Origin of the sequence: Sporosarcina sp. E16_3 (assembly GCF_017347125.1) — a bacterium.
Classification (GTDB): Bacteria; Bacillota; Bacilli; order Bacillales_A; family Planococcaceae; genus Sporosarcina.
On the sequence record NZ_JADPRX010000006.1, the window covers coordinates 57,672 to 114,632 of the forward strand.

General features: G+C 43.0%; 52 protein-coding genes and 1 tRNA gene (1 of these 53 cut by a window edge). 34 read left to right on the forward strand and 19 right to left on the reverse strand.

All coding sequences use genetic code 11. The features are described from left to right. The 3 genes from abc-f to I2483_RS06270 form a co-directional block, all read left to right on the forward strand. Window positions 1–615, forward strand: partial view of a ribosomal protection-like ABC-F family protein gene (gene abc-f / locus I2483_RS06260; RefSeq protein WP_207174535.1) — the end only. The gene continues 1,257 nt to the left of window position 1, outside the view; the window shows 615 of its 1,872 coding nt (coding positions 1,258–1,872); its start codon lies beyond the left edge, outside the window; the stop codon is at window positions 613–615. Between the two features lie 159 nt (window positions 616–774). Continuing rightward, entirely contained in the window at window positions 775–1,344 is a 570-nt protein-coding gene (locus tag I2483_RS06265; protein ID WP_207174537.1) for a TetR/AcrR family transcriptional regulator, read from the forward strand. A gap of 69 nt (window positions 1,345–1,413) precedes the next feature. After that, entirely contained in the window at window positions 1,414–3,615 is a 2,202-nt protein-coding gene (locus tag I2483_RS06270; protein ID WP_255550296.1) for a YhgE/Pip domain-containing protein, read from the forward strand. A gap of 312 nt (window positions 3,616–3,927) precedes the next feature. On the opposite strand, the gene I2483_RS06275 is transcribed toward I2483_RS06270, so the two are convergent. Continuing rightward, window positions 3,928–4,809 carry an SDR family oxidoreductase gene (locus I2483_RS06275; RefSeq protein WP_207174539.1) on the reverse strand — a complete coding sequence of 294 codons (882 nt, stop codon included), beginning with the start codon at window positions 4,807–4,809 and terminating at the stop codon, window positions 3,928–3,930. A gap of 258 nt (window positions 4,810–5,067) precedes the next feature. Further along, window positions 5,068–6,381, reverse strand: a complete 1,314-nt coding sequence (locus I2483_RS06280; protein ID WP_207174542.1) for a TIGR00366 family protein — start codon at window positions 6,379–6,381, stop codon at window positions 5,068–5,070. Window positions 6,382–6,611: 230 nt separating this feature from the next. On the opposite strand from I2483_RS06280, the gene I2483_RS06285 reads away from it, so the two are divergent. From I2483_RS06285 to I2483_RS06295, 3 genes are all read left to right on the forward strand, one after another. After that, window positions 6,612–8,750: a beta-propeller domain-containing protein gene (locus tag I2483_RS06285; protein WP_207174544.1), complete on the forward strand. Its 2,139-nt coding sequence runs from the start codon at window positions 6,612–6,614 to the stop codon at window positions 8,748–8,750. A 287-nt stretch (window positions 8,751–9,037) separates the two neighbouring features. Next, on the forward strand, window positions 9,038–9,784 hold the full coding sequence (locus I2483_RS06290; protein WP_207174546.1) for a threonine/serine exporter family protein: 747 nt from the start codon (window positions 9,038–9,040) through the stop codon (window positions 9,782–9,784). A gap of 20 nt (window positions 9,785–9,804) precedes the next feature. Then, a complete protein-coding gene (locus tag I2483_RS06295; protein WP_186668063.1) occupies window positions 9,805–10,260 on the forward strand; it encodes a threonine/serine exporter family protein in 456 nt (151 codons plus the stop codon). Window positions 10,261–10,327: 67 nt separating this feature from the next. On the opposite strand, the gene I2483_RS06300 is transcribed toward I2483_RS06295, so the two are convergent. After that, window positions 10,328–11,989, reverse strand: a complete 1,662-nt coding sequence (locus I2483_RS06300) for a sensor domain-containing protein (protein WP_207174548.1) — start codon at window positions 11,987–11,989, stop codon at window positions 10,328–10,330. Window positions 11,990–12,124: 135 nt separating this feature from the next. Here I2483_RS06300 and I2483_RS06305 point away from each other — a divergent pair, with 135 nt between their 5' ends. The 3 genes from I2483_RS06305 (at window position 12,125) to I2483_RS06315 (ending at window position 16,939) form a co-directional block, all read left to right on the forward strand. Next, on the forward strand, window positions 12,125–13,024 hold the full coding sequence (locus I2483_RS06305) for a DMT family transporter (protein WP_207174550.1): 900 nt from the start codon (window positions 12,125–12,127) through the stop codon (window positions 13,022–13,024). 362 nt (window positions 13,025–13,386) lie between these two features. Further along, window positions 13,387–15,129 carry an ABC transporter ATP-binding protein gene (locus I2483_RS06310; protein ID WP_207174552.1) on the forward strand — a complete coding sequence of 581 codons (1,743 nt, stop codon included), beginning with the start codon at window positions 13,387–13,389 and terminating at the stop codon, window positions 15,127–15,129. Then, window positions 15,110–16,939 carry an ABC transporter ATP-binding protein gene (locus I2483_RS06315; RefSeq protein ID WP_207174554.1) on the forward strand — a complete coding sequence of 610 codons (1,830 nt, stop codon included), beginning with the start codon at window positions 15,110–15,112 and terminating at the stop codon, window positions 16,937–16,939. Before I2483_RS06310 ends, I2483_RS06315 begins: the two co-directional genes overlap by 20 nt. A 556-nt stretch (window positions 16,940–17,495) precedes the next feature. Here I2483_RS06315 and I2483_RS06320 read toward each other — a convergent pair. From I2483_RS06320 to I2483_RS06330, 3 genes are all read right to left on the reverse strand, one after another. Then, window positions 17,496–17,900: a YusW family protein gene (locus I2483_RS06320; RefSeq protein WP_207174556.1), complete on the reverse strand. Its 405-nt coding sequence runs from the start codon at window positions 17,898–17,900 to the stop codon at window positions 17,496–17,498. Window positions 17,901–18,051: 151 nt separating this feature from the next. Then, window positions 18,052–18,522 (reverse strand): YusW family protein, encoded by a 471-nt coding sequence (locus I2483_RS06325; protein WP_207174558.1) that lies wholly within the window; start codon window positions 18,520–18,522, stop codon window positions 18,052–18,054. Between the two features lie 148 nt (window positions 18,523–18,670). Continuing rightward, complete coding sequence (locus I2483_RS06330) at window positions 18,671–19,690, reverse strand: DUF2804 domain-containing protein (protein WP_207174560.1); 1,020 nt, start codon at window positions 19,688–19,690, stop codon at window positions 18,671–18,673. 68 nt (window positions 19,691–19,758) lie between these two features. Here I2483_RS06330 and I2483_RS06335 point away from each other — a divergent pair. The 6 genes from I2483_RS06335 to I2483_RS06360 all read left to right on the forward strand — a co-directional run bounded on the left by I2483_RS06335 (window position 19,759) and on the right by I2483_RS06360 (window position 24,915). Continuing rightward, window positions 19,759–19,831 (forward strand) — tRNA-Ala (locus I2483_RS06335). 209 nt (window positions 19,832–20,040) lie between these two features. Then, entirely contained in the window at window positions 20,041–21,714 is a 1,674-nt protein-coding gene (locus tag I2483_RS06340; RefSeq protein ID WP_207174562.1) for a sensor domain-containing diguanylate cyclase, read from the forward strand. A gap of 318 nt (window positions 21,715–22,032) precedes the next feature. Continuing rightward, on the forward strand, window positions 22,033–22,851 hold the full coding sequence (locus I2483_RS06345) for a transporter substrate-binding domain-containing protein (protein WP_207174563.1): 819 nt from the start codon (window positions 22,033–22,035) through the stop codon (window positions 22,849–22,851). A 30-nt stretch (window positions 22,852–22,881) separates the two neighbouring features. Beyond that, window positions 22,882–23,547 carry an amino acid ABC transporter permease gene (locus tag I2483_RS06350; RefSeq protein ID WP_207174564.1) on the forward strand — a complete coding sequence of 222 codons (666 nt, stop codon included), beginning with the start codon at window positions 22,882–22,884 and terminating at the stop codon, window positions 23,545–23,547. A gap of 30 nt (window positions 23,548–23,577) precedes the next feature. Next, complete coding sequence (locus I2483_RS06355; RefSeq protein WP_207174566.1) at window positions 23,578–24,306, forward strand: amino acid ABC transporter ATP-binding protein; 729 nt, start codon at window positions 23,578–23,580, stop codon at window positions 24,304–24,306. A 120-nt stretch (window positions 24,307–24,426) separates the two neighbouring features. Next, entirely contained in the window at window positions 24,427–24,915 is a 489-nt protein-coding gene (locus I2483_RS06360) for an amidase domain-containing protein (protein ID WP_255550298.1), read from the forward strand. A gap of 657 nt (window positions 24,916–25,572) precedes the next feature. Here the strand turns inward: I2483_RS06360 and I2483_RS06365 are convergent. Next, on the reverse strand, window positions 25,573–26,418 hold the full coding sequence (locus I2483_RS06365) for a DegV family protein (RefSeq protein ID WP_207174568.1): 846 nt from the start codon (window positions 26,416–26,418) through the stop codon (window positions 25,573–25,575). Window positions 26,419–26,585: 167 nt separating this feature from the next. Here I2483_RS06365 and I2483_RS06370 point away from each other — a divergent pair, with 167 nt between their 5' ends. Next, window positions 26,586–27,176: a nitroreductase family protein gene (locus I2483_RS06370; protein WP_186668031.1), complete on the forward strand. Its 591-nt coding sequence runs from the start codon at window positions 26,586–26,588 to the stop codon at window positions 27,174–27,176. Window positions 27,177–27,570: 394 nt separating this feature from the next. Here the strand turns inward: I2483_RS06370 and I2483_RS06375 are convergent, their stop codons facing one another. After that, the gene (locus I2483_RS06375; protein WP_207174570.1) at window positions 27,571–28,968 is read right to left on the reverse strand and encodes a dipeptidase; all 1,398 of its coding nucleotides are present in this window, start codon (window positions 28,966–28,968) and stop codon (window positions 27,571–27,573) included. Between the two features lie 166 nt (window positions 28,969–29,134). Between I2483_RS06375 and I2483_RS06380 the strand changes: the two genes are divergently transcribed. From I2483_RS06380 to I2483_RS06390, 3 genes are all read left to right on the forward strand, one after another. Further along, window positions 29,135–30,370 (forward strand): hemolysin family protein, encoded by a 1,236-nt coding sequence (locus I2483_RS06380; protein WP_207174572.1) that lies wholly within the window; start codon window positions 29,135–29,137, stop codon window positions 30,368–30,370. Window positions 30,371–31,320: 950 nt separating this feature from the next. Further along, complete coding sequence (locus tag I2483_RS06385; RefSeq protein ID WP_186668025.1) at window positions 31,321–31,866, forward strand: RNA polymerase sigma factor; 546 nt, start codon at window positions 31,321–31,323, stop codon at window positions 31,864–31,866. A 98-nt stretch (window positions 31,867–31,964) separates the two neighbouring features. Beyond that, window positions 31,965–33,422 carry a phospholipase D family protein gene (locus tag I2483_RS06390; protein ID WP_207174574.1) on the forward strand — a complete coding sequence of 486 codons (1,458 nt, stop codon included), beginning with the start codon at window positions 31,965–31,967 and terminating at the stop codon, window positions 33,420–33,422. Window positions 33,423–33,537: 115 nt separating this feature from the next. On the opposite strand, the gene I2483_RS06395 is transcribed toward I2483_RS06390, so the two are convergent. After that, on the reverse strand, window positions 33,538–33,723 hold the full coding sequence (locus tag I2483_RS06395; RefSeq protein WP_207174576.1) for an SE1832 family protein: 186 nt from the start codon (window positions 33,721–33,723) through the stop codon (window positions 33,538–33,540). 24 nt (window positions 33,724–33,747) lie between these two features. Beyond that, window positions 33,748–34,812, reverse strand: coding sequence for a PseG/SpsG family protein (locus I2483_RS06400; RefSeq protein ID WP_207174578.1), 1,065 nt, complete (start codon window positions 34,810–34,812; stop codon window positions 33,748–33,750). Between the two features lie 135 nt (window positions 34,813–34,947). Between I2483_RS06400 and I2483_RS06405 the strand changes: the two genes are divergently transcribed. From I2483_RS06405 to I2483_RS06440, 9 genes are all read left to right on the forward strand, one after another. Continuing rightward, window positions 34,948–36,873, forward strand: a complete 1,926-nt coding sequence (locus tag I2483_RS06405) for a cation:proton antiporter (protein WP_255550301.1) — start codon at window positions 34,948–34,950, stop codon at window positions 36,871–36,873. Between the two features lie 153 nt (window positions 36,874–37,026). Next, window positions 37,027–39,201, forward strand: coding sequence for a DNA topoisomerase III (locus tag I2483_RS06410; RefSeq protein WP_207174580.1), 2,175 nt, complete (start codon window positions 37,027–37,029; stop codon window positions 39,199–39,201). Between the two features lie 100 nt (window positions 39,202–39,301). After that, window positions 39,302–39,904: a hypothetical protein gene (locus I2483_RS06415; protein WP_207174583.1), complete on the forward strand. Its 603-nt coding sequence runs from the start codon at window positions 39,302–39,304 to the stop codon at window positions 39,902–39,904. Window positions 39,905–39,967: 63 nt separating this feature from the next. Further along, window positions 39,968–40,459: a Cys-tRNA(Pro) deacylase gene (ybaK, locus tag I2483_RS06420; protein ID WP_207174585.1), complete on the forward strand. Its 492-nt coding sequence runs from the start codon at window positions 39,968–39,970 to the stop codon at window positions 40,457–40,459. A gap of 136 nt (window positions 40,460–40,595) precedes the next feature. Continuing rightward, complete coding sequence (locus tag I2483_RS06425) at window positions 40,596–41,228, forward strand: YczE/YyaS/YitT family protein (RefSeq protein ID WP_186668016.1); 633 nt, start codon at window positions 40,596–40,598, stop codon at window positions 41,226–41,228. 258 nt (window positions 41,229–41,486) lie between these two features. Then, window positions 41,487–42,554 (forward strand): hypothetical protein, encoded by a 1,068-nt coding sequence (locus I2483_RS06430; RefSeq protein WP_207174587.1) that lies wholly within the window; start codon window positions 41,487–41,489, stop codon window positions 42,552–42,554. Window positions 42,555–42,632: 78 nt separating this feature from the next. Next, entirely contained in the window at window positions 42,633–43,823 is a 1,191-nt protein-coding gene (locus I2483_RS06435; protein ID WP_207174590.1) for a glycine C-acetyltransferase, read from the forward strand. 269 nt (window positions 43,824–44,092) lie between these two features. Then, the gene (locus I2483_RS19350) at window positions 44,093–44,224 is read left to right on the forward strand and encodes a hypothetical protein (protein ID WP_255550302.1); all 132 of its coding nucleotides are present in this window, start codon (window positions 44,093–44,095) and stop codon (window positions 44,222–44,224) included. Between the two features lie 371 nt (window positions 44,225–44,595). Then, on the forward strand, window positions 44,596–45,540 hold the full coding sequence (locus tag I2483_RS06440; protein ID WP_207174592.1) for an L-threonine 3-dehydrogenase: 945 nt from the start codon (window positions 44,596–44,598) through the stop codon (window positions 45,538–45,540). Window positions 45,541–45,687: 147 nt separating this feature from the next. Here I2483_RS06440 and I2483_RS06445 read toward each other — a convergent pair whose 3' ends face one another. The 5 genes from I2483_RS06445 to I2483_RS06465 form a co-directional block, all read right to left on the reverse strand. Then, on the reverse strand, window positions 45,688–47,040 hold the full coding sequence (locus I2483_RS06445; RefSeq protein WP_207174594.1) for a YjiH family protein: 1,353 nt from the start codon (window positions 47,038–47,040) through the stop codon (window positions 45,688–45,690). 259 nt (window positions 47,041–47,299) lie between these two features. Then, window positions 47,300–47,980 carry a bacillithiol biosynthesis deacetylase BshB2 gene (bshB2, locus tag I2483_RS06450; RefSeq protein WP_186668346.1) on the reverse strand — a complete coding sequence of 227 codons (681 nt, stop codon included), beginning with the start codon at window positions 47,978–47,980 and terminating at the stop codon, window positions 47,300–47,302. 21 nt (window positions 47,981–48,001) lie between these two features. After that, entirely contained in the window at window positions 48,002–48,352 is a 351-nt protein-coding gene (locus tag I2483_RS06455) for a YojF family protein (protein WP_186668008.1), read from the reverse strand. Window positions 48,353–48,593: 241 nt separating this feature from the next. Next, window positions 48,594–49,427: a bifunctional hydroxymethylpyrimidine kinase/phosphomethylpyrimidine kinase gene (gene thiD, locus I2483_RS06460; RefSeq protein ID WP_207174596.1), complete on the reverse strand. Its 834-nt coding sequence runs from the start codon at window positions 49,425–49,427 to the stop codon at window positions 48,594–48,596. A gap of 59 nt (window positions 49,428–49,486) precedes the next feature. Next, the gene (locus I2483_RS06465) at window positions 49,487–49,753 is read right to left on the reverse strand and encodes a hypothetical protein (protein ID WP_207174598.1); all 267 of its coding nucleotides are present in this window, start codon (window positions 49,751–49,753) and stop codon (window positions 49,487–49,489) included. A 64-nt stretch (window positions 49,754–49,817) separates the two neighbouring features. On the opposite strand from I2483_RS06465, the gene I2483_RS06470 reads away from it, so the two are divergent. From I2483_RS06470 to I2483_RS06485, 4 genes are all read left to right on the forward strand, one after another. After that, a complete protein-coding gene (locus tag I2483_RS06470) occupies window positions 49,818–50,612 on the forward strand; it encodes a DUF4230 domain-containing protein (protein WP_207174600.1) in 795 nt (264 codons plus the stop codon). A 6-nt stretch (window positions 50,613–50,618) separates the two neighbouring features. Continuing rightward, window positions 50,619–51,305: a uracil-DNA glycosylase gene (locus tag I2483_RS06475; protein WP_207174602.1), complete on the forward strand. Its 687-nt coding sequence runs from the start codon at window positions 50,619–50,621 to the stop codon at window positions 51,303–51,305. Window positions 51,306–51,527: 222 nt separating this feature from the next. Then, window positions 51,528–51,791 (forward strand): DUF5327 family protein, encoded by a 264-nt coding sequence (locus tag I2483_RS06480; protein ID WP_207174604.1) that lies wholly within the window; start codon window positions 51,528–51,530, stop codon window positions 51,789–51,791. A 42-nt stretch (window positions 51,792–51,833) separates the two neighbouring features. Then, window positions 51,834–52,214, forward strand: coding sequence for a DUF423 domain-containing protein (locus I2483_RS06485; RefSeq protein ID WP_207174605.1), 381 nt, complete (start codon window positions 51,834–51,836; stop codon window positions 52,212–52,214). Between the two features lie 48 nt (window positions 52,215–52,262). On the opposite strand, the gene I2483_RS06490 is transcribed toward I2483_RS06485, so the two are convergent. From I2483_RS06490 to hemQ, 4 genes are all read right to left on the reverse strand, one after another. Further along, on the reverse strand, window positions 52,263–53,000 hold the full coding sequence (locus I2483_RS06490; RefSeq protein WP_218624878.1) for a Fic family protein: 738 nt from the start codon (window positions 52,998–53,000) through the stop codon (window positions 52,263–52,265). Window positions 53,001–53,137: 137 nt separating this feature from the next. Further along, entirely contained in the window at window positions 53,138–53,488 is a 351-nt protein-coding gene (gene gerQ / locus I2483_RS06495; RefSeq protein WP_207174607.1) for a spore coat protein GerQ, read from the reverse strand. 24 nt (window positions 53,489–53,512) lie between these two features. Then, window positions 53,513–53,956, reverse strand: coding sequence for a cell wall hydrolase (locus I2483_RS06500; protein ID WP_218624879.1), 444 nt, complete (start codon window positions 53,954–53,956; stop codon window positions 53,513–53,515). Window positions 53,957–54,038: 82 nt separating this feature from the next. Beyond that, complete coding sequence (gene hemQ / locus I2483_RS06505) at window positions 54,039–54,788, reverse strand: hydrogen peroxide-dependent heme synthase (protein ID WP_207174610.1); 750 nt, start codon at window positions 54,786–54,788, stop codon at window positions 54,039–54,041. 176 nt (window positions 54,789–54,964) lie between these two features. On the opposite strand from hemQ, the gene pta reads away from it, so the two are divergent. Both pta and lipL read left to right on the forward strand, forming a co-directional pair. Beyond that, a complete protein-coding gene (pta, locus tag I2483_RS06510) occupies window positions 54,965–55,936 on the forward strand; it encodes a phosphate acetyltransferase (protein WP_207174612.1) in 972 nt (323 codons plus the stop codon). A gap of 15 nt (window positions 55,937–55,951) precedes the next feature. Beyond that, the gene (lipL, locus tag I2483_RS06515) at window positions 55,952–56,794 is read left to right on the forward strand and encodes an octanoyl-[GcvH]:protein N-octanoyltransferase (RefSeq protein ID WP_207174614.1); all 843 of its coding nucleotides are present in this window, start codon (window positions 55,952–55,954) and stop codon (window positions 56,792–56,794) included. Window positions 56,795–56,961: the final 167 nt, after the last annotated feature.

The window sequence follows — 56,961 nt, forward strand, 5'->3', positions numbered from 1 at the left end:
GAAGTAAATGTTGCCGAAGGGGAAGCCCGACATATATTAGCGAAGTTTATGGTTTACGGTCCAGATGTATTTATGCGAGTTGGAGACCTAAGTGGTGGAGAGCGGATGCGACTCCGTTTGGCGCAACTGATGTATCAGGATGTTAATTTCCTTGTGCTAGACGAGCCGACAAATCATTTAGATATTGAGTCACGTGAAGTGCTTGAAGAGGCACTGGAAGACTTTACGGGCACAATCGTTGCCGTTTCACATGATCGTTATTTCTTGAATAAATTATTCTCCCGCACTGCATGGTTGGAAGACGGGCTTATAACGACATTTGAAGGACCATATAATTGGGCGCGTGAGAAATGGCAGGAGCTTCAAAGTCGCTTGGTAGTTGAGGTACCTGAACCAATCGCAGTAAAAAAGCTGAAGATAGAAAAAACGGAAAAAAGGATAACTATAAATGCGGAACAAGAAATAAAGAGGCTTGAACAATCAATCGATGCATTGGAAAAAGAAGCGGAAGATGAATCGGATTGGATGAAATGTGAATCAATGATGGCGGAAGTTGCCGTGATGAAACAAGAGCTAGAATATTTCTATGAAATGTGGATGAGTGAAGTGGAATAGGAACTGAGTACACAGTCTGAGAGGGAGTAATCCTTTCTCGGACTTTTTTATCCGGAAGAAAAACCTTGCATAATACGAGTAGCCGGAGTAATATAATGACTAGATGACCGAAACGGTTTTACGGTCAATAAAATAATCCATTCAAAGTGAGGTGGAAAAATGGACCGCAGGCAAGAAATTCTCGAGGGAGCCGCGAAATCATTTTCGTTGTTCGGCTATAAAGCAACAACGATGGATCAAGTCGCGAAAATTGCGAATGTCGGCAAAGGAACAATCTATACGTTTTTCGCCAATAAAGAAGAACTGTTCAATGCGATTGTGTTAAAAATGATTAACGAAATGCGGGCGGAAGCGGATGCTGTTTCTGTTGAAGGTGCGCCATTCGAACAAAATGCGCATGCCAGGCTGATGCAAATGCTCAAATTCCGCGGAACACATCAATTGTATGCGAAGTTAATAGATGAAGAAAAAGAACTGCGCACACCCGCTGTTGGTGAAGTGCTACAGGCAATTGAAAAAGAAATCATTTTTTATGTAAAAGAGAAGATTGAAAAGGGAATTGCCAAAGGTGAAGTATTGCCTTGTGATACAGAACTTGTCGCATATATATTATTTAAGGCGTATCTTGCACTTGTCTCAGACTGGGGTAAAACCCACGATGAAGAGCTATCGGAAGAGCGTATCGCTGCGTTGTTAAATGGGACCATTTTTAAAAGTCTCTTAGTTTGAGGCTTCATTTTTTATTCTGAATTGACCGCTTGAGTGAACTGGTCAACCAGTATTGGAGGAAATAGATAAATGAAGAATACAATGACATGGGCAGAGTGGAAACTGCTCTTACGTTCAAAAAAAATAATCGTTCCACTGATTGCTATATTGTTTATTCCTGTCCTTTATGCAGGTATGTTTTTATGGGCGTTTTGGAATCCATATGCCAATATGAGTGATTTGCCTGTTGCAATCGTCGACCTTGATAATGGAGCGGAAATGGACGGCAAGCAGTTGGCACTCGGAAAGGAACTGACCGATAAACTAATTGACAGTAAGCAGTTTGATTTTAAGAAAGTATCAAAATCAGATGCAGATAAAGGGCTTGAAAATGAAGATTATTACGTCGTAATTGAAATACCGGAAAACTTCTCTGAACACGCAACTACACTTTTGGATGATGAACCGGAAAAATTAACAATTGTTTATAAGCCAAATGAAGGATTCAACTTCCTTTCTGCTCAAATCGGAGAAACAGCGATGGATCGAATTCGTGCAGAAGTGAATGAGCAAGTTGCTTCAACGTACGCGGAAAAGCTTTTTGATTCCATTACGGAAATGGGCGATGGATTCGGTGAAGCGGCGGACGGGGCCGGTGAATTACATGACGGTGCCGCAAAACTATCATCTGGCGCAGATGAATTGAAAGGGTATCTTGAAACGTTGGCAAGCAGCACGATTACACTTGCGGATGGTTCACAAAAACTTGCGCAAGGAGCGAACGATGCAGCTAAAGGTGCCAATGAGTTGAATAAAGGACTCGGTACTTTATCGCAAGGTTCAAAAGATCTTCTTGTAGGCGCACAAAAGGCTTCAGCAGGCGCTGGGGGACTTAAGGATGGAATCGCGGGCTATACAGAAGGCGTCGGTCAATTGACCGCAAGTTACGGTCAAATTGGTCAGAAAGAACAAGAATTTAACTCAGCTGTTAGTACTTTGAAAGAGAAATCTGGGCAATTGAACGGCGCGGCAGGTCAGCTTACTGGGGCGGCCGCAAATCTAACTACCGGAATTGAAGGATTGTCTACACAGCTTGGTCCTGTACTTGCTGACCTCTCAGAGGAACAGCAAACGGCAATCAAAGAAACACTCGGCCAACTGAAACAAGGAAGCGCTGAACTTTCCGGCGGAATGTTAGAATTGTCTGCCGGCACAGCTTCACTGACAGCGGGTACCACGGAGTTAAATGGTGCTGCTAGTCAACTTTCCGGCGCTCATAGTCAGGGACTTGCTGGATTGGAGAAGTTGAACGGGTCTTCTGCACAACTCCTTGAAGGGGCGAACGCTCTTGCGTCAGGCAACGATACACTTGTAGCTGGATTAAAACAATTTTCAGAAGGCGTCATGGCTGCGCAAAAAGGGTCATCTGATCTTGCATCAGGTCTCACTTCATTAACTGAAGGAACAGGTACACTGAAAACAGGAACAGAAACACTTGCATCTAAATCGCAAGAACTTGCCAAAGGATCAGCGACACTGGCTGATGGTATGGTGGAACTTGATGAAGGAACGCTGACACTACAAGAAAAACTTGCAGAAGCAAATAAAACGGCAAGTGAAGTGAATCCGACAGACAAAACATATGGAATGGTCGGAGCACCTGTCGATGTAGAGAAGGAAGGCATTAACCATGTACCAAACTATGGTACTGGTTTTGCTCCATACTTCTTATCACTTGGACTGTTTGTCGGTGCACTTCTTCTTTCTATCGTCTTCCCGCTAGTCGAACCGGCTATTAAGCCAACAGGGGCATTCGGATGGTTCGCAAGTAAGGTTTCTGTGCTGGCCATCGTGGGTCTATTGCAAGCACTAATCGCAGCAGGGGTTGTCAAGTTTGCACTTGGAATGGAAACGGCAAATACACCGTTGTTCGTCTTGACTGCGATCATTACGAGCTACACATTCATTGCGCTTGTACAAATGTGTGTGTCCATTCTTTCAGACGCGGGACGTTTTGTAGCAATCCTTGTCCTGATTTTGCAATTAACGACAAGTGCAGGGACATTCCCGCTCGAATTAATACCGGCACCACTCCAAATTTTCAACACATTATTGCCGATGACGTATTCCGTCCAAGCATTCAAAGCCGCCATCTCAACAGGCAATATGTCGTTCCTTTGGATGAACAACGGTATCCTTATCGGATTCATGGTCGCGTTCCTTGCGATTACATTTGGATACTTTGCACTCGTTTACAAAAAGAGGTATTCAAAAGAAACAGTGGAAGCATAAGTAAAGAAGCCCCTCTAGGCGGAAGAAATTCCGTGGTAGAGGGGCTTTTTTATTGATTGCTATGAGTTCACACCGTTTTGGCTGAACAAGACAACGTTCTGCGGAAAGTAAACAACGTATCGCATCGACTAAACAACGTTTGTTTAAAACTAAACAACATAATCCGGAGTTCGCAACGTAACTGCTTAACTAAACAACGATCCGAATAAACTAAACAACACACCGCATCAGCAAGACAACGTTCAACTAAAACTAAACAACATGCAGTAAAATACCTTATTAAAATTATTCCCAACGAGTCACCTAATCTATTTAAGATCCGACAAAATCGCCGCCATCAACATGTATCGTCTGGCCGGTCATATAACTAGAATCACTCGAAGCTAGAAAGACATAGGCTGGCGCGTTTTCAGCAGGTTGACCGCGTCGTTTAACAGGCGTATTAGCCCCATGTTCTTTGACTTTCTTCGCATCAAACGTCGCTGGGATAAGCGGTGTCCAAATCGGACCAGGGGCAACGGCGTTGACACGTATCCCTTTTTCGGCCAAGTTTAGTGCGAGAGAACGTGTAAAGGAAGTGATTGCTCCTTTTGTCGCGGAGTAATCGAGCAAATCTTTCGATCCGTTATAAGCTGTAATAGACGAAGTGTTGATAATGGCATCGCCACGAGTCATATGATTCAATGCAGCTTTTGTCATATAAAATAGACCGAAGAAATTTGTGTCGAATGTCTCGCGGAGCTGATCAGCTGAAATTAAGGAGATATCTTTTTGTGGAAACTGTTTACCGGCATTGTTGACGAGAATATTCAAACTGCCGAACTCATTAACAACTTCATCGATCAATTGCTCGCAATGTTCCTCCTCACTGATATCAATTCGGATTTTTAGCGCTTTTCCACCATATCCTTCAATAAGTTCCACCGTATTGTCCGCGTCGATATCCTCCTGTTCACTCAAATATGCAATCGCTACATTCGCACCTTCCTTTGCAAATGCAACCGCTACTGCCCGACCGATTCCGCTATCTCCACCAGTAATTAAAGCATTTTTCCCTTTCAATTTGCCTGAACCGACATAATTCTCATCGTTATAAATTGGTGCAGGATCCATTTCAGCCTCTACACCAGGTTGCTGATCTTGAGTCTGCCCCGAAACCTGTTTATCAATTTTTTCGTATTTATCTTTCGACAAAATAATACCTCCTAAGCAACTGTCTTGGAAGGAGTAGTCATTCCCACTCGACTAACGAAATAAACGAAATAAGAAAAATCGACTGGATTATAGATCTAATTCGATACTTCACAGATCTATTCCGTTTTTGAATTGTGGCTTTGAAGGGTTTGTGGAGTTATAGGATCGATCCTCGGACAATCAACTCATAGATTCAAAAAAAGGATTATCCCGTTAGTCGAAAATTTCTGACTAACGGGATAATCCCTATAAATCAATTTAGAAGAAAAATAATCCGATACTAATAATGATACCGCTTAGGAACAGAACAAATAAACAATAACCCATAATATCTTTTGCACGAAGTCCAGCGATTGCGAGTGCCGGTAGTGCCCAGAAAGGCTGGATCATATTTGTCCATGCGTCACCCCATGCGATGGCCATTGCTGTTTTCGAATAGCTGACGCCAAGAGTTTGTGCTGCATCCAACATGATAGGAGCTTGCACAGCCCATTGTCCTCCGCCAGAAGGTACGAAGAAGTTTACAATTCCCGCTGCGTAAAACGTGAAGAGTGGGAATGTATGCTCATTCGAAATACTGACAAACGATTCGGAAATGACGCCTGCAAGACCAGAGGCAACCATCATTCCCATAATTCCTGCATAGAATGGGAATTGGATAATGATACCGCCCGCCGTCTTCACAGCATTCGTAACCGCTGCAAGGAAGCGTTTCGGCGTCCCGTGGAAAATGATTCCGAGTGTGAAGAATATCAAGTTGACGATATTCAAATTTAAATCGAAGCCTTTTAAAACAAAATGCTGAATCAGGTAGACAAGACCGAGCGCACCAATCAGCATGGAAAGCGTAACACTGTTTTCGAGCTTGCTTGCTGGTGTGCGATCTGTATCTTCTTCAATTTCAATAGGTTCTTCCAACAGCTTTGGATCTACAGTAACCGTATCTTCCGGTTTCGGCATCATGAAGCGGTTCAAAATCGGAACGGAGATAATAAGTGCGACAACAATAATTATGTTATAGCTTGAAAAAATCGTTTCTGACGTCGGTACAACACCCATGATGCCTGCGAATGGGTGATCTGCAGTGGCAATTGAAAGTGGAATTGATCCACCAAGTCCACCGTGCCAAATGATGAAACCTGAGTAAGCGCTTGCAATTAAGAGCCGATAGTCGACCGTTGTTACTTTGCGTGCAATCTCTTTCGCAAAAAGTGCACCGATAACAAGACCGAAGCCCCAATTAATCCAACAAGCAATCAGTGATACAACTGAAACTAGAAGAATTGCAGATCCTGGAGATTTCGCGAATCCTGCCAGTGTACTTAATAGTTTCTTGAATACCGGACTGCTCGCTAACACATGTCCCGCAACAAGAACAATAACCATTTGCATCGTAAATGCGAGAAGCCCCCAGAAACCATCTCCCCAATACGTAACCATATCGAGCGGCCCGGAATCAGTTAATCCGAGACCAAGCAAGAACACGACCAACGTCAGAATTGCGACGAAGATATATGGATCCGGTAAATACCGTTCCATTAGTGTATTCGACCACCTTGTTAATACTTTCACAAAACATCCCCCTTTTCTCTTGTCCTTCTAAGCTTATCGTATGCAGTTCGTTCTTTCGATATGTTTTTAGCATAATGTTACAAGATACGTCAATAAATGAAATGCGACAAGACTGGAATATTCCAATCTAAACTAACAAAATAAATAAAATAAATTTTCAGTTTAGTGAAACGAAATTGTCTTAGCAGAGTCTAATGGTGTAGCAAACCAAAAGGAAAGGGTTGGTCAAATTGAGAAAAAAGGTTAGTTGGCTTATTGTTACGGCATTCATTACAGTGGCTGCAATTACCTATACATTTTATATCGACAAGTTGACTGTGACGGCCTCTGAAAGTGCACTTTTCAATCAAGGATGGCACATAAACTTCTCCACGCCTTTGAAAGAGGAAGCACTAGGATCGAATGATTTATATGTAACTGATCGAAATGGAAAGAAGATGACAGCAGACATTTCACTTGGCAATGCGGGTAAGACCCTATATGTAAAGGGCCTTGTACCGGGTTCCTACGAGCTTCACGTTAAGAAAAATGCAGTAAATAGTAAATCTATAAAATTGCTTCCAATCGATAAAATCAAGTTTACTATCTATGAAACAATCGAATCCGTAGCATCAGCAAAAGAATTGAAAGCCTATTTTGAACGGGTGAAGTCCATGCAGCGGACAGATGTAATGGTAACCCAAGGCTCAGAACTGTCCAATGAAGATTCCTTGGCATCTGCTAAAAGCGGCGGAGATCATTCGACAACGAACAATCAGGTGGAGGGAGTCGATGAAGCCGATAGTGTAAAGACAGACGGTAACTATATATATACTGTAATGGGCAATAACAAAGTCACCATTACTGATATCCGCGACCCGAAGAAAATCCGGAAAGCTTCGGAAATTAAAATGGAAGAGGAGTTTTATCCGTCCCAGTTGTTTCTGCACGACGACATGCTAATTGTTTTTGGTGAGAAATATGAGCCTTACAACAACGAAATGAATACTGATGAGGCAAGGATCAGCAGACCAATGAACGGAATGACCACGGTTCGTATGTATAATGTGAAGAATCCGAAAATGCCTAAAATAATTCGAGAAATCGGTGCGGAAGGCTATCTAAACGGTGCGCGGAAAACAGGAAATATGCTGTACTTTGTTACGAATGTACAGCCGAACTTCTGGATCATGAATGAAATAGACGGCGACGTGCTTCGTCCGCGTGTATATGATTCCATAGAAGGCGCTGACTCCGAACTGATTGACTACAAGGATATCGCGATTCTACCAGGCGCTATGGAACCGACGTACTCCATCATTACAGCCATCGATCTTTTAGTGCCTGCAGAAGGTAAGGTTGTGACAAAAGGCTATCTAGGTGCTAGTGAGCAACTCTATATGTCAGAAGATAATCTGTACCTGACAGCGACAATTTATGAGACAAACGCTTCCACTTCGAAGAAGATGATTTGGAATCCCGGCACTTCAAACAGTGAATTATTCAAGTTCACGTTGAACAAGACAAACGTCACATTCCAAAATTCAGCTACACTGAAAGGGCATTTACTCAACCAGTTTTCGATGGATGAGCACAATGGTTATTTCCGCGTCGTCACGACAGAAGGGAATATGTGGGATGATAAAAATCCGTCTAAAAACCATCTCTTTATTTTGGATGAAAACCTTAATACCACGGGATCGATTGAAGGCCTTGCGAAAGGGGAACGGATTTATTCTGCACGTTTCATGGGGGATAAAGCGTATATGGTAACGTTCCGGGAAACGGATCCGCTATTTGTCATAGATGTGGCCAATCCTACTGCCCCAAAAGTGCTTGGAGAGCTGAAGATTCCAGGCTTTAGCAACTACTTGCATCCGCTTGACGACAACCATCTTATTGGCTTCGGTTATGAAACAGTTGCCGAGAAAAATCCGCAAGGGGGAGAGCCGCTCATTTTGACAATGGGTATGAAGATTTCCTTGTTCGATATAACTGATTTCAATAATCCAAAAGAGAAGGATACGGAAATCATTGGTGGGCGTGGAACATACTCGCCGGTTCAATATGATCACAAGGCATTGTTCCAGCATAAAGAACGAAACTTATACGGTTTTCCAGTATCGATTTACGATGAAATAGGGAAAGACCATAACATCGATTTCAAAAGCTCTGGTGCGCTCGTCTACGAAATTACACCGGAACATGGTATCGTCCTAAAAGGGGATTTACTGAAAGCGAAAAGTCGCGGAGAGCAATACGGGGATTGGGAGGGAGAAATTCAGCGTATGCTTTACAGTAAAGACATCTTGTATACTGTTTCAATGAAGGAAATCAAAAATTACTCGCTTGATACGTATGCACCAATTGGTAACTTACAAATTGACTGAATAGGATTCCAAGATGAAAGATTCGGCCTCGCGCTGGGTCTTTTTCTTGTGCAGAAAGTTAATCAACTCACTTTGTTCATTGTTATTTGTCTTCAGCTTCGATAAGATTATTTAATAGAGAGGAATTGGGTTGTATTTTTCATATATGTTGAAGTACTGAATAAGGTATATTTACAAGCGCAGGCGCCTTACAGGGATAGCCGAAGCGGTTATGAGTGGAATTACTCATACAAATCATATAGAGAGAGACATCGCACTTTATGCCACTTGAGTTAGGAGGACGAAATATGCCAATAGTGGACAAAGAGACAGCAATCGATTGCTGTCTGCTCGCGGGACGTCTTATGATGGAGGCTGGGGCCGAGACGTACCGGGTTGAAGATACAATGGCGCGAATGGCTGAAACGCAGCAACTGTCAGCTACTCACAGTTTCGTTACGCCGACGGGTATTATTTTTTCACCAGGCAGTCCACACCACACGAAGCTGATACGCATAAAGGATCGGACGACGGACCTTGAAAAAGTTGCACTCGTTAATGACGTTTCACGTAAGCTATCTACAAATGAATATACGCTTGAAGAAGCGTACACTAAGCTTCAAGAAATCCAAAAAGCGAATGTCATGTTTCCACTTTGGCTACAGATTATCGCAGCAGCTGTTGCAAGTGGGTGCTTTCTAATTTTGTACAACGGTCTATGGACTGATGTCCCTGCTGCTATCTTCGCAGGGGGTGTCGGGTACGTCATTGTGACAAAGATTCATGAGCTAACAAGGGTGAAGTTTTTTGCGGAATTCATTGGCTCATTGTTTATAGGGCTTATCGGGTTTGCAGCAGTGCAAACGGGAGTAGGAGTCGAACTTGATAAAATTATCATTGGATCAGTTATGCCTCTAGTTCCAGGCCTGCTCATTACGAATGCGGTGCGCGATCTGATGGCCGGTCATTTTATGTCGGGATTGTCAAAAGGCGCGGAAGCATTTTTAACGGCATTTGCAATCGGAGCTGGCGTAGCACTAGTTTTATCTTTCTGAATGGAAAAGGGGTTTGAGTCTTGACGTGGATTGTACAAGCAATTCTTAGTTTCCTTGCCGCGACAGGCTTTGGAATTATATTTAATGCCCCACGTAGAATGTTGTTTTATTGCGGTTTTGTAGGGATGACAGGTTGGCTTGTTTATAGCCTGTTTAATGGAATATCGGGAGACCCTGTGCAAGCGTCATTCCTAGGTGCATTCATGGTTGCGCTCGTTGCCCATATTTTTGCCAAACGTTTTCGTACACCAATGATTATATTCAGTGTCGCTGGAATCATTCCGCTCGTGCCAGGAGGGATGTCTTATAATGCGATGAGGCATATTGTTGAAAAAGATTATTTAACGGCAATCTCATTTGCATCGGGTGCCTTCATGGTATCGGGTGCGATTGCGATGGGACTTGTATTTGCGGAAGTAATGATTCAGCTCATCTTTAGGTCCGGTATCGGTAGAAAGAGGGGGAAAAAAGTTTAAGAAAAGCGCAGGTGGCCTAGACAGATAAAAAACGGAGTGTCCTCGCTTTGAGAGATACTCCGTTTCGTTATTTCACATCATTAAATTGAATGTTATCAGATGTTACCGGCATGCCGATATAATAACCCTGTACGGCATCTGCACCCATTTTTTCGAGAAGCTTGTACTGCTCCTGTGTTTCAACGCCTTCTGCTACGGTATATAACCCCATCGATTTGCAAAAACGTATCATTCCTTCGACGAGTTGCTGCGTTTTTGGCTGTGTCGTCAAGGAATCGATAAATACCTTATCGATTTTAACTTTCGTGATCGGTAGATACTGCATATACCGGAATGATGCATATCCGGTACCAAAATCATCTAGTGCAAACTCAATCCCTGCGTCTTGAAGTTCTTTCATCTGAAGGACGATTGAATTTTCCTCTTCAGCTTGAAACGCAAATTTCTCGGTTATTTCAAACTGGATACAATTTGCAGGGCATTTTGTCTTGTTAAGGATGTCCATAACTTTGTTTTTCATCTGTGCATTACTGAACTCGCGAACGGAAGTATTTACTGAAATACCTACATGACGGCCTTGTTCATTCCATAGTGCGGCAAGCGTAGAGGCTTCTTCAAGTACGAAAGCACCGATATTATGAATGAGACCATTCTCTTCTGCAATTGGGATAAGCTCGTCAGGCGTGATAGTACCAAGATCTTCATCTTCCCAACGAACAAGCGCCTCGTAAAGCGTCACTTCACCAGACTCGATATCAAATAGTGGTTGGTAGACGACTTGTAAATTATTGTGGTCCAGAGCAGATAACATTTTTTGGTCAATAATTGCTCGCCTATTTAGCACTTTATGCGATGCAGCTGAGAGAGAAGAAATCTTACCTCCGCCATTATTGATAACATCTTTTGTAGCTGCCAATGCGGCTTTCATAAGATGGTTATAGGTTTTCTGGTCTTCGGGATAACGAACGACGCCACCGCTAATAGATAACGAAATGGCAACATTATTGATATAAATCGGTTGCTGTTCAAGGAATTGTAGAAAGCCTTGCACATACCAATCTCCGAAAGCGGTTAGGACGATAAATTCATTAGCACCAACCCTGGCTAGTAGATTATCTTGGAAATACCGCTTGAGCCTATTTGAAAATGATTTAATAAGTTCTATCTTTGATTCGGAAGATTGAAGGTCTTTCAATGTATAATAGTGATCGATGGTTATGAAGACAAATGAGAAACTTTTTGCCTCTTCAATAATTTCCGCTACGGTCGTTTCAAGTTTGTAACGACTCATTAACCCGGTCTCGTAGTCAATGAATGCAATTTGTTGTAGCTGGCTCCGTAATTGTACGTCTTGAGTGATATCCAATTCAAGGTAAGTAACAGAGAATGGCTTTTCGTGTGACGGCATACTGGGAATGGCAATCATATTTACAAAATACGGTTCACCAAAACGCGTTACTTTTTCAACCTTACCGTACCATGTCTTTCCTGCCTTTATGCTTTTCCAGATGGCATGCGCTTGACTTTGACCTTCAACAGTTTCCGGGAACATTTGCCACAATGTATTTCCAAGCACTCGTCTAGGTGTCCATTTACTTGTTTCCAAAAATTTTTTGTTTGTATAAATAATCGAACCTTCACTATCTGTTCGGGTTACCATATAAAATTGCTCGAGACTATTCATTATGTCCGGCAGTTCCGGCGCGAGTTGTCCATAATCTGTCTTCATATAAATGTCCCCTTCCCGATGTAGATACTACTACTATTATAATGAAGTTCTTGTGTCTGTACATCATGAAAGTGATAATCATTAATTAAATATCCGTAATTGTAGATAAATAGTAAAATTAGGGGGTGTAAAGGCATGGAAAGATTAAAAGGTATTGCTCTAATTGTTTCGGGTGCAGTACTTTGGGGCGCCACGGGTCCAATGATGGAATGGATGCTGCTACACAGTGAGATGTCGGTTTCTTTCATGCTGACAGTTCGTCTCCTACTCGCAGGCTCATTTTTGCTAGCTATGCTGAAGATACAGGGGAAGCGCATCACTCTTCCCTGGCAACAAAAAGTATGGGCCCGTCAACTCCTTCTTTTTGGTGTATTCGGTATGCTCGGGGTCCAATATACATTCGCTGCGTCGATTAATACGAGTAATGCAGTAATTGCGACCTTATTTCAGTTCTTGGCACCGATTTTTATTATCATATTTGTAACGGCGTCGCAAAAAAAATGGCCGCCAATCGTGCAGGTACTCGGAATGTCCGTAACGCTAGTAGGATTACTCCTCCTTTTGACAAACGGCTCGTTTTCTGGCTTTGCACTGAGCAAAGTTGCGGTTTTATGGGGACTTGCACTTGGTTTTGCGTTCTCGTTTTACACGTTATATCCCGTTCGGCTGATGCAAGAATGGGGAGTTCTGCTGTCAATTGGCTGGGGAATGATTATCGGGGGAATAACGCTTTTAGTTACGAATCCATTGACTGTCGTAACTAACTTAGACTATTTAACAGATTGGACCTTAGCGGGCATGCTCCTACTTGTCATTGTAATAGGGACCGTTGCATTCATCTTGTTCATGAGTAGCATGAAATACATATCACCAGTGGAAGTAAGCATATTATCGAGCTTTGAACCGCTGACAGCAATGGTTATTTCCGTAATCTGGTTCGGTCAGGTACTTGGTATGTGGCAATTGACAGGGGCGATAATCATGCTTATCGGGGTGACTTGGCTGTCGATTGCGGGTAGTAAGGCGAAAACATAGAATAGTGGAAGGACCGGTTCCCCTTGGGGATTTCTGGTCCTTTTGTTATTCGTTGTTTGGATTTACGCAAAGACCAAGGATTCTTCGTTGTTCGAGTTTGCAATTAGAATGTTGAATTTGCAATTAGGAAGCTGTAGTTGCAATTAGAATGCTGAAGTCGCAATTATAATAACGAAAAAGCATTTGTACCTTAGGTTTACGCAAGAATTTATGAAAAACCTGTTTTTCATGCTTACAGAAGAATGACTCCAAGATATCCTACAATTCAGTCGATTTGACTATACACAACTTGGTCGCTGTGGCATAATAAGTTCTATCGAGAAGTAATTCGTGAAACGAAAGAGTTTTTGGGGGTCAAAAAGATGAAAACAGTTTTTTCATATGCGTTGCCATATAAATGGCCTATCGTCATAGCATTATTTCTTATGTTACTGGAATTATCTGTCGAGCTAATTCAGCCGCTACTCATCAAAAAAATTATAGATGATGGCATCATGGCGGGGAATGAGGCTGTTATCTGGACGTGGGGAAGCGTTATGATGGCACTGGCGTTTGTCGCTTTCTTTTCGGGGGCCATCAATTCATTCTTCGCTGCACATGCGGCACAAAGTTTTGGATTTGATTTGAGACAGGCATTGTTTCGCCAAGTACAAGCGTTTTCCATGGCGACTTTTCTTCGGTTCCCGACATCGGGACTCATCACACGCTTGACAAGTGATGTCACGATGGTTCAAAACGTCCTGTTTATGGGACTTCGGATCATGATGCGTGCACCATTGCTCGTAATTGGAAGTCTGATTATGGCCTTTTTCGTCAATGTAAAATTGGCATTATTCCTTGTAATTGGGGCACCATTTTTGCTGATTTTTCTTTATTTTATGGCGAAAAAAGGGGTCAGTTATTTTTCGCTTGTACAGCGCAGGCTTGACCGAGTAAACCGTGTCATTCAAGAAAACTTACAGGCTGTACGGCTTATTAAAGCGTTTTTACGCGGGGCTTATGAAGCAAGCCGCTTCTCGAAAGTATCTGATCTGTTAAGAACAGATACCGTCAAAGCGATGCGGATGATGGAACTTATCTTGCCAATCCTGTTGTTTGTTATGAACGTCAGTTTGATGGCCGTACTCTGGTTCGGTGCAATTGAAGTGCGTGATGGCGGCGCGCAAGTAGGAGAACTAGTAGCAATTGTAAACTATGCAATGCGCATGACGGGTGCGTTTTCGATGTTCTCATTCATCATTGTGGCATTCTCGCGTGCAAAAGCATCTTCCGAACGAATGGAAGAAGTGCTGATTGCGAATGAAGGCTTGGAGATCAATAGTTCGGAAAGTACAGGACTATTACGTAATGAAGGCGATTTGGAATTCGAAAACGTATCGTTCATGTATCCGGGCAAGGTGGAACCGATATTAGCTAACGTGTCGTTCCACGTTTCACCGGGAGAAAAACTAGCTATTATGGGAGCAACTGGGTCCGGAAAATCTACATTGCTTAATCTAATTCCCCGTATATTTGAAAAAACACAAGGGAAGATCTATGTCAGTGGAACTGAAGTAGAGGACTGGCCACTGAAAGATTTGAGGGATACAATCGGACTCGTGCCACAGCAATCGATTTTATTCACAGGGTCGATTTTGGATAACTTGTCATGGGGCGATATGGGGGCGGATGTCGACGAACTGGAAGAGGCGGCAAAAAAAGCACAAATCCATGAATCAATTGATCTGTTCCCGCTAAAATATGGGACACGTGTCGGCCAGAAAGGTGTCAACTTATCGGGTGGTCAGAAACAGCGACTATCCATTGCAAGGGCTCTCGTTCGAAAACCATCAATCTTAATCCTAGATGACAGCACAAGTGCGCTTGATGTAAAAACGGAAACGGCACTATGGGATGCACTTGAAGGGGAAGAAGCGACTATGCTCGTTGTCACACAAAAAATCCGGACCGCACAAGGCGCGGACAAAATTCTTCTATTAGATGAAGGGCAAGTTGTTGGCTACGGAACACATGACGACCTGATGGAGCAATCCGCACTGTACCGGAAAATCGCGGAATCCCAATCCGATGAGGAGGTGGCGGCCGATGTTACGCGCAATTCGTAAACCGTTCGGCTACGAGCCGATTCTATCAAAGGAAGATATTAATGGCACCGGGAAGAAGAAAAAAGAACGTGCTAGTAACTGGAAATCAGTTCTTTACCGGATATGGCAACTTGTCGATGAACAGCGGGGCCTGCTAATTGCTGTGCTCGCACTTGTTTTCGTCAGTTCAATCCTGGCGCTGCTCGGCCCATTGATGATTGGTAAAATTATTGATAACTATATTATTCCAATGAAATTCGCGGGTTTAGGCGGCAGTATCGGGTGGCTTATCGCTATCTATATAGGCTTATCACTTGCGATGTATTTCCAAAACTATTGGATGGTTGGCATCGCACAACAAACCGTTTTCCGCTTACGGACGAGCTTGTTTGCCCATCTTCAGAAGTTGCCAGTCACATTTTTTGATAAACGGCAGCACGGTGAACTGATGAGCCGAATTACCAACGATATTGAAAACGTTAGCCAAACGCTGAACTCATCTTTCATCCAAGTATTTTCAAGCATCTTGACGCTGACCGGAACGTTCGGGGTCATGCTTTACTTAAGCCCGTTATTGACACTGCTGACGATGATCATTGTTCCAGTGATGTTCGTAGCGATTCGGTGGATTACGCGCCGTACGGGGCCTTTATTTAAAGAACAGCAGCAAGCAGTGGGCGAGTTAAACGGAATGATTGAAGAAACAATTTCCGGTCAGCGCATTGTCAAAGCATTTTCACAGGAAGAACGTGTAATGGAAGAGTTTGCGCAGAAGAGTGACCGACTTCGACGAACCGGTTTCTGGGCGTTGACTTACTCTGGTTTTATCCCCAAAGTGATGAATATGTTAAACAACGCGAGTTTTGCGGTCGTTGCAGGGGTGGGTGGATTGCTTGCGTTAAGAGGGGACGGCGTTGTAACGGTCGGGACAATCGTCATCTTCTCGGAATTTGCACGCCAGTTCACACGTCCGCTTAATGATCTTGCCAACCAATTTAACACAGTGCTGTCGGCAATCGCGGGAGCGGAGCGAGTCTTTAAGATTATGGATGAAACGGTCGAGAAGGATGAGGCGACAGAAAATGAGGATAGGATCCTCAGGGGAGACGTCGAATTCCGCAATGTATCCTTCGGTTATGCAGTCGAAACGGACGGCTATACAATTAACGATTTATCATTTCATGTGAAGGCGGGAGAAACAGCGGCATTTGTCGGGGCTACTGGCGCAGGGAAGACAACGATTATGCAGTTGCTTGCTAGGTTCTATGAAGTCGATAAAGGAGAAATCTATATCGACGGTATTCCGATTAGCAAGTTGCCACGGAAAACACTTCGTAGCCAGACGGCATTTGTTTTGCAAGACCCATTTCTTTTTGAAGCAACAGTCCTTGAAAATATTCGTTATGGAAAACTTGACGCCACAGACGAAGAAGTCATCAAGGCGGCAAAACAGGCCAATGCGCATAGTTTCATTAGTCGGCTGGAGGATAGCTATGACACTGTATTAACGGCTGATGGCGGCGAAATTTCACAGGGGCAGAAGCAGTTGCTGTCAATTGCGAGAGCGCTCGTTGCAGATCCAGTACTTCTCCTTCTCGATGAAGCCACGAGCAGTATCGATACGGTTACGGAGCTAGAAATCCAAGAAGCACTCGATCGCCTTATGGAAGGCAGGACCAGTTTTGTTATTGCACATAGACTGAACACCGTAAGAAAAGCCGACACCGTTTATGTTATGGAGCAAGGGGAACTAATAGAGTTTGGAAACCAAGAAGAATTGATCGAACGACAAGGTGTTTTTTACAATATGTTGCTGGAATCGAAAGTATAGAAAAGCGTAAGCGGCCTGCCTAGACGCGGCAGGCATAAGGCGTGCCGGCGGAGTGGCGTACTTTGCCACAAAGCTGGTATGACTTATGACCCGAGCGTTTGGCCGCTGGAGTCTGGACAGTATAGAAAAGCGGAAGCGCCTGGGTAGCTCGTGAAGGAAAAAGGGAAAGATCCGGAAGCCGCTCTTTGGCTTTTGGTTCTTTCATCTTTACCACAGCGAGCTAGGCGCTGGAGTCTAGACAGTATAGAAAAGCGGAGGCGGCCGTGTAGCTCGTGAAGGAAAAAGGGAAAGACCCGGAAGCCGCCCTTTGGCTTATGGATCTTTCATCTTTACCACAGTGAGCTAAGCGCTGGAGTGTAGACAGTATAGAAAAGCGTAAGCGCCTGTGTAGCTCGTGAAGGAAAAAGGGAAAGACCCGGAAGCCGCCCTTTGGCTTATGGTTCTTTCATCTTTACCACAGCGAGCTAGGCGCTGGAGTCTAGAGAGTATAGAAAAGCGAAAACAGCACAAAAAAGGCTGCAAGGGATGTTGTGTCCTTGTAGCCTTTTCTGTAGTCTCATAATTTTTCTTCAAACTCTAGCTTTGTACCATCGTCATATTCGATTTCAAGTTTGAATTTCGAAAAATTATCGACATCGACCGCCTTCAATACTTTATCAATTACATCTTGTTGCGATTGATCTTTTGTGAGTTCTATTTCTGTGAAAATTTTATTGAGCTCATCCATCGCGGGATCACCTTTAAGTTTAATTTTGTGAGCTTTATTTATATATTCCGCTTCAATCTTATTTGTTTTCATTTTGTACTCAGCTTTAACATCCTCTTCGCCACTCACATCGATTTTAAGTTCGAATTTAGTGAAACCGTATGCAGTGTCCGTGTTATGTACCTTTTTTCCACATCCGCCTATAATCAAAGCCGTGGCTAAGATCACGAGTCCAAACAGTTTTAGTTTAATCAAATCTACACATCCCTTTTTTTTTGTTTTCCACTATAATATTTTGACCCTAATCTCGTAAGATTAAACAATAAGGATTTTATGAAATGAAAAAAACCAGCATCTTAGCTGGTTTTAAAATAAAATATGATATATATTCTAGCTCTTTCAACCATCACTTAACATCTTCGATATTGAGTAACGTACCATCGTCAAAATCGACTTCAAGGTCGAATTTTGAGTAAGTTTCCAACCCAAACCATTGGAGAACCTTATCAATCACTTCTTGTTGAGGTGTATCTTTTGTAATACGAATTTCTATGAACATTTTGTTGAGCTCATCCATCGCTTTATTATCTTTTAGCTTGATATTCTGCAGTTTATTTTCATAATCTGCATTCGCTTTTTTTGTCACATCGTAATTAGCGTCAATTGCATCTTTGCCATCGACGTCGATTTCAAGATCGAATGACGTAAAACCGTATCCATCGCCAGTTTCGATGGATCCACCGACTTTCTCATCTTCATTAATAATTACTGCTTCTTCGCGGTTTGGCTTATCTGCATTCTTCCCGAAGTTGCCGCATCCGCCCATTAGCAATGCACCTGTAATAACGATTGTACCTACTGCATTCAATTTCCTCAAAAAACTCACTGCCTTTCGGATCTGGTGTCTTATCTATTATTTTGCCTAAAAACCTACATTCTAAACAAAATACGTACACAAATAAAAAAACCGGCATTTTAGCCGGCTAGTAAAAGGAATGTATAATGTGCAAATTCAATCGAGTTACTTACCATTTCGCGATATGTTCTTCCGTGGTGCCAAGCATGTTGCGAATTTGTAGGATGGAGCCGTCATGTAAGCGTACTGTCCCGTTGAAGTAACCGACTACTTGATGGACTTCCGTGCGTACGAGTCGGACATTCGTAATAGAAACACGTTCAAAAAAAGGTGTAAATGTTATATTGACGGTGTCTGAAAACTTCGTTCGAATTTTCCAAGGCAACATGAAGTTTTTATTATTGTATGTAAACAGAACATCCTCATGAATTTTGGTCATCAAACCATCAACGAACACCGCATTTTCAGTCATGCCTGTCCCATCCGTCCATTTACCACCGAAATTAAGTCCAATGCGACGACCACCAAGTCGCTGCGAAGCCATCGCCCAGTTCCATTCTGCTTTTCGCGGCCATATACCTCTACCATAATCGAGAACAGCAAAACTATAATCTGGATTGAAATCATACCGTTTGTCGCCGATTTTAACGAACCCGGATGTTGGCAATGAATGGTGCTTAGCCGTGAACTGGAAAATGTCCCTGCTCCTTGGTATAACAACATTCAATGATTCATCGGCAACTGGATGACCAATGTGGAAATCTGCATGCAATACTTCATTGTCGAAGTCTGGGATGGTCACGGACAGATGCGTTTCGCCTTGAATATGTAAGATCTGAACAGTTAGGTTGTCATTCACGAATTTAACGCCATCCAGAACGTTTTCAGGCATCTTCACATTGCGCCCAATTGGAATCGTTATCTGTTTTTCGTAAAATCGTTGTGTTTCATAATCTAAAATATAGACAAAGCAGACAGCTGCATAATCGAGATGGCTAATCGTTGCGGAAAATAACAAATCTTCCCCGTACACACACCAATAATTCCACTTCTTCTTGCGCATGAAGTGGTTCTTGAGATTGCTCTGGATGAAAGGCTGACGTGCGAAGCCGATTGCTTCTGGATTCAATAACCCTTTGTCGTCACATAACGCAACAGGTTCGGTAATTTCTCTTTCTGCATGCTGCATATAGACTTCCCCCTGCCTATTGTCTTTTTCGAATCATCTTGCTATACTTCTTATTGTATCAAAGATACGGGGCATTAGCTCAGCTGGGAGAGTGCTTCGCTGGCAGTGAAGAGGTCAGGGGTTCGAGCCCCCTATGCTCCATATAGTTTTAAAATACGTAGAACCCTTGATGTATAAGGGTTCTTTTTTTTTAGGAATTGTTAGTTCATAGCAATTTTACTTGCAAGCAAAATTAAAAACTTACTATTTCTTTACCTCTATGCTTTAATAGTACTTTATAGTGGGAGTATATTGAAATATGAAAATTTAGGTAGAAATGCACTACTGTTTTTTGAGAAAGGAAATTCTGAATGGTCGGGGAAATTATGTTGCCTTTTGATACCTCTTTGGCAGAAGTGCTCGTAGATATGGTGTTTATCGTGAAAGTTGAAGAAGATTTTACCTTTACCTATGCCTTTTTTAATCGCGTTGCAATTGAGAAAACCAACTTGGACCAAAATGCTATCGGCAAAACATTTAGTGAAGTGCATGATGAAGAACTTAGTATTTTATTGAACGCCGAATATGGAAAAGTATTGAACACTAACAAAACGACGACTTATGAAGACTCCTATAAATCGCCTTCAGGAATTAGACGTTATTCTGAGGCTAGATTGACACCCTTATTCGACAAGACGGGCGCATATACGCATATTGTCGGCGTTGTGAAAGACGTTACAAATGAAAAAGTTGCGAAATTGGAAAGTGAAGATTCGTGGAATAAGCTTGTTGAAAGTAAATCACGTTATCGCTCGTTGTTCGAGAATAATACTGATGCCGTTTTTACGACGGATTTAAGTGGAGTTATTCTGAGCGGTAATACGGCTGTTGAAAAAATCAGTGGCTATCCACTAGATGAATTAAAAGGTAGGGCACTTATCGAATTCCTTGATACAAGTGATCCTGTTTTTTCCATTAAATCATTTCAACAGGCATTGGAGTACGGGCTTAATGATTATCGTATAACCTTTCTTGAGAAATCAGGCGCGAGTGTCAGCTGTCTCGTCAACTTCACACCGATTGAAGTGCGGGATAAAGTCGTAGGCATTTATGCAATTGTGAAGGATTTAAGAGAACTGGATGACATGAGCAATAAATTCGTTGAAAGCGAAAAGCATTTTCGAATCATTGCAAAGAATGTCCAGGACGTCATCGTGTTGATAAATGACAAGCAGGAGTACCTTTACGTTTCTCCATCTAGTAACCAAATTTATGGGTACGATTCCACAGAATACACTGCAAAATCATTGTCTTGGCATGTGCATCCGGAAGATGTTTCTCGCATGGAACAAAATTTTGTACAGGCACTTCGGGAAGGAACAACATGCAGTATACGTTTGAGGATAAAGCATAAATTTAATGGATGGCTTTGGTCGGAATTAAAAGCCACCCCAGTTTATGATGAACGGAATAAGTTTAAACATATGGTGATAATTATCCGCGATATTACGTTACAAAAAAAGCATGAAGAGCAACTTGAGTATTTTGCATACCGTGATTTTTTAACGAATTTACCCAATCGTCGATTTTTCACAGATCAGCTACTAATGGAATTGGATCATTTTCAGAATGGGGGTAATGGTTTTACGGTATTTCTTTTGGATATCGACCATTTCAAAGGTATCAATGATCAATATGGCCATGAAATAGGTGACTGTGTAATCAAAGAATTCGGTAGGAGATTATGTGCAAGTATACCCAAAGACGCTATTGCTGCCCGTCTTGGCGGTGATGAATTCATTCTCTTGTTACCTAAGGTGGAAACAGCAAAACTTGCAAAGGAAACTGCAATTAATATCCAACGTGCGATGGAAGCACAATGGTCAATCAAGCATACTACGCTGAACGTTACCGCAAGTATGGGAATTTCACTTGTATTATCCACTGAGGCAACTGTATCCACCATATTGAAAAATGCTGATAATGCGATGTATGAAGCCAAAAAGTCAGGTGGAAATTCCTTTGAAATCCTTTGCTTTAGGTGAAAGTGGAGTGGGAAATAGTTATGCTCCATAGTATTTCGAAAGCGTTCGGTTGATCCGAATGCTTTTTTATTTTATTTAAAGATCAAATATACATAAAGATAAGTATAAATTAACAGAGTAGCACTATATGACTTATTTCCTTTACAGATAAAGCCTAAAGTCTCGCATACTTTAGCAACTGCATGATTTATGGCATATAAATGGTTGGAATAATTCAATTATTCTTGTAGACAGATTAATAGTATTACTCTATACTTTACATAATTCATCGGAATGGGTGAATGCTATTTATATAACACTAAAAGGGGATGGAGAATAATGAAAAAGTGGTTAACAGCAACACTCATGATTGCAGTTCTACTAATCGCGGGGTGTAGTAAAGATGGTGGGGGCGTATCAACTGAAGCATCGGCACTACAAAACGTGGCAAAAAACAAGAAGTTAGTAATCGGGATGTCACCGGGATACTTCCCATTTGATATGAAAGATCCGAAGGGTAATTTTGTTGGTTATGACGTTGATACTGCAAATGCAATTGGTAAATGGTTAGGGGTACCTGTGGAATATAAGCAATTTACGTTTGATGGACTTATTCCAGCGCTACAAACTGGTGAAATCGACATGGTTCTCGCAGGAATGACAATACGTGGAGACCGTGCGCTTGCTGTCAGTTTTTCAAATCCCTATTACAAAACAGGTCAAGCACTGATGGTTCCTGCTAAAGATTCTTCGACGAAGTCTTGGGAAGAACTTGATGTGAAAGGTAAAAAAATTGCAGTTGGTATCGGAACAACTGGGGCGCTCTTGGCAAAAGACCTTTTCAAAAATGCTGAAATTATGGACTTTGAAGAATTCCCATCTGCTGCAACAGCGATGTCACAGGGTCAAGCAGATGCTGTTCTTTATGACGAACCGGCAATTGCTGTATGGAAACTTCGCAATGGCGATCAGGTCAGACATGTCGATGGCCTAATCTCTTCAGAAAACCTAGGAATTGCAGTGAAGAAAAATGACATTGAATCAATTTTATGGCTTAACTCATTTTTAGCGAACTATATTGATAGCCCGGCGGAATTGGCTTCAAGAAATAAGTGGTTTGAAACAAGCGATTGGTTGAATGAGGTCGTAGAAGAATAACCACTTCTTCAATTTCAGGGGGGAAAATAGATGGGCGGCTATAATTACGACTGGAGTATCATATCAAAGAATATAGATGTATTTATTGACGGAGCGCTTAAAACGTTGGAAATTTCAGCGATAGCGCTTCTGATTGCTATACCGATTGGAATCATTTTTGGACTAGGACGTATTTCAAGAAATAAATTCATTCGAATTATTTCATCGATATACGTGGAAGTGATGCGTGGTGTACCATTACTTGTTCTCCTATTTTGGATATTTTTTGTACTTGGTCAATTCGTTAGACTAGGATCTTATTGGGCTGCCATTTTAGGTCTTGCTATTTTCTCTGGAGCATTTATCGCAGAGATTGTCCGATCGGGAATTCAAGCTGTACCAAAAGGGCAAATGGAGGCTGCGCGTTCATCGGGCATGTCCCACACGAATGCAATGCGATTTATCGTTTTACCGCAAGCATTTCGTCGTGTGTTGCCTCCTTTGGCATCACAGTTTATCATTTTAGTAAAAGACTCTTCTCTCGTGTCTGTTATTGCAGCGACGGATTTAACGTTGAATGCAAAAAATCTTGTTGCAACATCGTTCCGCTCATTAGAAGTGTGGACAGTTGTCGCGATCGTGTATTTCATTATGACATTCAGCATGTCGATGATTATACGGTATTTCGAGAAACGACTTTTATCGCGTGAGAACTGAGTGTAAGCTTGTTATGAAGGAGTGTTTTTTATGATTACAATTAAAGATGTAAATAAATCATTTGGCACGCATCAGGTCCTTACGGATATCTCTTTACATGTTCCGAAATCTAACGTTGTAGCCTTAATTGGACCAAGTGGCGCTGGAAAATCGACGCTGATTCGAACGATTAATGCGCTCGAACCAATAGATAATGGAGAAATAATTGTTGATGGTATATCAATCCATGATAGAAAGACAAACATCAATAAAGCTCGTATCAATATCGGATTTGTCTTTCAAAACTTTAACTTGTACCCATTTCTCACTGCGCTTCAAAACGTGACGATGGCACCGTTAAAGGTGAAAGGTATGAGTAAAGAGGCGGCGGAAAAGAGAGGGAAAGAATTACTAATCTCTCTTGGGCTTGGCGATAAATTCGATGCTTATCCTGGTAGGCTTTCGGGCGGACAACAGCAACGTGTTGCTATTGCACGGTCGCTCGCTATGGATCCCCAAGTGATGCTGTTCGACGAACCGACATCCGCACTCGATCCAGAAATGGTGACGGAAGTGCTTGATGCGATTCGTAAATTGGCACACGATGGGATGACGATGGTCGTCGTTACGCATGAAATGGGCTTCGCCAAAGAAATTTGTGACGAAATTGTCTTTATGGCGGATGGGAAAATTGTAGAAAAGGCTCCACCATCAAAGTTCTTTACAAACCCAGATTCCGAACGAGCTAAGAATTTCTTATCTAAAGTGCTGAACCACTGAGTTTTCAAGTGGTTCGGCTTTTTTATTGTCTAAACAATTTTGTGCTCGCCTCACAGTTACCTCTGGTTCAACGCATTCCATCCGCTTCGTTTTCATACGTTAAACGAAAGGAGGCGTTTGATGATGTACAACAGGGAAGCGGCTGTTCGCTATGCGAATACGTGGTGGGATAGTCGTAATCCAGCATTTCCAGCGTTCGATGTTGATTGTACAAATTTCATTTCGCAATGTTTGCTCGCTGGTGGGGCACCAATGCATGGCTATCCAAATCGCGTAAATGGGTGGTGGCTCCAAGGGGGGACGTGGAGTTTCAGTTGGTCGGTGGCACATTCGCTGCGCTGGTATTTAGCGACTTCAAAAAAAGGATTGACGGCAACACAAGTTTCAACAGCTCAGGAGTTAGGGCTCGGGGATGTCATCGCCTATGATTTTGAAGGGGATGGCAGGTTTGATCATTCGACCATCGTCACCGCGAAAGATGGCTCAGAGCCGCTCGTTAATGCTCATACATTCAACGCACAACATCGTCACTGGGCATATAAAGATTCGTATATGTTTTCACCAAATGCAAAGTATGTCTTTTTTAAAATTAATGACCAGTTTTCATAATGACTATAATTGTCACGTCTGTTGATTAACCACTGGGCGCTATTTGTATAGTCGCGCTCCAAATGGATAAGTACACGAATTGCTGAAGCTTTTTGGGACGAAAAAATTGTATGCTTCTTACCTGGAGAAAAGCCGCCAAAGATGCAATTTTGGCAGCTGATGCTTTCTTTATGGTTTTCTCTTTTTTTACTAGTATAGAAGTGTCACTTTCTATAAGCCAACACATAAATTAGATGCATAATCTTTACTAAAAGTTAGCAAGGAACGCATTGTACAACGTGCAAGAGTGCCCGAAATTGCATCTTCGGGCACTTACACTCTCAATATAATGTAATCTATTATTTTCTTTCAAATAAACTGCATCTTTCACTTGACCATTGTAGGAACGCGACAGGTAACTATTCACAACGAGATTACTGAAAAAAGTGTGGCTAGAAGTGACGTAGTCACTTCTAGCCATATTAGGACCCCTCAGTAAATCCGTCATGAATAGTTAGCCGATAGCGGGCCAGAAAATAGTCCAGTGAAAATGAAGGTCATCAAGCCCTTCTCACCAGTAATTTATTCGAATAAATGGTTAATAAACAGACGTGTATAGCTGTGTCTGTAATGGTGAAAAAGCAGTCCGTCAATAAAAGACGGACTGCTTTTCTAACGTTAGTCGAACCATAAAACTGCCAGCGTGCCTTCTCCAGCGTGAACTGCTAGAACAGAACTAATATCCCCGATTTCCACTTCTAGATCGGGCACTTGTTCAGTGATTAGTTTTTTCAAATGCTCGGCCTGGGCTAAAACGTTGCCCTGCATCAAATAGACTTTTCGCCTACCGGCATTGTGGCCCGCGACTACTTTATCGACCAAGTATTGAAGTGCTTTTTTCTCGGATCGTACTTTGTCTACGGGTTGTAATTCACCCTCTGGTGTAATGTGGACAATTGGTTTTACTTTCAACAAGCTTCCAATGAAAAATTGTGCAGCGCTCATTCTGCCGCCTTTGTACAATTGTTCAAGCTGTCCCATTAGGATATAGTTATGCATCGTGCCCGCCATTTTCTTAAGCTGGGCTTCAATCTCTGGAACAGTTGCACCTTCGTCTTGCATTTCCATGCCTCGTTCGATTAATCCTGTGACTCCATAGGATAAGGAAAGTGAATCGATGAATGTAACAGGGAACCCTGAAATTTCTGATCCTGCTATAGAGGAGGCGAGTGTGCCACTCATTTTACCGGACACGTGAACGGCAATTGCTTGCTCGTACTGTTCCGCAATAACCTTGTAACGTTCGGCAAATTCACCCGCCGAAGGTTGCGATGATTTTGGGAATTCTTTAGCGGTCTTAATTTTCTCGTAAAGTTGCTGAGGATTCAAGTCGACACCGTCAACAAATTGCTTTTCACCGAAGTGTATATTTAAAGGTACTGAAAAGAAGTCTGGGTGTTGACGAAGTTCCTCTGAAATGTACGCTGTGCTGTCTACAATCCACGCAATGGGCTTTTTTATCATGAATAAAATCATCCTTTTTAATTATAATTTATGCTACTATTACTATACCACGGAAAGTAATAAGAACGTATTTAGAAAACACTAATTATGTTGAAGTTTTGACAGCTTCGCTAAAAATGAACGGGTAAGGTATACTAGAAGAAGTATGTGTAAAGGGGAAATGAGTAATGAATGAGCAAGCTTTATCTGTCAGAGATGCGATTATTACGCGTCGTTCAATAAAGAACTTTAACGGTCAGCCGGTTGATCCGGAAAATATTGCTGAAATGCTTGAAGATGCAGCATGGGCACCAAATCATGGCAATCGAAATCCGTGGCGCTTTGTTGTAGCTGCTGATAAGGGATATGTGAAATTCCTCGATATTTTGCGTGAATATGGTGTTCCGAAATGGAAAGAACTTTCGGAAGAAGACCTTGAGAAACAAATGAAGAAATTCACAGGACCAGGTGCAGTTGCATTTGTTATAGTTCCAGAGGACGTCCGTCAGAAAGAACGTCTAGAGGATTATGCAGCAGCGAGTATGTTCATTCAGAATACGCAGCTTCTTGCGTGGGATAAAGGAATCGGTACGTGCTGGAAAACACCTGGTTTCCTCGATAATCCGAAATTCAGAGAAGAACTTGGCGTTAAACAAGGCGAACGTATAATCAGTATGCTTCAATTCGGTTATTACGATGAAAGACCAAAGGCCCGTCCACGTAAACCACTTGAAGAATTTGTCACGTATTACGGACAGGAAATCGAAGAAGAAGCATAATGGTATTGGAGTAGTTTTTGCTCGGATTGCATTCGATAATGCAGTCCGGGCTTTTTTTTGCAGTTCTGTACCAGGGGCGACTAGTGGCCCATATGTTGGGGAGTTAGGTTGAAGCGTTGTGAAGTTGGATCTGGATGTTGTTAACTACTTTGAAAGTGTTGCTAAGTGGCCCATGAGTTGTTTAGTTAAGCTGAAGCGTTTAGAAGTTGGGTCTGGATGTTGTTAACTTCGTTGTAAGTGTTGCTAAGTGGCCCTTGCGTTGTGAAGTTAGGCTAAAGCGTTGTGAAATTGAATCTGGATGTTGTTAACTTCGTTAGAAATATTGCCTAGTTTTGCGAAAGTGTTGCTTAGTTCTAAAAAACCGGACCCTCACAATGAGAATCCGGCACACGTATCACTTTTTTAAATCATCTTTTTCAAAGCGGGCAATTTCGTAATAATAATCGCCGATGACACGTAGTCCTTGGTCGAAGTTTTCCAAATGGAAGTGTTCGTTTGGTGCGTGGAAGTTTTCCGACGCAAGTCCGAAGCCCATCAAGACGACTGGGAGCTCTAGTATTTCATCAAATGCTGCAACAATTGGAATTGATCCGCCACCGCGCGTATAGGCAGTTGGCACATTGTACACTTTTTCGTATGAACGTCCTGCAGCCTGGATTGCAGGGTGATCGAACGGCGTGATGAATGGTTTACCTTTATCGAATTCCGTGACTGTTACAGTTACACCTGTTGGCTTATGTTTTTCGATATGCGCTTTTAGTTTTTCAATGATTTCATCTGGATCCTGGTCAGGAACTAAACGGCATGTAATTTTTGCGCCTGCTTCAGCTGGCAATACTGTTTTAATGCCTTCGCCTGAAAACCCACCAAATATGCCGTTCACTTCAAGCGTCGGGCGTGTCCATGTACGTTCAAGATACGTATAACCTTTTTCCCCGAACAGTTCTGACACGCCGATTTCTTCTTTCAACTCATCTTCGTTGAAGCCAAGTGCTTGGTAGGCTTCGCGTTCTTCATCTAATAGAGGACGGACATTGTCGTAAAATCCTTCAATTGCAATCGTTCCTTCTTGGTCACGGAACGAGGCGAGTACTTCTGCAAGCGCATGAATCGGGTTTTGGACGCCTCCGCCATATAAGCCGGAGTGAAGGTCGCTTTTCGCACCTTGCACGTCAATTTGCACACCGCACAGACCACGAAGTCCGTAGCAAACTGCGGGGTGTCCTGGTCCTTGCATGCCTGTATCAGAAATGACGATTACGTCGGCTGCGAGCTTGTCTTTGTTGGCCTCGATATATTTTTCGAGATTTGGACTGCCAATCTCTTCTTCACCTTCAATGATGAACTTCACATTGACCGGTAAACTGCCTGTTTTCCGGATGAGTGCTTCAACGGCTTTCACATGCATGAACACTTGCCCTTTATCATCGCTCGCGCCGCGCGCATATAATTTGTTATCGCGGACTTCAGGTTCGAATGGTCCCGTTTCCCATAGATTTAGCGGATCAACCGGCTGCACATCGTAATGGCCGTAAACTAGAATTGTTGGTTTACCTTCTGCGTGGAGCCAATCACCGTAAACAACCGGCTGTCCGTCTGTCTCTTCGATTGAAAGGTTTTCAAGTCCTGCTTCTTTGAATGAATTCAAAAGCCACTCTGCAGCTTGTTGCATATCTTTTTTATGTTCGGATAAAGCACTGATACTTGGAATTCGAAGAAAGTCTTTTAATTGTCCGAGATGTTCGTCCCGTTGTTCTTTAAAATACTCGTCGAGTGTCTCTAAATGATTCAACACAATCCCTCATTTCCAATAATTTCGTGAATAGAAATAGTATAGCAGAAGTTGCGGATAGTAAGTTAGAAAGACAAACTTAAATACGAATAATATGGTATGCTGTTTGAAAGTTAGTAATAGGACGAATATATAAATATGATATCATTTCCGGGAGGAATTGCTTTTGTTCATCGCACTAGTATTATTTTTGTTCCTGTCTTTTTACCTGTCAGGGAGCGAAACAGCACTTACAGCAGTAAACAGGAGAAAGGTCCAGTTTCGAGCAAATCAGGGAGACGTTCATGCAATTAAGCTGCAGAAACTGATTTCGAAACCGGACCGCATGATTACAGCAATACTTATCGGGAATAATATCGCGAATATTATGATGCCGACTTTAGTTACGATGATAGCAATCGATAAGGGTCTGAGCGTAGGTATCTGGACGGGAGTTCTGACCGCTATTATCATTGTCTTCGGCGAAGTATTGCCAAAAACGATTGCAGCAACATTTTCTGAGCGCGTCTCCTACATGGTTTCACCGTCAATCATGCTACTTGTAAAAGTATTAACGCCGCTGACGGCTTTGCTTGGTCTTTTCACAAACATATTTATCCGTATCATCTCGAAAGGGACTGTAACGAAAGCTACGCTCACAAAAGATGATCTTCGTTCAATGGTTGACATTGCTTCTATAGAAGGAACGTTTGAGATGGACGAATCGAATCGTTTGAAGGAAGTACTCGACTTTGCAGAAAAAGATGTTTCTGATGTCCTTGAAACACACCGGATGGATATTATTGGATTACCAATTGAAGCGACGTATGAAGAAGTCCGCGACACGATTTTGGAGCATTCTTATACGCGTTATCCTGTCTACGAAGATAGTATGGATACGATTTTAGGTGTATTTTATTCAAAAATGTTAATCAAATGGTCGATTGATCCTACGCAGACTCTTGGTGAATTAATTGACCGCAATACTTTTTACGTAGTGCAGTCTGCTAGCGTTGAAAAAGTATTCAAAATGATGCTATCGAAAAAGAAACATATGGCGATCGTTCTGGATGAATATGGTGGAACGTTGGGCATGATAACGCATGAAGATATTATTGAAGAAATGATTGGCCAGGACATTGAGGATGAGACGGATGATGACGAGGAAGTATTTGTCTATGAAAAGACGGACACTAGCTTAATCTGTCATGGCAGGCTTGAAATCGTGGATGCGATGGAGTTACTCGGTATTGAATTGCCAATGGATCATGAGACGCTTGGAGGATTTGTTCTGCAAGAGCTTGGTCACGTTCCAGAAGAGGGCGAACGCTTTACATACAATCAACTGCGTTTTGAAATCGAGGAGATGGAACGCAACCGAATTATCCGTATGACCATCACGGTGAGTGAAAGTGAAAACTGATTAACATGCATGTCCCCGTAACCGAGTAAAATGGTTACGGGGATATTTTTTTCCTGTCTAGCTCCAGGCGCCAGCCGCTCGGGTCATAAGCAATCCAGCTATGTGGCAAAGAGCGCCACTTCGTACCTGCAAGGATGCAGGTATGCAGTCGTTGCGACAGGAAGTCGCGATCTTAGACTGCCTTCCCTTGGATCGACTTATGCCTGTCGCGGGCCTACAGGATGTAGGTCATGCAGCCATTACCACAGGAAGTGGTGCACTTAGGCTGCGTTCCTTCAAACGGCGCCTTGCGCTTTTCCTCATGTCTAGCTCCAGGCGCCAACTCCTCGGAGGTACACAGGATGTGGGTCACGCAATCGTTGCCGCAGGACGCGGCGATCTTAGATTGCGAACCTTGAAAGTCAGTCAGGTTATTCGGCAAAGAGCGCCGCTTCGTGCCTGCAAGGATGCAGGTATGCGGTCGTTGCGACAGGACGTCGCGATCTTAGACTGCCTTCCTTTAACTTATGCCTGTCGGGGGCCTACAGGATGTAGGTCATGCAGCCATTACCACAGGAAGTGGTGCACTTAGGCTGCGTTCCTTCAGGCGGCGCCCTCCGCTTTTCCTATTGTCTAGCTCCTGGCGCCAGCCGCTCGGGTCATAAGCAATCCAGCTATGTGGCAAAGAGCGCCACTTCGCTGGATCGACTTATGCCTGTCGCGTCTAAACGGCGCCCTTCGCTTTCCCTCATGTCTAGCTCCAGGCGCCAACTCCTCGGGCCATAAGACGGGCTAGCTATTCGGCAAAGAGCGCCGCTTAGCCAGCCCGTCTTATGCCTGTCGGAGCTAAACGGCGCCCTTCGCTTTCCCTCCTTACACGTTTGTAAGTATACTGAAAGAGAATACGATGGTTTGAAAGGTCCCAATTGCCGATAATAAGAACAACAGGTAGAAGACGGGGGCGTTATTTTATGAATGCAAATCTAAATGGGTTGTACGAAGAATACGGCCGATACATATATCATTTATGTCTTAAATTAACACGTAATAAAGAAGAAGCAGAAGATCTTATGCAAGACGTATGGGTGAAAGTTGTCCGCTACAACGATCGGATGGATAGCGTTGACCATATGAAAGCGTGGCTTACAACGATCTGTATGAACACATTCCGGGATCGATACCGCAAAGATGTCAGAAGAAGCAAGCATGTTATGAACCAACCGGAAACGCTCGATGTGCCGATTCTTGATCTTGTTCCGAGTGATAGTTTGACACCGGCGGAATTGTTAGAGCAAAATGATATTCAATCAATCGTCCAACAAAAAATTGGCGAACTTGATGTTATTTACAGACGAACAATTGAGTATTTCTATGTCCACCAATTTTCGTTGATTGAGATTGCGGAAGTGATGAAGGTGTCAATTGGTACGGTAAAATCAAGGCTGTTCCGTGCGAAAAAGTATTTGAAAGAACTGATGATTGCAGATACAGCAGTGCACGAATACGTCACTGCATAAGGGCGCAGCCAACTGAGGCTGTGCTTTTTGTTTGCAAAAAAGTAATATAGGGAACCTAGACAACTAGATAGATACTTTTGAATGGGGATGGTTGTGTGTTGAAAAAGAACAAAAAGAAAGGCTGGAGCAAGCGCAAGCGAATTATTGTGATAGTGCTGTCAGTATATGCTCTTTTTTATATAGGCCTTATTTTATTAAACACATATAAAAAACTTCCCGAAGGTGTTTCATACGAAGGTGATTTGCACTGGACGAACGATGTGGACATGTTCACGGACTTGACCTATTCACAAAACAAAGTCGGGGACAGCATGGAGCATGAGTTGACGATTTTTGATGAAGTCTACGCGATGATCGAACGTGCCGAGCAATTTATCGTGCTCGATTATTTCCTGTTTGATCATTATTACGATGAAGACATAGAATTCCCTAAAATCGTGCAAACAATGACAAAGAAACTAGTGAAGAAAAAACAGCAATATCCTGATATGCCAATTATTTTTATTACAGATCCGCTGAATACGGGATACGGTTCTTACGAAACAGAATGGTTCACAAAGATGGAAGATGCCGGAATCGAAGTCATCTATACTGACTTGGAACCGCTCCGTGATTCAATCCCAATTTATTCCGGATTGTACAGGTCTATTTTCCGATGGATGGATTTTGAGAAGACAGGCTGGATTGCAAACGCAATGTCAAGCAAGGCCCCTAAAATGACATTGGCTTCTTACATTACGTTACTGAATGTCAAGGCGAACCACCGCAAGACCGTTGTAACGGATAAAGAAGCACTGGTATCATCAGGAAATCCGCATAATGCAAGCGGTTTTCACGGTAATGTGGCATTGAAGGTGAAAGGCAGTGTGCTGAATGATATTTTAGAGGCGGAAGAAGCGGTCGTCAACTATACGAATGGCGGTAAATTGCCACGCGTAGAAGTGCCGGAACAGAACGGGGGGAACTATGCCGTCCAATATTTGACGGAGAAGAAAATCCTGGATGGACTTCTTGGCGATATTGCGAAAGCGCAAGAAGGGGATACCATTCGAATTGGGATGTTCTTCATTGCGAAACGTGATCTTGTCAATGCACTTATCGATGCTGCGAACCGCGGTGTGGATGTGAAAATGATTTTGGACCCTAATGAAAACGCTTTTGGTAAAGAAAAGTCGGGATTGCCGAACAGGCCGGTCGTACAGGAGATGCTAGAAGAAACGGATGGGAAAATTGGCGTCCGTTGGTACAATACGGTTATTGGTCAATACCATACAAAACTCGTGGTTGTTCAGACAGCTGAGGAAACGTACATTGCAAATGGCTCTGCCAATTTGACTGAACGAACGCTCGATAATTATAATCTGGAAGCCAATCTGCGGGTCATTGCACCGAATGACAGTGAATTAACTAAAGAGATAGACACTTACTTTGGCAGACTATGGAACAATGAGGACGCGCTGTACACACTTGACGTGGAAGAGTTTCAAGATCGTTTCACTTTCTTCCAACGAGGTATCTATGGTTTGCAGAAACTGTTGAAAATGACAACTTATTGAGGTGGAGATTACTATTATGGCTGGTTTTTGAGTTGATATAGTCCGCCAACAGTTGAAGTCGAATAAAAAAATGAATATAAAAAAGGCTATCCTTTGTCCTGGATAGCCTTTTTGTTCACTCAAATTCTGCAAGTAGCTTATTTAGTTCTGCTAGATCGCCTTCCAACTTTGCTAGACGCAGTTCCGCTTTCTTGACGAAACTGTCATTACCGGTCGATTCGAGCTTCTCGATATCGCCTTGCAAACTGATATAGTCCATTTTGAGTTCCATGATTGCTGTTTCAACTTGACGTTTGTTCATCCAAAAAACACCTCAGCTTTTACCTCAGTGTAGCATATTGGACGTTTTTTTTCCTGCGCCGCCGCTAGTGTTACGCTTCGGATACTCGAGGTAATAGCGTATCGCTTCGCATACAGCTTCTTTTCCATCTCCAAGCCCGAGTGCGGTTTGTCGTGCGATTGATTTTTTACGCAGCGGTTCGTGCAAGAGGGGTTCCATGATGGCGTTTAACAAACTCGATTGTTTCACTTTTCGGCCCAGGCCAAGATGGATGAAACCATGCTGTTCTTTGGGAAAAGAAAGTCCTACTTCGAAATCATTCTGTGCGAGTACGACGCATGGGATACCCATTACTGCGACTTCATAGGGCATATAACCAGAAGCGCATAGTATGATATCTGCCGCTGCGTAGATTTCGGCGTAGTTGTATGGAGGCACCAATACGGTTGTATTCCGTCTTTCGAGTGCCATCATGCGTATCGTGCTCGTATCATGGGTATACTCTTCACCGATAAGAACGGTCACTTTGAGTGGGATCTGAAGTTGCATGATATGACGTAAGGCCCGGTACGTCAAGTTTCCTTCATCCTCTTCGCCGAATGAAATCACCAAATGGGGAAGAGGTCCTAGCTGCGTTTTACGAAGTCCGATGTGTTTAAATGAGTCCATTTGTTCGTCGGCAATGAAACTCTCGCGCCCAAGTACGTAATGATCTGGTACACTGTCATTCGATTCGACATACAATGTCTGAAATACGAGGTCAGCACATTTACCGCCGTCGCCGAAATCATCAAAATGGATGATGGAGGGAACGAGTTCAGTTACCTTCTCAACTTCCTCGTGAATAGTAGAGCCGCTGTCGCGGAGGAGGAGGTCGGGTTTGATTGACGCAAGTGCCTTTAAAAACTGCGAATTGTTTTCGGTTTGCACTGTTTTAAATCCCTCGGGTGCTGGAGGGGAATCTACCCCGCATAAGTACACGATATCTATTTCTTCACCTAAGGTATTGGCAATCATGGCTGCTCTACGCGCGGGGTATGTCCCTTTTCCGTCCGACCTGGAAATATGGATGGCGACTGTTTTCTTTTGTTGTCCGTCTATTGGAATCACCCTTTCATGCTAGCTTGATAAATTCATCCCTATAACCTTATGTGTTGAACGATTAGGATATGTCTACTTTTTGTGGACTGAAACTGCTAGTATGGTAAACTAACATTATTTCCAATTAGGAACGGAGAGATTCCATTGTTTGATTCACTATTATTCGATTTGATGCTCGTTATTTTAATTGGTATTTTATCACAATGGACGGCCTGGAAATTTCGAATGCCGGCAATTGTCGTCATGTCAGTTGCGGGACTTCTAGTCGGACCCATTTTCGGTCTAATTAACCCAAAGGATAGTATGGGAGATCTATTTGGTCCAATTATTACGTTTGCCGTGGCAATTATTTTGTTTGAGGGTAGTTTGAATCTAGATTTTAAAGAAATTAAGGGCTTTAGTAAGCCGATAGCCCGAATTGTGACCATTGGTGCATTCATAGCGTGGATTGCCGGAGCGCTAGCGGCACACTATTTGGCAGGACTTTCCTGGGCGGTTGCCTTTGTGATTGGTGGCCTGTTCATTGTTACGGGACCCACTGTTATTTTGCCGCTCTTGAGGCAGGCGAAGCTGAAACCGCGTCCAGCAGCAATTTTGAAATGGGAATCGATTGTTGTTGATCCGTTTGGAGCATTGCTGGCGGTATTCGCTTTTGAGTTTATCAAATTTTTAAATAGCCAAGTGACATTGAATGCGTTGCTGTTGTTCTTCGCGGCATCTATATTTGCGGTACTCCTTGGATGGGGGGCTGCCCGTATAATTGGCGGTGCATTCGAGCGCGGCGGTATTCCGGAGTTTCTGAAAGCGCCGGTACTCTTTGCGGTTGTCCTATTCACGTTCGTTTTCGCGGATGAAATCATGCATGAGACTGGACTGCTTGCGGTAACGGCGATGGGAATGACGATGGCAAATATGCGCTTGAAGTCTATGCATGATATTCGGCAATTCAAAGAGAATATATCCGTACTTCTAATTTCGGGTATATTTGTCATGTTGACGGCGTCACTTGATCCGCATATCCTTATCGAAATTTTTAATCCGCGTATTATCGTGTATGTATTGGCGATGTTGTTTATTGTTAGACCATTATCAATTGGGCTTGCAACAATCAATACGGAGTTAAACATCCGAGAAAAGATTCTAATCGGATGGATTGCACCCAGGGGAATTGTGGCCCTCACTGTTTCAGGTTATTTTGCGACGATTCTACTCGACAATGGCTACAAGGATGCAGAACTATTGACCGCGCTGACATTCGCACTGGTTTTCTCAACAGTGGTCCTACACGGGTTTTCAATTGGCTTCTTGGCTAAGAAAATGAATCTCACAACGACGGATGAATCAGGCGTATTGCTCGTTGGGAGCTCGCGATTTGCAGCGGAGTTTGCCAAATCAGTGAAGGAAACTGGGAATGATGTGCTACTCATCGATCAGTCATGGGCAGAACTATCACATGCCCGAAAGCTTGGACTCAATAGTTACGTTGGAGATATCCTTTCGGAGCAAATTGACTATCATTTCGACTTGGCGCCGTATCGGTATATCCTTGCAATGACGAAGACCGATACGTACAATGCACATATTTGCTCAGACTTTGCACCTGATCTTGGCAGTAAAAACTTGTATCAGACGGCATTCCACGTCGGAAACGAAGACAATGGATTCTCGATAACTGGAGGACAGTCGTTGTTCTCACCTGCCATTTCAATCTATGATTTGGAAGAGCGGATGAATGTAGGGCATGGCATCCGTAAAACATTAATTACAAAACAATATAGTTACACACAGTATTTACGCGAGCGGGATGACAAATCGATTTTGCTATACATTTTACGCGCGGACGGTGCAATTGAATTTTTCACACCGAAAACTGAACCACAGGCCGCGGCAGGTGATGCAATTATCGCGCTTACATCACCTGAGAAAATAATAGAACGGGTGAAAGAGCGTTTGGATGAAGAGAACAGTGAAACGGCTATATCCTATGAAAAAGTAGAAGACTTATTTATAAGGAATGAAAAGCTAGAAAAGCCGGTTATTCCAGGAGATGCACCACTTTCTGCGAAATGAATGTTGTTATAAGTGGTAGGCTGGGCTCGCAAGGGTTTGGCTGCCACTTTTTTGTTGCGATGAACCATGATTTATGGTTTCGTTTCATTCGCCCAACATGCATCCAATCACGTTCTCCCGTATAATCGATGTATGAAGGAAGGGGATCTACCTATGTCTAAATCACTTGTACTGGCTGAAAAGCCGTCCGTGGCTCGCGATATCGCGCGGGTGCTCGGCTGCAATAAAAAAGGAAATGGATTTCTTGAAGGAACAAATTATATTGTTACGTGGGCGCTTGGCCATCTTGTAACACACGCAGATCCTGAAGGCTATGGCAATGAATTCAAGGAGTGGAAACTTGAGCATTTGCCAATTATCCCTGCGCCGTTTAAATTGGTGCCAATTCGCCAGACGATGAAACAGTTCAATGCGGTTAAAGCGCAACTCCTACGTAATGATGTGAAAGATATCATCATCGCGACGGATGCGGGGCGTGAGGGGGAACTTGTTGCACGATGGATTTTGGAGCAAGCCAAGGTTCGCAAGCCTGTCAAACGGTTGTGGATTTCATCGGTCACCGATAAAGCGATCAAAGACGGATTCAACAACTTGAAAGACGGTCGTGCCTATGAAAACTTATATCAGGCGGCAGTAGCCCGTGCGGAAGCGGACTGGGTCGTTGGCATTAACGCGACGCGTGCGTTGACGGTCAAACACAATGCTCAACTTTCAACAGGGCGCGTTCAGACACCGACACTGGCGATGATTGCGGAACGCGAGAATCAGATTCGGGATTTTAAACCCAAATCGTTCTACGGCATGCAAGCATTGACGGAAACAGCGAAGTTTACATGGTGTGATAAGGCAGGTCAAACGCAGTCCTTCGATAAAGAAACAGTAGAGAAGCTCCTTGGGAAAATTGACGGGGTTCATGCTGGAAAAGTGTTAGAAGTTAAAACGACACCGAAGTCACAGCCAGCACCGCATTTATTTGATTTAACAGAGCTCCAAAAAGAAGCGCATCGCCGCTGGTCGTGGTCAGCAAAAGAAACACTATCAACGCTTCAAAATTTGTATGAGCACCATAAAGCAGTGACGTACCCGCGTACAGATTCGAAGCATTTGACATCTGACATGGAAAGTACGCTGAAAGAGCGCATTAAAGCCGTCGATATAGGTCCATATCGTAAAGCGACAAATATGCTTCTGCGTGCTGGTACCATAAAGCCGCAGAAAGGTGTCATTGATGATAAGCGTGTTTCGGATCACCATGCTATCATACCTACTGAGGAAACACCGATTCTTCAGAAGTTGTCTGATAAGGAACAACGTTTATATGATTTAATCGTTAAACGTTTCTTAGCTGTCTTCTTCGGGCCGTTCCGTTATGACCAAGTAACCGCTGAACTCGCAGTTGGTGGAGAAATATTCAAAGCAAAAGGCCGTACTGTTACGGATGAAGGTTGGAAAAAAGTTTATTCGACAGAGGAAGAAGAACTAGACACAGATACACTTCCACCATTTACAAAAGGTGAAGATGTTGCTATTCAGGCTATCGTTATGACGAATGGTCAAACGAAACCACCTGCCCGTTTCAATGAAGGAACATTGCTTGCGGCGATGGAAAATCCCTCGCAGTTCATGCAAGGCGAATCAAAAGAACTAATTAAAACAATTGGTGAAACAGGCGGACTCGGAACGGTTGCAACACGTGCTGATGTCATTGAACGCTTATTCAACTCATTCGTTATGGAGAAAAAGGGAAATGACATTTACACGACGTCTAAAGGACGCCAACTGCTTGACCTCGTTCCGGAAGATTTGAAATCACCGGCACTAACAGCTGAATGGGAACAAGGGCTGACAAAAATCGCGAATGGCCAGATGAAAAAAGAAGAGTTTATGAAAGATATGATTGGCTTTTCGAAGCAAACCGTTACTGAAATTAAAACAGATGATAAAAAATATAAACATGATAATGTCACAGGGAAAGCGTGCCCAGATTGCGGTAAGCTGCTGTTAGAAGTGAACGGCAAGCGCGGCAAGATGCTGGTTTGTCAGGACCGTGAATGTGGCCACCGCAAAAACGTCTCCATGCTGACGAATGCCAGATGTCCAGTTTGTAAAAAGAAATTGGAGATGCGCGGTGAAGGCGACGGACGGATTTTCGTTTGTAAATGTGGTCACCGTGAGAAGTTATCGGCATTTGAGAAACGTAGAGAGAACTCGGGAGGTAAAAAAGCGGATAAACGTGATGTTCAGAAGTATATGAAGAAACAGGGAGCACCGGAAGAATTGGAGAATACCGCAATGGCGGATGCGCTAAAGAAACTATTCGATAAGTGATTCCTTTATAGCGCTTTCGTAGGGTTTATTCTTCCAAATGAATTGGGTATACTCGAATTAATAGATTTATGCAAATTCGTTTATGCGGAGGTGAAGTAAGATGAATGCGGTTATGACTCAGGCTGTAGCAAGCGACCCTATTCAACGATTTGATGCAAGCAGGCGCAGGAATGCTGAAAGTGCTTATAATCGCAATGTACAATACAATGGGCAGAACCAAAAAACGGTTGAAGATCTAGAGGCTTTATTGATAGGGGAAAAAGAACCTGAATTTGTTCAATCAAAGCGACATGCATCCCCGCAGCTGGGCACAGGACAGATGAAGCAGATTGTGCTGCCGATTGGAACAACGCTTGAAGAGACGATTGCTAGTTGGAGAGATGTGCGGGCTGAAGCAATTTCAGAACCGGAACCGACAACGGCGGATTATAATCTTGCAGCTACTGCATCAGCAAAAATCATGCGGACAGAAGCGCAGATCATATTGCACAACAGGGCTCAATCCGAAATCGACATTGCCTCAGCATGTGAAGAAGCCGATACTTCAAAAATGGCATCCAAAGAACTTCCCTCCGTTGTCGAACGCGAAATACTCATCATGCAAAGACGGTACGAAAAGGCGATTTCGACTTACTCTTTCCAAGTCTTAATGAAACAGAAAGGATTCGAAATCGATCGGCCGAGCTTTTATAAAATTGCATGAATGGATACAAAAGGTCGCCTAGTAAATGGCGGCCTTTTGTTTTTGGAAAGGTGAGATGAATGAATGGCAAAGCAAAATAAGCAAGTAAAAACGAATGCAGTGCGGATTTTGGATGGGGAAAATGTATCCTATGAACTAATGGAATACGATGTAGCCGACGGTCTGTTGGATGGAGTTTCTGTCGCGGAAAAAACTGGGCAAGCAGTAGAAACAGTTTATAAGACGCTCGTCACGATTGCAGGGCCGCGCGAACTTTTCATCTTTTTAGTACCAGTAGCTGCCGAACTTGATTTGAAAAAAGCGGCAAGAGCTGCCAAAGTGAAAAAGCTCGATATGCTACCGTTGAAAGAGTTGACGAAAGAAACGGGCTATGTGCGCGGAGGATGTTCAGTTGTCGGGATGAAAAAGAAATACCCAACATTCATTGATAAATCAGCAGAAGGTCTTAAATTGATGATTGTTAGTGCGGGAAAGCCGGGATTACAGATGAAACTAGTTCCGGGTGAGTTAGCTAGGGTGACTGAAGCGCTTTTTATCGATATTGTGAAAAGTTGATAGTCTGTATCAAGGACAGAGGACATGTTACAATGAATAGATTGCAAGTAAGGCATTCGCGCGTGTTGCGTGAGTGTCTTTTATTGTTGTTCGTTGCTACTAACTACTTACACATTCATTAGGAAGAAGGACTTGTATGGGAAAGATAGTAATATGGAGATGGACATTTTTTTTGGTAGGAATGATGATTTTATCGCTAGGTATTTCAATGACGATTAAAGGTCAAGGACTCGGAATCGGCCCATGGGATGTATTGCATGTCGGGTTGTATAAAAACTTTGGCTTGACGATTGGTACATGGGGGATTATTACAGGATTCATTATTGTCATTTCAACTGCTGCAGTTTTGAAAGAATGGCCGCAGATTGGAACGTGGTTGAATATGATTCTAATTGGACTTTTTATTGACTTATTCAATTGGCTGCTACCAGATATCACTACGATGGGCGCGCAAATACTTATGTTCTCGGCAGGTGTAATTGTTATGGGATATGGCGTCGGGATTTATATTTCACCTAATATCGGTGCGGGTCCACGGGATAGTCTTATGCTTGTCCTTGTTAAAAAAACGGGAGCTAGCGTGAAAAAGGTTCGGACTACACTCGAAGTCATTGTTGCAATTGTAGGCTGGTTATTCGGCGGTCCAATTGGAATTGGGACAGTGTTAATTGCTTTATTCTTGGGGCAAATTGCCCATTATACATTGCCACAATGCCGCAAATTCTTGTTGAAAGTTATTGGTAAAGAAGAAGAAGAGGCTTTATTCTAAATCGGAAATATTTTGAAAGTATAAGAAGTTATAATTTTTTTACCTGGAGCAGTATCTAGACTCCGGCGCCTAGCCCCTCGAGTCGCTTCAGTCCTTAAGTTAAAGGCAAAAAGCGCCTTTATCTTAAGGCCCTCCAGCGCTTGTCGGGTCTACCAAGGCGCTTGCGCTTTTATTATTTTCCAAGCATGTGCTTCCAAGCCGTGCTTTTTTTTATTGTCCGGGCATACGTTAATCGTATGAGAAGAAAGGATGATCAGAATGAATGGAACAATCACCCAATACATGGGGACAGCCTATACAGGTGCAGGGATTTCCCACAAATATGACAAACTGATTGCTTTGGCTTCACAAACTTTATTTCTGAAATGTCCTCCTACAAATGCAATTTCAAGCGTGTTGAATGAAGCTGCCGCACATTACGTCAAACAGGGCTATGACATAGATCGGTTTATGGATCCCATACAGCCTGACAAAACGGACGCAATCTATATTAAAGGACCAAACGTACTGATCCTTCAAGCGTCCCATCCAGTTGCACTTGAACCAACAGATATAGGTGGAAAACATAAGGTTATCAGTTTTTACGATGTCTATGATGAAGCGAAGTTGCGTGAACAGAATGGTTCGATTGTGAAAATGTTGACAGAATCGAGCGTTGCGTTAAAAAAGGCGTTACAATCACTCGAAGATGCAAAAGGCATTCATGATGATTGGGAAAAAGTGAACATCAGACGAATGATGTGGGATGTTCATGTGGATAAAATAAATTCACTGAAAGAAGAACTATTTGGTACAATCCAGCTGAATAAAGGATCGGTTGTTTCGCACAGACTTATCGGTTCATTGACATCTGGAGGGGCACAAGATTTCATGTCCTCTATTACAAAGCGAATAGATCGACGAATGCTGATAAAAGCTTTTCCGGGAACGGGAAAATCGACACTTATGAAAACGCTTGGAGCGGAAGCAGAAAAGCGTGGATTTGACGTTCAGTACGGTTGGTGCGGACTGGATCCTTCAGGGGTAGATCTCGTTCTTTTCCCTGAACTATCTGTGTGTATCCTTGATGCAACAGAACCGCATGTTTACGATGTGGAACGCAAGGGGGATGAATTGCTGGACCTCATGAACTTATGTGAGGAAGATACGGGCGCTGAAGAGGAAATTTCCGTAATCCGTGAAGCTTATGCAGAGAAAATGCTCGATGCCACTGGTTATATGCAGTCTTATGCACAAGCTGAAAACAGTATGAAAGTCATGATGGATTCAGCTATTATTCGATCTGTATTTGAGAAGAAAACGGGTTCGCTTTTGAATTTGATTTAAAAAGTATGCGCTTTATTCTACGATTGGGCCGGTCGTATGCTAAAATGAGGGTATCATTTGTTTGAAAGGAAGATTACATTGTCAAAAAAACTAAATGCATTTTTACAGGAGAACCTAAAAGAACTCCGTGATCAAGGACTATACAATGAAATTGACCCTATTGAAGGACCAAACGGCCCAATCATTAAAATTAAAGGTAAAGACCTTATAAACTTGTCTTCAAATAACTATCTAGGACTTGCAACAGACGCAGATTTGAAAAAGCTGGCGATTGCCGCAACTGAAAAATACGGCGTCGGTGCAGGTGCAGTCCGCACAATCAATGGTACGCTCGATATCCACGTTCAGTTGGAAAAGAAGCTCGCTGAGTTCAAAGGAACGGAAGCGGCAATTTCTTATCAATCAGGATTCAACTGTAATATGGCGGCAATTTCCGCTGTCATGACTAAAAAAGACGCGATTCTTTCGGATGAATTAAATCACGCTTCTATCATCGACGGCTGTCGCCTTTCTGGTGCGAAAGTAATTCGCGTCAATCATCAGGACATGGATGACCTTCGTGCAAAAGCGAAAGAAGCAACTGAATCCGGCCTGTATGAAAAAGTAATGTATATTACGGACGGCGTGTTCTCAATGGACGGCAATATCGCTAACCTTCCTGAAGTTGTGAAAATTGCGAAGGAATTCGACTTGATCACTTATGTCGATGACGCGCATGGTTCAGGCGTTACTGGTAAAGGAAAAGGGACCGTCAAACATTTCGGTCTTGAAAAAGAGATTGACCTTCAAATGGGTACGCTATCGAAAGCAATCGGTGTTGTCGGCGGATATGTTGCAGGAACACAGGAATTGATTGACTGGCTGAAAGTTCGTTCACGTCCATTCCTATTCTCCACGGCACTTCCGGCAGGGGATGTTGCTGCGATTATGGGCGCATTGGACAAGATATCGGAATCTACAGAGCTGCATGATAAACTGTGGGAAAACGGTAACTACTTAAAAGCTGGGCTTAAGAAATTAGGCTTCAATATTGGTGCTTCTGAAACGCCAATTACACCATGCATCATCGGTGAAGAGAAGCTGACACAACAATTTTCAAAACGTCTTGCAGAAGAAGGCGTCTACGCTAAATCAATCGTCTTCCCGACAGTCGCTAAAGGAAAAGGCCGCGTCCGCAACATGCCAACTGCAGCGCATACCAAAGAAATGATTGACGATGCACTCGTCATTTACGAAAAAGTTGGAAAAGAACTTAACGTAATTTCATAATAAACTAGGAATCCCGGATGGCTTAGATGCTGTCCGGGATTTTTTTTGGACTGTGAGGGATTGTCGCGAAGTCATGGAGCCGTTGGGTGAGTTCATGGCTCGTCCGCGAAGTCATGGCAAACAGCGTTGAATTCATGGAGCTGTTGTGTGAGTTCATGGGTCTGTCGCGAATTCATGGCAAATGTCGTTGGATTCATGGAGCTAGTGTGTGAGTTCATGGCTCAGTCGCGAAGTCATGGCAAATGTCGTTGGATTCATGGAGACGGTGTGTGAGTTCATGGCTCGTCCGCGAAGTCATGGCAAATGTCGTTGACTTCATGGAGCCGGCGGGTGAGTTCATGGCTCGTCCGCGAAGTCAGGAAAATGGGGATAACAGTCAAGAAAGGACTCGCACGCCGTGAACCGAAGCAACTGAAAACGGTTCATTGTTAATGAAGAGAGTAATATCAACGAACAAGCACATACTTATACAAACAAAAAAAAGCCCTACTAGGGCTTTTTTCATTCGGTAAATTTAAATTTCACCTCATTATATGAAATGCCACATATCGTTGCATGCTGAATTTATATAACTCACCACTGTGCATCTGACGTTTTTTGTTAATTGCATTGGAGAAGTTTGGTAGTAATCCACTGAGACAAAAACAAGGTTGTCTTTTCTAGGAGAACGTTTTATAATGAATTAAAGTGATAGAATCAATGAAATTATAAAAATAAAATATACGTGTACTCTCCATAAATACAAACGTTTGAAAGCGGGGAATTAGTAATAATGAAAAAAATCATGGTGACAGGCGCTTTAGGCCAAATCGGTTCAGAATTAATTACAAAGTTACGTTCAGAATATGGCACAGAGAATGTCTTGGCGACAGATATACGTCGCACGGATGTTGCAACAGAGGGTCCTTTTGAATTACTTGACGTGACAGATGCGAATAACATGCATGCGCTTGCAAAGGACTTCGGTGCAGACACGATGATGCATATGGCTGCATTATTATCTGCTAAAGCGGAAGATGAGCCATTATTTGCATGGAATCTCAATATGGGTGGCCTTATGAACGCACTTGAAGTATCACGTGAACTGGACATGCAGTTTTTCACACCAAGTTCAATCGGGGCATTCGGTCCTTCAACACCGAAAAAAGATACACCACAAGACACATTACAAAGACCAACGACAATGTATGGCGTCAATAAAGTCGCTGGTGAATTACTATGCGATTACTATTTCCACAAATTCGGAATGGATACGCGCGGCGTTCGTTTCCCTGGTCTTATCTCATATGTATCGAAACCTGGCGGCGGAACTACAGATTACGCGGTCGATATTTACTATAAAGCACTTGAAGAAGGGAAATACACTTCTTACATTGCAGAGGGAACGCGCATGGATATGATGTATATGCCTGATGCGTTACAGGCGATTGTCGATTTAATGGAAGCAAATCCGACGAAATTGATTCACCGCAATGCATTTAATGTAACGGCGATGAGTTTTGAACCGTCTGAAATCGCAGCTTCTATAAAAAAACAGATTCCTACTTTTGAAATGGCATACGACGTAGATCCAGTTCGCCAGGCGATTGCTGACAGCTGGCCAGATTCGATTGATGCAACAGCTGCTGTAAATGAATGGGGCTTCAAAGCGAATTATGATTTGGATAAAATGACAGTGGACATGCTGGCAAAACTAAAAACTAAATTGAATGTTTAAGATAACTGCCGCGGAAAAGTTTCCGCGGTTTTTATTTTGGAATGAAAGGGGGTACTTCCTTCTCGAAGCAATCATAATTTACGCCAACCCATCATAACCACCCACCAAAAAAGACCTTGCACTAATCTGCAAGGTCTTCCCGTTTCATTAAAATAAAAGATGTGCTACTCCTGCGATAATTGGCAGTGAAATGAGTGTGCGTAAAAGGAAGATGACAACAAGTTCAAAAAAGTTTACAGGGATTTTTGAGCCTAGAAGGAGTCCACCGACTTCGGCCATGAAAATAAGTTGTGTCACTGAAACAGTGGCAACAACGAACAATGTCAACTCGGATGTAATCAGGCCATTCGCAAGGATTACAGGTAGGAACATGTCCGTGAATCCAACGACCATAAGTTGCGCCGCATCTGCCGCCTCCGGGATACCTAGAATGGACAGAATTGGTTCGAATGGTTTCCCTAAAATTGTGAAGACACTTGTATACTCTGCGAGAATCAATGCAATCGTTCCGAAAGCCATAACGACTGGGATAACACCAATCCACATATCAAGAACATTTTTTAGGCCCTCTGAAAAAGTTTTAACTAGTGAACGACTGTTATTCGCTTTTGTTAAAGCATTTTCAAGTCCGTGTGAAAAAGAACTGTATCCCTTTGGTAATTTTTCTTCATCGCCTGTAAACGGTCTACCGTCAATGTACTCATCTTTCTTTTTTGAAAGAGGATAAATCCGCGGCATAATAAATGCAAGGATCAGACCAGTTAAAACGACTGTACCGTAAAATGGTAAGAAGTAAGCACCGAGTCCAACCTCTTCAATAATGACGATAGAAAAGGTAATCGACACAACGGAAAAAGTCGTTCCAATAATGGCAGCTTCTTTCTTCGTGTAAAAACCTTCTTCATACTGCTTACTTGTTAGCAAAACACCAATTGTTCCATCCCCAATCCATGATGTCAGTGCATCAATGGAAGAACGACCTGGTATTTTAAATAGAGGGCGCATTACTTTAACCATCATTGTTCCAAAAAATTCAAGTAAACCGAAATTTAGAAGAAGTGGCAAGAGAATCCCTGCGAATAAAAAGATCGTAAACAGGAATGTAACGAGGCCTGTTTCACTTAGGAGTAGTCCACCCGTATTTTCACCCCAAATAGCTTCCGGACCCACTTGAAGCAAGGTAAGTATAGCTAAAGTAGCCCCTATAATACGGACGATTGTCCAAAAGAGAGAGACTTTGAATAAATTTGTTAGAAAGGATGGCTTGACTTTGTCTCCTCGAATAGCCAAAAATGCAATCGAACCAAGTGCTGCGATAATTAGCGTAATTGTAGCGACCCATGGCATAACCGAAGCAACCGCTCCTGACAATAGATCCGCAAATATGGCAATTGGTATTTTCCAATCCCCGTTATACTTCATCGGTACCATAAACAAAAGTATGCCAAGAATCGATGGAACTAGAAAGTAGAACCATGTTGATAAAGCAAATTTTTTCATTTTATATTCCCCTTTTTGTAACAGTATAACATGTATATGGTGAATAATTATACATATAATATTGTTTTATATCTTAATGAATAAAGTATATACTATTAAAACTTTTCAGTCTATTACTTTCGAAAAACCTTGTAGCTATCATATTAGTATGGATATTACTCTAGAGTATAAATAGTTTGATTAGTTAATAAAAATACATAAAAAAGAGACTGCAAAATCAAAGGTGATTTTGTAGCCTCTTTCTATATATATATTCCTCTTATTCGAAGTCTTTATCCCATTGGTACGTATAAAAGTGCTCGAAATTCAGCCATTTAAGTGCATCTGGATCCTGAGCTGCTAATTTTATCTCCATTTCTTTCATCATCCAAACGGTCTGGGATGCATGAGCTTTTAGCGTTGCAATTTTTTTATCTGCATTCGCTGAGATATCGTGAACGACGTCGGGTTTTCCAAGGACTTCAACGGTATTATTCGCAAAGGCGAGTGTATAAAGTGTAGGACGTTCTGTTTCTGGCATTCTTCGGACCGCACGTACAACTGCACGCGCAGTAGCGTCGTGATCGGGATGGACAGCAAGTCCAGGATAGAATGTGATGACGAGTGAAGGATTCGTTTCTTCGATTAAATCTTCGATTAGTTTAACCATTTTTTCATCATCTTCAAATTCAACTGTTTTATCACGGAATCCCATCATTCGTAAATCGTCGAGTCCCATTGCCTCACACGCTTTTTTCAGTTCTTCTTTTCGGATTTGAGGCAATGTTTCGCGATTTGCAAATGGTGGATTGCCAAGGTTACGTCCCATTTCACCTAAAGTTAAGCAAGCGTACGTAACAGGTACACCCATATCTCTGTAAGACGAAATGGTGCCGGATACGCCGAATGCTTCGTCATCTGGGTGGGGGAATACGACAAGTACATGACGTTCTTTTTTAATCATAAAAAATGGCCTCCTTAATTAATATGTGAACGGTGTTTCGCTGATTTCAAGCGCGACTGCAAGTTTACCCTCTGCATCGAGTCCTGCCATAAGCAAACGCCCGTGTTCGTCGAGTTTGTAATGAGTGATGCCTTGCGCATAAATCCATCCCGATGGCAGTTTCAATCCGATGCGGTGAGGTGAATCGCCAGCCACTTTACCGAGTTCGAATTTGATAACGATATTGCGGATGAATGCTCCAGCGTTGAAAACACTTTCATTGAAATGAGCTGCATATGAGCCGTTCGTTGTTTCGAGATGGATGTACACATCTTTATTGGCGAAAGAAGTTATGAGTTCCTGTAAATGATCTGGTTTTACTAATTCCATGAATAGCCCTCCTTAAAACTGTAACCTTGCTTCTTTATAGTATATAGAAAAGGGTAGTTGAATGCGATTCATGGGCCTTGACGTGGAAAGTGTTTAACGAACAGTGGGAGTTTTAAATGAAATTCGTGAAGTGTCCAACCAACTTGTAGTAGCGTCCAACGAACCGTAGAGTTTTCGATTAACAGAACAAAATAAACGCCAAGAGACAGCGTCTCTTGGCGTTTTTATTGAAATAACTATATTAAATTTCAGTTGCCGTAATTTCAGGTGCACCGAAACGGTTTTTCGCTCCGTGCATAACAGGTCCAACGTATTCATTCAGTTTCCAGCCGTTTGCAATTGCAGCTGAGACGAATTTTTTTGCTTCAAAGACAGATTCTTTAACACCTAGGCCATTTGCAAGGTTCGCTGTAATTGCTGCAGCAAACGTACAGCCTGCGCCGTGATTGTAAGTTGTATCTGTTTTTTCTGTTTCAAGAAGAGTGAACGTTTTACCATCATAGAATAGATCCACCGCTTTATCATGTTTAAGCTGTTTGCCGCCTTTGATGACGACATTACGAGCGCCAAGTGAATGGATTTTTTCCGCAACTGCTTTCATGTCTTCAATGGTCTTCGGTGTTTTTGTGCCAGCAAGTTGTCCAGCTTCAAACAAGTTAGGTGTTACAATTTCTGCTTTTGGAAGAAGGAATTCGATCATCGCATCTACGTTTCCTGGGTTCAACACTTCATCTTCACCTTTACAAACCATAACAGGATCGATGACTACGTGAGATAGGCCGGATTCTGAAATCGCATTACCAGCGATTTTGATAATTTCTTCTGTGCTAAGCATGCCTGTTTTAATCGCATCGATACCTGTTGAAAGTGCAGTCTTGATTTGCGCTTTTAAAACGTCAACGGGTAATGAGTAAACGCCATGTGACCAATTATTATCCGGATCCATTGTCACGATAACTGTAATTGCCGTCATCCCGTATGTACCGTGCTCTTGGAATGTTTTTAAGTCCGCCGCAATCCCTGCGCCGCCTGATGTATCGGATCCTGCGATTGTTAAAGTCTTTTTAAGCGTCATAATTGGTCTATCTCCTTTTTGAATAAATTCTACCTTAATCTTATCAAAAGAATCGGAAATTACAATTGTTCGATGTCATCAGCTTTCATCAATTTATATATGGAGTATGTGAGCAGTGCTGCAATACTACAAATCACAGCAGCACCGAGAAAGTGTTTGCTTATCATAAGCCCGATTGCAAGAGCTAACATGACGATAATTCCACACCCGATTAAGATAAGGAAAACGACAAGTCCAGCGTTTTTAGAACGTTCCGGAACACGGTCACCGTGTTTCGCCGCTTCAGAAATTTTCTTCATTTTGTCACGCAATTGCATATCAGCCATGGCGCATTCCCCCCATGCAATCGTACCATGTCTTTCTAGTTGTTTGAAAGGGAACTTTCCTATAATGTTAACGTATAAGCTAGTGTCGGAAAAAGAGGGAAAGAGGGATGAAGTGTCGGATAACAAGGAAATCGAACGGTTGTTGAAAGAATTGAAAACTTCTAAAGAACAAACTGCAGTGACGATGGAAGAAGTAGAAGACCGCCCGCGTGGATTTTGGCGCGTTGGGAAAGTGGTTTTTTCAGTATGGAGAAAGTCGTCCATCGCAATTGCGCTTCTCATTTTACTGTTGATTGTTGCTTTGCCGTTTGTGACGTTCTTCATATTGAAACAAGGGAGCACGTTTACGGAGCAGAAGGGTGCATACCTTGAACAGATTAAGGATTTGAACGAACTCGCAACTGCCGAAGCTTATACAAAAGTTATCATTGAACGACAAGATAATACATTGTTTGGACAGAGCATTGGACTCAATTTGCCGGGAACGAAACGGCAGTTATTGGTTGTTATTCCGGGATCAGTGAAAGCTGGCGTCGACATGTCTAGCCTTACGGAAAAAGATGTCGTTGTCGATGACAAGAAGAAAACAGTGAAACTAACTTTGCCGCCCGCTACTTTTTTAGGAGGCGCGGAAATTTATTTCGATAAAGTCGAAGTGTATTCCTATGAAGGGGTCTTTCGGGAAAAAGCGAATATTGAAGAGGCCTACGAACTTGCCGCTGAAGCGAAAGAGCTTATATTGGAAGAAACTGTAGGACAGGGTGTCTTGATAACAGCGCAACAGAATGCCGAGAAGACACTGAAAGAAATGTTTTCATTCGCTGGATATGACGTTACGATTGAATTCAAGGAGCAGTGATGGATTGTGAATAAAGAGCTTTTCGGTAATGATTGGGATGAGGTCTTGAATGATGAATTTGAGAAACCTTACTATAGTAAGCTACGTGAATTTCTGAAGAGGGAATATGAGGAAGAGACAATTTATCCGCAGCTGGATGATTTGTGGACTGCATTTAAATTGACGCCTTTCAATAAGGTACAGGTCGTCATATTGGGACAGGATCCGTATCATGGTCCTGGACAAGCGCATGGATTAAGCTTTTCCGTGAAGCCCGGCGTCAAGATACCACCTAGTCTACGCAATATGTTCAAGGAACTTGTGTCTGATATCGATTGTCCGCTGCCGGAGGGCGGCACACTGACGGGGTGGGCGCAACAAGGCGTGCTCATGTTGAATACGGTGCTAACAGTAAGGGATGGACAGGCGCATTCACATCGTAAACAAGGCTGGGAAACGTTTACGGATGAAGTAATCCGGCGTTTGTCGGAGCGAGAAAAACCAATTGTCTTCGTTTTATGGGGCCGTCCTGCACAAGAAAAAAAGAAACTCATCGATGTATCGCGTCATGCAATTATTGAATCGGTTCATCCGAGCCCGTTAAGCGCAAGTCGGGGTTTCGTTGGCAGCCGTCCGTATTCGAAGACCAATCAGATTCTCGAATCGTGGGATGAAACACAGATTGACTGGTGCCAGACAGGCGGCGTGCTTTAAATTTCGCTACCGCGGTGCTAAAGTTAACTTGAAAAGAGGTTGATCGCAAGTGGCAGTAAAATGTTTTCAATGCCGACATTTCTTCGTAACATGGGATCAGCGGAATCCGCGTGGCTGCAAAGCATATGGATTTAAAACGCGGGAACTGCCGTCGAACGTCGTTAAGAGATCGTCCGGCATGGACTGTTTGCAATTTGAGCAGAAGAAAGGGGACATTAAACAGTGATACCATACGACCGGATTATCTCAGAAATGGAGCGGCAACTAAGTGTTGCGAGGCGTACCAATGAGGACAGCACGATGCGGGAAGCGTTTGCTGCTGTCAGATCACTTTGTGAAGTTGCGCTTGGCGGGGAAAGTAAGCGTCAAGAGAAAATCGTCCCAAAAATGCTTACAACTGCTAGCGCTGTACAGTCAATCACTTCATTAGAAGGTACATTGCTTAAAGAAGAGGATGCAAACGGCGGCTCGCTATTTGATTTTTAAATCAGGGTGCCAGGTACTCACCAAAAGAAAGTAGGAAACTATATGCCATTTTTCATTATTGCGGGGGCTGTTAACGCAGCAATCGCCGTCGCATTTGGTGCATTCGGCGCACATGCTTTAAAAGAGAAACTATCCGAACACTATCTAGCAATTTGGGAAACCGCTGTACAGTATCAAATGTTCCATGCGCTCGCGTTGATTGCTGTTGGTATCCTTATGAGTCCAACGCTCTTTGGGTCAGTCACGCAATTAAGCTGGGCGGGTTATTTGATCCTCGCGGGTATCATCATCTTCTCTGGTAGCCTGTATGTACTGAGCCTCTCGGGAATCGGTATACTCGGCGCTATCACACCAATCGGTGGAGTTGCATTCATCGCAGGGTGGATCATGTTGATTATTGCGGCTATTAAATTTTCAAACTAAAAAATCTTCCGCCAGCCCTACAAGGCAGACGGAAGATTTTTTGAATTATTATTCCCGATTGGGCATCAAAGATAAATAACGGAGTAAAGTCTCTTTTTCGCGAGCGGCCACAAGCTTTATGAAAAGCGAGTAATCTTTTTTCAGGGCAACAATATCAAGTGCTTCGTAATAAGCCAGCCGTTCTTCGATTTGGATGGTCACTGGCAAATAGCCGTAACGTATCAGTTCCAAATTCATTAGCAGCCTGGAAGTCCGTCCGTTCCCGTCAATAAATGGATGTATATTAACGAATTTACTGTGTACTAGCATTGCCTTTTCAACAGGGTGTATGTCATTGGCATGCTTATACCAATCAAGAAGTTGCTCCATCTCTTCCTGAATGCGGTGAACAGGGGTTACCTCATGGGATGCCCCTGAAATAATTACTTCCCGAGTGCGATAGACACCAGCACTTTTTGTATCAATACCCCTTAACACGAGGTGATGAATTTCTTTAATCAGTCTCTCTGTCAAAGGTTCCAAAAGGATTTCTTCCAAAAACAGTATGGCATCCCGATGATTGATGGCTTCAAGAAGTTCGCGCATTGATTTTCCACCGACGGTGATGCCGTCTTCTAAAATCACCTTTGTTTCATAGATGGTAAGCGTATTACCTTCAATTGCATTAGAATGGTACGTATTGCGAATGAGAAAGTCCTCTTTTAACTTCTGCACAGTTATGGAAGGCAGAGGACGACGATCATCTAGTTCATTTTTTAGTTGTGTCAATTCGTCTAGTATTAGCATCTGGTCATCCTCCTGTCTTCCTACGTTCTCTTACTCAAAATCATACAACTCCAAGTACTTATATGCAATTCCCCTTGTTTTATTAAACTAAAAAATCTTCCGCCAGCCCTAAAAGGCAGACGGAAGATTTTTTGAATTCAAGGAGTTTGCGGGAAATACTTCACTTCATTATCAAATTCGGCATAATCAAAATAAATCATTGGGAATAAAAAACGATGTCCCGTTGCCGAATCACTTAAGATGACGTGATCACGGCCAGCTGCTTCTACCGTACCGCGTACCTCTTTCGTGTTTTTACCCGAATCTAGGGCGTGCTCGAATGAAAAGTGGAATGTTCCGGGCTCGCCTCTGTTCAATCGTAATATATTTTCAATGTATGACTGTTCTCTTCCGGGTGGTCCGGGTGGTCTTCCTCCAGCTGGAAGCGTTACTTGCGGCGGTGTAACATGCTGATTCTGATAGGGCGGATTCCAATAGTATTGGACCATTTCTTCATCCTTTCTTCTTTTAAGTTACACTTTCGGGCAGTCTTGAACCGTTGGTGAATAGAAACAATGTGATTTGAATCTTCCTGTGTTCCATTGGTTATACCACTGAGCAGGGCATTCTCCGCTAGGCATGAAAAACCATAATGATCGTTCGCCTGGAGTGAAGCGTTCACCGTTGATGACGCGTTTAGCGAGTTTTCGATCCATATCACGAGCCCTTTGATAGAAATAGCTCTTTGTTGTCGCTTCGAATCCTCCTGGTTTTTGATAAACCATATCCTGTAAGCTGCGGATATCATTGAAATCGAGACAATCCGAACGTACACGGTTCACACCGACATTACCTACTAAAAGCATGCCTAATTGGCCATCACCTTCTGCTTCAGCGCGCATTAACCGAGCAAGTAGATCCAATTCAGCATCATTGTATTTGATCACTGCCACGGCCCAACCTCCTTGGAGAATCATATGCGTGGTCGGAATGAAACATACCCATCAAAAACAAAAAAGCCTAACTGCAAAGTTACAGTCAGGCGGAATAACTTACTAGTTAGATGTTGAAGAAAGCCGCTTTTTTATCGCCTTCTAAAATCGTACCCACAAAGAATGAGCCGAATTCAGCGTAGCGTGCGCTTACTTCGTCAAAACGCATTTCGTAAATCAGTTTTTTGAACTGGAGAACATCGTCTGCGAATAGTGTAACGCCCCATTCGTAGTCGTCAAAACCGACAGAACCGGAAATGATTTGTTTCACTTTACCAGCATAGCTGCGGCCAATCAAACCGTGCGCGCGCATCAATTCTTTGCGTTTATCCATATCGAGCATGTACCAGTTCACATCGCCGTCGCGCTTCTTGTCCATCGGGTAGAAGCAGATATATTGGCTACGTTGAAGTTCAGGATACAGACGTCCCCGTACAAATGGGTTCTGGTACGGATCGTCAGTGGATTCTCCTGCAAGGTAGTTCGATAGTTCAACGACTGACAGGTATGAATACGCTGGAATCGTGAAATCGGCAATTGCGAGTTTATTGAATTCTGTTTCAAGCTCCTGCAGTTCATCCATTGTCGGACGCAAAGTCATAAGCATGAAATCTGCTTTTTGGCCAATTACTGTATAGAAAGCATGCGCTCCCGTTTTGTCATCATCTGTTTTTTGAAGTTTTTCAAGGTAAACAAGAAATTCCTCTACTGCTGCTTGGCGTTCTTCTTTTGAAATCAATTTCCAAGATGCCCAGTCCATCGAGCGTAAATCGTGTAAAACATACCAACCATCCAGTGTTTTTGCTGCTTCGATCATATGAAATCAAACTCCTTCATTATGAATTACCTTCTTAAATGAGTGTAGCATAGAAGGCTGTAAAACGTCCTTTGCCAGCGCCATTGTCACGAATTTGACATGAAGTAAATCGCTTTTACCGCCTGCTTTATTGGTGTATGCTTAGAGCATGAGCGTATGGGAAAGGTGGATATTTAATGACTGATTTATTTGGTGAAATTAAAGAAAGTTTAAGCGGTAAAAGAAAGACGATTATCCTACCAGAAGGAACGGATATCCGCGTTTTAGAAGCGGCGTCACGCCTTCAAGAAGAAGGGCTTGTGAAGCCGGTCCTTCTTGGTAATGAAACCGAAGTGCAAGAAGTTGCAACTGAAGCAGGAATTGATATTTCGGAAATAGATGTCATTGATCCCGTGAGTGTTTCCTATTTTGAACAACTAGTTGAAAAGTTCGTGGAACGTCGTGGTGGCAAAGCAACGGTAGAGCAAGCACGTGAACAATTGACGGACGTTAATTATTTCGGAACAATGCTTGTTTATACAGGGCGTGCGGACGGGTTGGTAAGTGGGGCTGCGCATTCGACTGCAGACACGGTACGACCGGCGCTTCAAATTATTAAAACAAAACCAGGCATTTCAAGGACGAGCGGGGCTTTTGTTATGATGAAAGGCGATGAACGGCTTGTATTTGCGGACTGTGCGATTACGGTTGCACCAACAGCGCAAGAACTGGCCGAAATCGCGATTGAAAGCGCCAAAACAGCGCGGGCATTCGGTGTGGATCCACGTGTTGCGATGCTAAGTTTCTCTACAAAAGGATCTGCCGTAACGGAAGAAACAGAAAAAGTTGCGAACGCGGTGAAAATCGCTCAATCACTTGCACCGGATTTGCTACTCGACGGTGAATTCCAATTTGACGCGGCCTATGTTCCGGAGATTGCTGCGAAAAAGGCACCTGAATCAATCATTCAAGGCAATGCCAACGTCTTCGTTTTTCCGTCACTTGAAGCCGGCAATATCGGTTATAAAATTGCGGAGCGTCTTGGCGGCTACGAAGCAATTGGCCCAATTCTTCAAGGACTGAACGCACCCGTAAATGATTTGTCACGCGGTTGTTCCGCTACTGATGTGTACAAGCTTGCCCTGTTAACCGCGGCGCAAAGTCTATGAGCAGGAGAAATTTGAATGATAGCATATGAATCTTTTTTAACTATTCCTGCATGGCGTTTTGTGGATGAATCCATGACAACACGTACCCGTTCCGCACTAGAATCATTCGCCGCAGACGATACGCTTTGCCATCTTGTTGGCCAACAATTGAGCGTGCCAACAGTCCGAACATGGGTGCATAATCAAACTGTCGTGCTGGGCATCCAAGATCATCGACTGCCACATGTCACAGAAGCAGTTTCGACACTTGAAAATGCAGGTTATAACGCGATTGTTCGCAATTCAGGCGGACTAGCAGTGGTGCTTGATGAAGGCGTATTAAACATCTCAATTGTTCTATCTGAACTTGACTCGTCAATCGATATTCCGGCAGGCTATGAAGTAATGCTCGCATTCGTTCGTATGCTTTTTCCGGAAGCAGGTGACCGTATTGAAGCCTATGAAATTGTGGGGTCGTACTGTCCAGGTTCGTATGATTTGAGTATTGATGGCCGTAAATTCGCCGGCATTTCACAGCGCAGATTGCGGCAAGGCATCGCCGTCCAAGTCTATCTTTGCGTCGAAGGAAGCGGGGCAGATCGTGCTGAGCTGATTCGTGATTTTTACGAAACTGGCTTGCAAGGGGAAGAGACGAAGTTCACTTACCCAACCATTAAACCAGAAGTCATGGCATCCCTGTCCGAACTGCTTGACATGCCATTCACGGTGAGTGATATCGTTATTCGAATCCAACTTTTGTTGCGAGAGCTCGCGGATCATGTTGAGATAGGCGGCTTAAAACCGGAAGAAATGGAACTGTACTCCTTTTATTTGAATCGCGTCTTCGAACGAAATCAAAAAATGCTGGCACGCGGATGAAAAAACGGTTGTCCTTTGAAGGGGGCAACCGATTTTTGATTGGAAGAAAGCAACGTCACGCCGAGTAGACAACGTTCCGTTGAAAGTAAGCAACATCCCGCCGAAACAAAACAACGCTCCGTCGAAAGTAAGCAACGTCACGCCGAACTAAACAACGCTCCGTCGAA

Bases quoted from the DNA above. Each gene is read 5' to 3' on its own strand.
- I2483_RS06265 (WP_207174537.1), top strand. From the start codon at position 775: ATGGACCGCAGGCAAGAAATTCTCGAGGGAGCCGCGAAATCATTTTCG.
- I2483_RS06270 (WP_255550296.1), top strand. From the start codon at position 1,414: ATGAAGAATACAATGACATGGGCAGAGTGGAAACTGCTCTTACGTTCA.
- I2483_RS06290 (WP_207174546.1), top strand. From the start codon at position 9,038: ATGCCAATAGTGGACAAAGAGACAGCAATCGATTGCTGTCTGCTCGCG.
- I2483_RS06300 (WP_207174548.1), bottom strand. From the start codon at position 11,989: ATGAAGACAGATTATGGACAACTCGCGCCGGAACTGCCGGACATAATG.
- I2483_RS06305 (WP_207174550.1), top strand. From the start codon at position 12,125: ATGGAAAGATTAAAAGGTATTGCTCTAATTGTTTCGGGTGCAGTACTT.
- I2483_RS06310 (WP_207174552.1), top strand. From the start codon at position 13,387: ATGAAAACAGTTTTTTCATATGCGTTGCCATATAAATGGCCTATCGTC.
- I2483_RS06315 (WP_207174554.1), top strand. From the start codon at position 15,110: ATGTTACGCGCAATTCGTAAACCGTTCGGCTACGAGCCGATTCTATCA.
- I2483_RS06330 (WP_207174560.1), bottom strand. From the start codon at position 19,690: ATGCAGCATGCAGAAAGAGAAATTACCGAACCTGTTGCGTTATGTGAC.
- I2483_RS06340 (WP_207174562.1), top strand. From the start codon at position 20,041: ATGGTCGGGGAAATTATGTTGCCTTTTGATACCTCTTTGGCAGAAGTG.
- I2483_RS06345 (WP_207174563.1), top strand. From the start codon at position 22,033: ATGAAAAAGTGGTTAACAGCAACACTCATGATTGCAGTTCTACTAATC.
- I2483_RS06350 (WP_207174564.1), top strand. From the start codon at position 22,882: ATGGGCGGCTATAATTACGACTGGAGTATCATATCAAAGAATATAGAT.
- I2483_RS06355 (WP_207174566.1), top strand. From the start codon at position 23,578: ATGATTACAATTAAAGATGTAAATAAATCATTTGGCACGCATCAGGTC.
- I2483_RS06360 (WP_255550298.1), top strand. From the start codon at position 24,427: ATGATGTACAACAGGGAAGCGGCTGTTCGCTATGCGAATACGTGGTGG.
- I2483_RS06365 (WP_207174568.1), bottom strand. From the start codon at position 26,418: ATGATAAAAAAGCCCATTGCGTGGATTGTAGACAGCACAGCGTACATT.
- I2483_RS06370 (WP_186668031.1), top strand. From the start codon at position 26,586: ATGAATGAGCAAGCTTTATCTGTCAGAGATGCGATTATTACGCGTCGT.
- I2483_RS06385 (WP_186668025.1), top strand. From the start codon at position 31,321: ATGAATGCAAATCTAAATGGGTTGTACGAAGAATACGGCCGATACATA.
- I2483_RS06395 (WP_207174576.1), bottom strand. From the start codon at position 33,723: ATGAACAAACGTCAAGTTGAAACAGCAATCATGGAACTCAAAATGGAC.
- I2483_RS06410 (WP_207174580.1), top strand. From the start codon at position 37,027: ATGTCTAAATCACTTGTACTGGCTGAAAAGCCGTCCGTGGCTCGCGAT.
- I2483_RS06415 (WP_207174583.1), top strand. From the start codon at position 39,302: ATGAATGCGGTTATGACTCAGGCTGTAGCAAGCGACCCTATTCAACGA.
- ybaK (WP_207174585.1), top strand. From the start codon at position 39,968: ATGGCAAAGCAAAATAAGCAAGTAAAAACGAATGCAGTGCGGATTTTG.
- I2483_RS06425 (WP_186668016.1), top strand. From the start codon at position 40,596: ATGGGAAAGATAGTAATATGGAGATGGACATTTTTTTTGGTAGGAATG.
- I2483_RS06430 (WP_207174587.1), top strand. From the start codon at position 41,487: ATGAATGGAACAATCACCCAATACATGGGGACAGCCTATACAGGTGCA.
- I2483_RS06440 (WP_207174592.1), top strand. From the start codon at position 44,596: ATGAAAAAAATCATGGTGACAGGCGCTTTAGGCCAAATCGGTTCAGAA.
- I2483_RS06445 (WP_207174594.1), bottom strand. From the start codon at position 47,040: ATGAAAAAATTTGCTTTATCAACATGGTTCTACTTTCTAGTTCCATCG.
- I2483_RS06455 (WP_186668008.1), bottom strand. From the start codon at position 48,352: ATGGAATTAGTAAAACCAGATCATTTACAGGAACTCATAACTTCTTTC.
- thiD (WP_207174596.1), bottom strand. From the start codon at position 49,427: ATGACGCTTAAAAAGACTTTAACAATCGCAGGATCCGATACATCAGGC.
- I2483_RS06465 (WP_207174598.1), bottom strand. From the start codon at position 49,753: ATGGCTGATATGCAATTGCGTGACAAAATGAAGAAAATTTCTGAAGCG.
- I2483_RS06470 (WP_207174600.1), top strand. From the start codon at position 49,818: ATGTTAACGTATAAGCTAGTGTCGGAAAAAGAGGGAAAGAGGGATGAA.
- I2483_RS06485 (WP_207174605.1), top strand. From the start codon at position 51,834: ATGCCATTTTTCATTATTGCGGGGGCTGTTAACGCAGCAATCGCCGTC.
- I2483_RS06490 (WP_218624878.1), bottom strand. From the start codon at position 53,000: ATGCTAATACTAGACGAATTGACACAACTAAAAAATGAACTAGATGAT.
- gerQ (WP_207174607.1), bottom strand. From the start codon at position 53,488: ATGGTCCAATACTATTGGAATCCGCCCTATCAGAATCAGCATGTTACA.
- I2483_RS06500 (WP_218624879.1), bottom strand. From the start codon at position 53,956: ATGATTCTCCAAGGAGGTTGGGCCGTGGCAGTGATCAAATACAATGAT.
- hemQ (WP_207174610.1), bottom strand. From the start codon at position 54,788: ATGATCGAAGCAGCAAAAACACTGGATGGTTGGTATGTTTTACACGAT.
- pta (WP_207174612.1), top strand. From the start codon at position 54,965: ATGACTGATTTATTTGGTGAAATTAAAGAAAGTTTAAGCGGTAAAAGA.
- lipL (WP_207174614.1), top strand. From the start codon at position 55,952: ATGATAGCATATGAATCTTTTTTAACTATTCCTGCATGGCGTTTTGTG.